We start from the raw sequence: 55,928 nt of genomic DNA on the forward strand, positions 1-55,928 counted from the left end.
ATCTGGTCGCTCTGCGTCGAGGAGCATGCCTATGTGATCCTGGCCCTGATCAGCGCCACCGTTGCTAGGCGCGACCGCGTCATCCCGTTGCTGCTGGCGCTGGCCTTGCTCGCCATGGCGAACGGGGCGGTCTCTTACTGGGTGTTCAGGCTGGACTACGAGACCACCTATTGGCGCACCGATGTGCACATCGCCTCGATCCTGCTGTCGGCGTCGATCTGCCTGCTCAAGGCCGATGGCAGGCTGCCGGCCATGTTGAAGGGACCCTATGTCGCCCTGGCGGCTGCGGCCGGCGCGGTTTTGCTGTTCATGGATCCCGTGCCGACGCCGGTCCATTACCTGGTCGCCGTGCCGCTGCTGGCGATTGCCGTCAACGCGCTCGATTTCAGCACCCAATTCTTTTCCGGATTGCTGTCGTCCTGGCCGATGGCGACGTTGGGCCTGTGGTCGTATTCGCTCTATCTGTGGCAGCAGCCATTCTACAAATTCGTCTACGAACAGGGCAGCGACCCGTGGCTGATGCTGGCCGGGGTTTTTGCCTGCGCGCTCTGCAGCTACTACGTCATCGAGCGGCCGGCGCGCGAATGGCTCAATCGCAACTGGTGAATGCGGCATGCAAAGGTCGTACGATCGCGGCGCGGACGGCACGCCAGCCATCCCTACGGGCAGGACGAATTTTCGCCTTGACCGTTAGCCGATCGTCTCATTTCTCGGCCAGATGGCGCCACCAGCGCCACAGGATTAGGCAATGATCTGCCGCGCGTAATAGCGCACCGCCTTCTTGCCGGCATGGATGACCGCGTCGCCGACTTCGGCGAAGCCGAGCGTGGCGTGGAAGGCGTCCGAGGCGGGGTTGGGTGGGTCGCTGTTGACCTCGCAGGTGACCAGCGTGTGGCCGGCGCGCCGGGCGTGGTCGAACAGATCCTGGTAAAGCAGGCGCGCGTGGCCGCGCCCCCTCGCATGCGCAGCCACCACGACACGGTCGACATAGACGAAGCGTTCGTAGCCTTCGCGGAACCAGACAAAATTCGGACTGTCGTAGCTGGCGTCCTGGTCGAAGGTCATGATGAAGGCTTCGAGATCGCCGATGCGCCTGGCGTAAAACGCTTCGCCGAGCAGGAAGGACAGCCGCTCGGCTTCGAGCCACGACAGTTCGGCGGCATGCTCGTTGTTGAGGGCCAGGATAGAGGCTTCGTCGCCTTGTGATATGCGGCTGATAGAGGAGGTCATGCCTTGGCCGCCGCGATCGTTGCCGCCACCAGCGGTGTGTCGGTCAAAATGTTGCGGTACTCACGGTCGAGATCGGAGCCGCCCATGCCAACCCTTGGATTGCGGTAGCGCATGGCGCTCGGCACCTCCTTGAGGGCGGCGAAATGCATTTCCGCCAGCCCGGTCCTTCCGCGCACCTCGACGATGTTGCCGAGATCGAGCCCGCCGCAACCAAGGATGATGATCCGGTCACCGGCCTGTCGCACCAGCTCCGCCAACAACGGCAGGCCTTCGATGGCGGTGTCGCGCTGGCCGCTGGTCAGCACGCGGCCGACCTTGCAGCGTATCAGCGCTTCCAGCGCCTCGCTGGGATCGCGCGTCATGTCGAAGGCGCGGTGACAGGTGACGTTCAGCGGACCCGCCGCCTCGGTCAATTCGCCCATGCGGCGTTCATCGATGGTGCCATCGGCGTTCAGGCAGCCATACACGACGCCGGGCACGCCGAGGTCGCGGAGTGCTGCAACATCGGCGAGCATCGAGCGGTATTCGGTCTCGCTGTAGAGAAAATCGCCGCCGCGCGGCCGCACCATGACGTGAAACGGCACGGTGGCCTGGTCCAGCGCGGCGCGCACCGTGCCGAGGCTCGGCGTGATGCCGCCTTCGACAAGGCTGGCGCACAGTTCGATCCGGTCGGCGCCGGCCGCCTGCGCGGCGAGCAGGCCATCGATGCCTTCGACACAGATTTCGATCAGCGGTGGGCGAGTTTCAGCGGTCAAGGGATGATCCAATCCATGATGTCGCGAAAAGCCCTAGCACCCGGCCGGCCGGCGCGAAAGCGTGAACGGCAGGCCGCCATTTGGACCAGGCGGGCATTTCCCGGCTTGACAGTTGTATAACTGCGAGGTTATGAGTCAATTCATAGCTGGTGAGTTATTGATTTCGCCCGAGCAGCGCGAACACGGCAAGGAGGAACGAGGCATGACACAAACCAAATCGATCGTCGTCGAGCGGCTGATTCCGCATTCGGCGGAGAAGATATGGCGCGCACTGACCGTGCCTGAACTCGTTGCCGAGTGGCTCATGCAGAACGATTTCGCGGCGCAGGAGGGGCATCGCTTCACCTTCCGGGCGGCACCGGTGCCGGGCTGGTCCGGGGTGACGAACTGCGTGGTGTTGAAAGTAGAGGCGCCGCGCCTGCTTGCCTATAGCTGGGGCGACGGAAGCGAATCCGACAGCGGGCTGAGGACCGTGGTGACCTGGTCGCTCACGCCCGAAGGTGCGGCGACCCGGGTGCGGATGGAGCATTCGGGGTTCCGGCCCGCCGACGAGCGCGGATATGTCGGCATGGGAAGCGGCTGGCCGCGTATTCTGGAACGGCTGGAGCAGGTGGCCGCGAAGCAAGGCTGACGGCCGAACCCTTTCTCGACCAAACCGGTCGGCACGCTGCCGATCGCAACAATTCGCGCCCGGAGGCTCCGCTTCCGGGCTCGGCAAAACACGCCCTACCGAAACACGGTTTCAAAGGAGAAGACCATGCAAGCGAGAATCAAGAACCCGGTGATGCTTATCCCAGGCGCCCTGCAGGCGTTGCTGGCGCTGGACAAGTCGACCGAGGCGGCCGACGTGCCCTATGTGACGCGCAAGCTGATCCATCTGCGCGCCAGCCAGATCAATGCCTGCAGCCTATGCGTCGACATGCATGCGCGCGAACTGAAGAAGGCCGGCGAGAAGGACGAGCGCATCTTTGCGCTGGCGGCATGGCGGGAGACGCCATACTTCACCGATGCCGAACGCGCGGCCCTGGCGCTGGCCGAGGCCGGCACAAGGCTCGCCGACCGGGCAGACGCCGTGCCTGACGATGTCTGGGACGAAGCTGCCCGGCACTACGACGAAAAGGCGCTTGCCGCGCTCGTTGTCCAGATCGCCCTGATCAATGCTTTCAACCGGCTGAACGCGACGACACGACAGTTGGTCGGCTCCTGGGGCTGAGCGCTGGATCGAGCGCTTGGGGCGGGCCGATTGTCGGCGACCGGGGGAAGGCGGGCGGCGCATCGCGTTCCCGCCTTCGGGGCACAGGCATCGCCTTGGCTATTGGCGCAGTTCCGTATTCTTGGCGCCTTCCTCGACCTGATCGATCACCAGCAGCTTGACCGGGCCATCGCCGATATTGGTGGCCTGATGCCACTGGCCGATCATTTCGATGATGAAATCGCCCGTCTTGTAGGTGTTGCTGTTGCCGGTCTCGACATTGGTGACCTTCAGCGTCCCGGCCTCGACATAGGCGTAGCGGGGAAAGGGGTGCCGGTGGACCGGCAAGGTCGCGCCCGCCGCGATGTCGTAAGTCGATACCAGCACCTGCACGTTCTTCTGCGGCAGCGTGATCGGCTGCCCGGACGCGGTGGTGGTGCGCGAAGCCAGCGGCGTGACCACGACAGGCGTGCCGCTGCTGTCGAGTGCCAGGGCACAATTCGCGTAAAGCGCAGCCGCGAGCAGCAGCACCGATGCCGAGATTCTCCCCATGATTCCTCCCTGAACCGGCACATCTATCGCGCGGCGCACAACCGCGCGCAAGCATTGTACTTGAGTTGAGGGCGATGCGATCGAGTAACGGCGGGCCGGCCCATGATCCACGCACTCGCTAACGTCACGCATGTAGTCGCTAGGATCACGACACGGCTCTCACAACAGCGGTCTCGTACCGCCAGGGAAGGATCGTTGGTGCTGTTCGGAAAAAATTTTAGCAACGACCTCTTGAAGAGAAAAAACGCGATTCCCAGATCGTTTTCCGTCGAGGCTACGGCTCGACAAAATGGCGCCGCGGCGACGCCGCGGCGGCCTCATAACCCCATGTTGCTTCACGGAGGATATGGCTATGAGAAGCTTTGATTATGCCCCCCTTTACCGCACAACGGTCGGTTTCGACCGACTCTTCGACATGCTCGAAAACAGCGTGCGTTCGGACTGGCCTCCTTACAATATCGAGAAGAATGGCGACAATGATTATCGCATCACGATGGCTGTCGCCGGCTTCGGTCTCGACGAAGTGGAGCTTGTGCAGAACGGACCCGAATTGTCCGTGATCGGACAGAGGAAACCTGATCAGGAAAATCGGGAAATCCTCCATCGCGGTCTGGCGATAGGCAACTTCAAGCAGGTGTTCAAACTTGCAGACCACGTCAAGGTCAAGGCAGCCAATCTCCAGAATGGCCTGCTGTCGGTGGACCTGATCCGCGAAGTGCCCGAGGAACTCAAGCCCCGGCGCATCGAGATCAGCTCCGAAGCCAAAGGGCTTCCCCTCAAGAAATCCGACAAGAAGGAAGCCATCAAGCTGAACGCAGAGCCGGAGCGCGAAGTAGCTTGACCCTGCAATCCAGTTTGTCGCCTGCCTCCCGGCTCTGCCGGGAGGCACAGATTGCGGAGAATGGAGATGAGATCCGAAGCTTACGATTATCATGAACCTGAACCGAAAAATCTCGCCGCGGAATACGCTGGGCTGCAGACGCCTGATGACGTGCTGAAAGAGGAGATGACGATCGGCGCAAAACGGGCTTTGCTCGCTTTTTGGGCTTCCGATGTCCATGCGGTTCCGGGCAGGCCTGCCTTACGTCGATTGGACAACGGCGCCATTGTGGAGGTCGGCGATATTCTTCGTGCTCTCAACCAGTTGGACGAAATTGAAGGCAGGCCGTCGGTTTCCAAGGCGCGGGAGAGCGGCGGCCGATCCTCAGATCGGCGTCGCGACAAAGCCCGGCGCAGCTGGTTGCGGTACCCCTGGCGAGATGACGACGATGATCCGCCGCCGGTTCCCGCGTATGTCGCGGTCCCGCCCAGACGCGGAGATGGTGGCGTGTTCGCGGAGCCTGAGCATGCAGCCGCGTGACGAGCCGATTCGGCAAACTGGTTCGCTCAACCGAAAGGAGGTCTAGATGGGCGATAGGATGTTCGATCAACCGGTGTTGGTAAGCAATGGCCAGTTCATTCAAGAACTGGGATGTCTCGAAGACGCTTTCGATTTCTTGCATGATTGGCCACGGGAGCGGCGGGGCCCGATTTTCGAAACCGCCTTCCGGGCCTGTCAGCGTGCTTACGACGGCCAGGTCTCACTGTCGGTCGCGCGTGATGCTGTCGCCGGGTTCGCAAGATCCGTCAAAATCCTGCAAGAGCCGCTTGCTCCGCTCCCCTGGATGGGCGGCATGAATTCCGGCCGCGGTGGGATCGCGGCTTAATTTCGACAATGATGGCGGCGCCACGAAGGTGGCGTCGCTGCCGCTATGCTGCTCTTCCGGATGTCTGCGCCGCCGTGCAACTTCCCGGGGATCGGCGGGCCGAGGTCCGATAGCTTCGTCATCCCCATCGAACTTTCAGTTCGTCTAAAATGTTCCGGAACCCTCCGTTCCGTCAAAGTCTAATGATCAGGAACGCACACTGGAAAGCACGTGCGGTAACGGTTGATTCAACCATCGATGGTAATTTGGTGTGCAGTGGCGGCTCCGACATGGGGGCGGGCGCTTGAGTGCCGGAGCCGCCTGCGCAGCCCGGTTGGGGTTTGACCGCGCCGTCCTNCCCTCCGTTCCGTCAAAGTCTAATGATCAGGAACGCACACTGGAAAGCACGTGCGGTAACGGTTGATTCAACCATCGACGGTAATTTGGTGTGCAGTGGCGGCTCCGACCCTGGGGGCGGGCGCTTGAGTGCCGGAGCCGCCTGCGCAGCCCGGTTGGGGTTTGACCGCGCCGTCCTAGAATGGGACAGCGCGGTCAACGATTCGTTAAAATTTTCCGGAACTAATTAAGCGCATCCTAATTGTGTCGCGATTCGCGAGTCAGTTTCATGCGTTTGAAGTTTATCCATCCGATGGAGCCCGAACTGGTCGATACGCCACCGCAGGGCGATGACTGGCTCCACGAGATCAAGTTTGATGGCTACCGCACCCAGGTCATCAAGGACGAAGACGGCANCGGCATCCGGCTGATCACCAAGAACGGCTACGACTGGACGGGCCGCTACATCCAGCTCGCAGGCGAAGCGGCGGCCGCCCGCGAAACAGTCTATGTCACCTGTGGGCACCCTTTGTGCTGCAGGTCGACCCGCCTCGACATCCAAGTGCCGATTGACCGGCTCGGACCGGATCACGGGTCAATGCATCAGGATCTTGCCGGATTGTTCATCTGCTCGGCATGCAAAGCTGCTGGCCGTGATCGCCGGCCGGTGTTCTTCACATGTGTTCCTGACTACGAAAGCCACACGCGAAGCTCAACAGCGACTGGGAGCCGACGTTCAAACGATAAGATGGCCACCGGCAGGGCGGGCTGCCAAGATCTGGCAAGATCGTACGCGTCCACCGAATGTGACATTGGGGCAACCTGATCGCGCGAACGAACATGCGAACGGAACAGTCGCTTGACGCTCGAAGCAGACTGCGAGAGCGTTGTGCTGTCCGGGGGTAAAGCGGCGCACGGCTCGTCGAGAGCTGTTAAAGGCGGGGGCCTTTCTCGACGAGCCTGCCTTCGGACATAGGCGCTCGCTAACGGAGATCGGCGACAAGGTGCGGGTCGAGGAGGCACCCCACATGGACAAGCGGCAAAACAGGATCGTTGAGGCGTGTTGTTTCATCGCCGTTCCGGCATCAATGCTTCTCACGATTGTGCTAGCTCGAATGATCCTTGGCTGAGAGCGCTAGGCGTCATGGCGAAAGGCTGGACGTACCATAAGCCCGTGAAGCCCTATGCCGAAGAGAGCATCGGCCGACGTGAAGTGATAGAAAATGGTCATGTCTTCCGCAACCTAGCTCCGGTGCCTTCGCCATTCGTGATGTCAACATTGTGCGCAGCGTACGCCGCGACGATGCCTTCGTGGTCTCGCTCGCATTTCCGGTCTGTTCGTAGCGATGAACCGTCGTGAATGCGATACCAGCTTTCTCGGCAAGGTCGCGAACTGACCACCTCAGGATAGCGCGGGCGGCTCTGTTTGCTTCAGCGCCCGCTCGGGCCTAGGGCAGGGGCGGCTTCTTGCGAAGTGTCTTATATTAGCAATACACGATATATTAACGGCTTCTGATGCAGCCTTCCGCACGGAGGACGGCTATACGACGTACCAACGCGCGCCTGTAGCGCCGGGGACGCTCGACCAATGCGGAGCAAGCGCATGAGTGTCGGAACAGCTCTCGAACAATTGCTGCGGTTGATTCATCGCCGAGCCATGAAATTAGCGGCGTTGCCAGAGGATGAAAGGGATTTACACTACGATCTCATCCGGCTGTCATGTTGCAAAGCCGCCGAGCACATTGGGCAAAGTCCCGACGAGGCAGCCATCACGGCAAACGATATGGTTGGGTTTGTTCGCGCACTGGTCGGAATCGTTGAGGTGGGCTGTCGATCAGATCAAGGGCGAAGCGACGATCGGCCGCCGCCGATACGACATTTTGGTGGTGGGGAGAATGGCACTACGCGCATCTAGAGATGGCCCGCTGCCTCACGCGGGCTCAGAGTGGAGCGGCGGCTGTCCACATGTCGACGTAGGCCGGAATCTTAAGCACTGCGACTTCGGCCGGCACCACTGTTATCGACGCTGGGGACCTCGCTGCCAGATCCTTGAATGACTGACTCACATTCCAGACCTTGGCGTCATCGACGATAATAAGTCGATCATGCAGCAGTCGGGCGCCCGTGGTTCGCGCCTCGATCGGGCGCTTGGCGTCATATTGGGCTGACCATCGTCTAACAGCCGGCGCCAGTGTGGCCTTCACAGAGGCGCCGTCGCATAAAAGATCGATCTTCACGCCTTCGGCGCCCATTGGAGCGAAGTCGGTCAGAATCGTCTCATCCAGATAAGGGTCGACGATGAGCAGCCTGGATCGAGCTTCCTTGAGAACCTTGCCGATGGCGGACATGGCGTCCATGGCATTCCCTACCGGCAGAAACGCCCCAGAGGTCGCGGCCGGCGCCGCGAGTTCAGCGCGCGCCAGCGCCCTTTGAAGAATGCCCCAGACGCTTGGACCGTAAATTGCCGGATGGGTTGGATACCACTCAGCCACCTCTGTAATACGACCCATGTCAACCAGATCCCCAACAGCTTCGACCAGCGCGACAGCCTTGCTAATCCAGACCTGCTTTTCCGGACTGTAAGCCTCCATGCGGGCCGGCATCGCCGACAGATGATGTCCTATGCGCACATAAAGTTCGTGTGCGTCGATCGATCGGGAAAGCATGAGATGTAGCCCAGATGGGGTTTTGGCTGAAGGAACCGAAGGGCAGTCTATAAGCTAAGTGCTTGGAAATGTTGGCTCCCCGGGCCGGATTCGAACCAGCGACCAACCGGTTAACAGCCGGTTGCTCTACCACTGAGCTACCGGGGAACAGAGGCTCTTCAGCAAGTGGCGCAGCCTATAGCAAACCCTTTTCCGCTTTGCAAAGAAGCATTTCGTATTTTTCCGAGACTTTTTCGCTCAGGCGTTTCTCGCAATCGGCGGCGGCCGCCCTCATATTAGCCGTCTTGGCGATCGGCGTGGAACCGAAATGGTGGTCGCGGCTTTCGTAAACAGGTATTGTCGAGGCACAGACGGGACAGCCATTCGCGATGACGGCAGCAGACGAAAACCGGATACCGGCACGAAAGATCTCGGTGTTCGGGCGCGAGTTCACCATGCCGCAGTCGCGCGGGCTCAGAATCGCGATCGGCGTGCTTCTGACGATTGGCGGCATTCTCGGCTTCCTGCCGATTCTCGGCTTCTGGATGGTGCCGCTCGGATTGCTGGTGCTCTCCTATGAATTTGCCATGGTGCGCCGCCACCGTCGCCGCTTCGTCATCTGGTGGGAGCGGCGGCGACGGCCGGATTGAGCGGCCGGGCGTCAGCTGTGTCCTCGATCGCCCTGTCCGTTATGCCCCTGTTCGGGTTTCGGATTTTCGTGGATCCGGTTTGCTTTCCGCGCTTCTTTCCAGGTCCTCGCGGATTTCCTTGAGAACAGCGGCGGCCGAGGCGAGGCGCGCGCGATCACGCGGCGAAAGCCGGCTGGTGCCTTCTATTGAAATGCACTCGATGGCGTAACGCAGCAACTCCTCGCATGCTGATCGCGACAAGCCATCCCAGGCGCTCGTTCCATTGTTCCGGATTGCTGGCCGCATAGCGCAGTCCTCCTCGCTCCTCAACGGCGGCAGGGGCGTGGAGTTTCTCGCAATCTGCTGGTATACCTAACGCGTTGCTAATGTGCGTCGCGACCACGGTGGCCGCGATGCTCGATACGGAGAGGCAAATTCATGCAGAGGAAACCGCGCGGAATGCGTGGTGGCCGCTTGACGCCATTTTCGCCGCAACCTATTGGAACCGGGTGGAACGCCGGGAGCAATGAGGCCTCGTGGCGGAGTGGTTACGCAGAGGACTGCAAATCCTTGCACCCCGGTTCGATTCCGGGCGAGGCCTCCAATGCCCCAGGCTCCCGCGCGCCAGCGCCGGGGCCCGAAGTTCCAATCGTAATGAACCGCGGTTTGGCGCGGCAAGCGGATTGGTTGGGACATGAACGCTGATTTTTCCGAACTCCGCGTCAAGATGGTCGATGGTCAGGTTCGCACCACCGACGTGACCAGCGCGCCGCTGCTTGACGCGATGCTTTCGGTCCCACGCGAGGATTTTGTCGGCGCCGCCCAGCGTGAGCTTGCCTATATCGACGAAGACATCCGTATCGCCACCGGTGCTGGCGGCGCACGCTACCTGATGGAAGCCTCGCCGCTGGCCAAGCTGATGCAGCTGGCCGAAATCAGCGCGGCCGATTCGGCGCTGGATGTCGGCTGCGGCACCGGCTATGCCTCGGCCCTCCTGTCCCGGCTGGCGAAGTCCGTGGTGGCGCTCGAAAGCGACCCGGCGCTGGCCGAAACCGCCAAGTCGACGCTTTCCTCGCTGGGCTGCGGCAATGTGACCGTGGTCCAAGGGGCGCTGGCGCAGGGCCATGCGGCCAAGGCACCCTACAACGTCATCTTCATCGGCGGCAGCATCGAGAAAGTGCCGGAATCGCTGCTCGATCAGCTCGCCGAAGGTGGACGCCTAGTCGCCGTCGAAGGGCAGGGCAATTCCGGCGTGGCGCGACTTTTTTTCAAGGCTGGGGGGGTTGTAACCGGGAGAAGGGCATTTAATGCGGCAATTAAGCCACTACCCGGATTCGAACGTGAGCATGCTTTTGAATTCTGAATGATTTGGCCTTGCAGCAGAGGCCTTGTCATGGTCGCTTGCATTTGAACAATCGTTGCAAATCCCAAACTGGGGGCACTTTGGGCTGAGCGACGGGGAACATGAAACACGCCACGCCGGTTGCTCCAGGGAGAAACCGGCGCGGCGCGGTTCCCATGGAAAACGAATGAGGGATATACCGTGCCGTCTGTATCCAAGACCCTTTTTGCCGCTGTCCTTGCCTCCGCGACAGCGCTTTCTTCGCTGAGCGCCTCGGCGGAAACCATCTCCGGCGCGCTCGCCAAGGCCTATCAGTACAACTCCACGCTGAATGCATCCCGCGCCGGCGTGCGCGTCACCGACGAAGGCGTGGCCATCGCCAAGTCGGGCTGGCGCCCGACGGTTACGGGCTCGGCCAACATCGATTATACGAACACGCGCCGGGCAAATGGTGGCGGCAACTCGAAGCTGACGTCCGGCAGCTACGGCATTCAGATCAACCAGTCGCTTTTCGACGGCTTCCAGACCAGGAACAACGTGGCCGCGGCCGAATCCCAGGTCAAGGCGTCGGTCGAAAGCCTGCGCAACACCGAGGAGAACACCCTGTTCAGCGCGGCCACGGCCTATATGGACGTGATTCGCGACCGGCAGATCGCGGTACTTACCGAACAGAACCTGCAGTTCCTGACCGAGCAGGCGCGTGCCGCGCGCTCGCGTTTCGAGGTTGGCGAGGGCACGCGCACCGACGTTGCCCAGGCCGACGCGTCGCGCGCCTCGGCGGTGGCCTCGCTCAGCGCCGCCCGCGCGCAGGCGTTGGCCAGTGCCGCGACCTATCACCAGGTGGTCGGCGACGAGCCGGGCAAGTTGAAGCCGGCTTCGCCATTGGGCAGGCTAATGCCGTCGAGCCTCGACGCGGCGATTGCCATCGGGTCAAATGAACATCCAGCCATTCTCGCCACCCAGCATCTCGTCGACGCTGCCGCGTTCTCGGTGAAATCGTCCGAGGGCGCGCTGTTGCCGCAGCTGTCGGCTTCGGCCGGCATTTCGCAAGATTACCGCAAATCCATTCCCGACGTTACCGGCTCCAACGGCAATTCGACCTCGGCCAATATCGGCGCGACGCTGACCATTCCGATCTATTCGGGAGGCCGGACCTCCGCGCTCGTGCGGCAAAGCAAGGAATCGCTCGGCCAAGCCCGTATCCAGGTCGATGTCAGCCGCGACCAGGTGCGTCAGGCCGTCGCCACGGCATGGTCGCAATACACCGCCGCCCAGCAGAGCGTCTCGGCCAACAAGCAGGTGATCGACGCCGCGCAACTGGCGCTGAACGGCGTCATCGAAGAGCGCAATGTCGGTCAGCGCACGACACTCGACGTGCTGAACGCGCAGGCCGCGGTCATCACCGCCAAGATCAACCAGGCCAATTCCGAGCACGATGTGGTGGTGGCGAGCTATGCCATCCTGTCGGCCATGGGGCGCCTGTCGATCGACCGGCTCGCCTTGCAGGTGGCGAAGTACAAGCCCGAGGAGCACTACAACGCCGTCAAGGACAAGTGGATCGGCCTGCGCACCCCGGATGGCCGCTAGAGCATTTCACCGTTTCACGGAAACGGCGAACCGCTCTATCTCTTTGTTTTTACGCAATTCCCAAAGGGAAAGCGCTGTGCGCTTTTCCTAGAATTGCTCTAGACTAGGCTCCGCCGGGTCGCATTACGACCCTCTTGGTCGAGCGGGATATTTCGAAAAACTGTCCCGCTTTTTCGGCTTCGCGCTCTATCTCCCTGTTTCGGCGCAATTCCCAAAGGAAAGCGCTACGAGCTTTTCCTGGGAAAGCCGTTTCACACTTTTCCTGGAATTGCTCTAATCTGTTGAAATCCCACATGTCCCCAGATTGGGGATTCTCGTGCGGCGATCCGTCGGTTACGCTGTGGCCATGATTCGAATCCGGCTTTTTGCCGGAGCGGAAGACTACAGAGGTCACAAGGGCGGCGGATGTGACGATGGCGACGGCAAGCAGCGCACAGCGCGAACCTTCCATGGAAGAGATACTGGCTTCCATCAGGAGGATCATCGAGGATAGCGATAACGGCCGCAAGCAGCCGGGCGAGGCCGATGAGCTGCGCCAGGACCTGGAGCCGGCATCGGGCGCGGCTGCAACCACCGACGTCGACGCGTTTCGCGCCGAGTTGCAGGCTGCCCCCGAAGTCAGGAAGCCGGTGGCGCTCGCAGAAATCCAGGCGCCATCGCCCGACCCTGTGATCGCGCGCATGGAATCGCCGCGCGTCGATGCCGCCCCGGTCAAGCCGTCGATGACGCTTGCCGAGGTCAGCGCCAGGATCGCCGCCGAGCCGGCGCCTGCCGTCAGGACGGAAGCGCCAATGGTCCCGCAGGTTGGGGCCCCCGAGGCCGGTGCGACGAGCGATGCCATCGTCGCCGATTGGCGGCGCGAGATCGCCGCGGTTGGCGAGCAGGCGAAGGCGATGCCGGACAGGAGCGTCCGCAAGCCGGTTGCCCAACCCGAGGCGCCAGTGGATGAACCGGTGGCGGAGCCTGCTTTCGAGCGGCCTTCGTCAAGCGGTGCTCCGGCAGGCACCTCCGAGGTGCGTGCCGCAAATGAAGCGCCCGCGGCCCGCGCCGCAATCCTTTCCGAGCACACGGGCCGGCAGGTGGCCGCTGCCTTCGGTGAGTTGTCCGACGCCTTTGCCAGCCGCAGCAAGAAGACATTCGACGAGATGGCCGAAGAGATGCTGCGGCCGATGCTGCAGGACTGGCTGGACAACAATCTGCCGACGCTGGTCGAAAGACTGGTGCGCGAAGAGATCGAGCGCGTCGCGCGCGGCGCGCAGTAAGGATCACGGCCGATTCCGGAATCAAAGCGCCGCCCTCGATCGGCGCTTTCCTGAAGCCGATGCGCTCTACGGCAGCGCCGGCACGGTATTGTCGTGATGCCGGTGGTCAAGACGCGACTGGCACTCGCACGACCTTCCGTTGAAATGGACAAGGCCGCGCCTATCTGCTTGTGGTGAACCGAGTCCTCCCTTGCGGTTGACTTGGCCAAGGCCTTCCGATTTACACCGAACCAGCAAAAAATCCCGACAGCGCGGACCGTTTCCCCATGCTTGAAAAGACCTACGACGCAAAGACCGTCGAGCCGAAAATCGCCAAGGTGTGGGAAGAGGCAGACGCGTTTCGCGCCGGCGCCGGCGCTGAGGAGGGGGCCGAGGCCTTCACCATCGTCATCCCGCCGCCCAACGTCACCGGCTCGCTGCATATGGGCCACGCGCTCAACAACACGCTGCAGGACATTTTGGTGCGCTTCGAGCGCATGCGAGGCAAGAACGTGCTCTGGCAGCCGGGCATGGACCATGCCGGCATCGCCACGCAGATGGTGGTCGAGCGCCAGCTGATGGAAAAGCAGATCCACCGCCGCGACCTGACGCGCGAACAGTTCATCGAGAAAGTGTGGGAATGGAAGGCCGAATCCGGCGGCGCCATCTTCAACCAGCTGAAGCGGCTCGGAGCCTCGGCCGACTGGTCGCGCGAACGCTTCACCATGGACGAGGGCCTTTCCAAGGCCGTGCTCGAAGTGTTCGTCACGCTCTACAAGGAGGGCCTGATCTACAAGGACAAGCGCCTTGTGAACTGGGACCCGAAACTGCTGACCGCGATCTCCGATCTCGAGGTGGAGCAGCAGGAGGTCAACGGCAACCTCTGGCACTTCCGTTATCCGATCGAGGGCGTGGCGTTCGACCCGGAAAACTCCAAAACATTCATCATCGTGGCGACGACGCGTCCCGAGACGATGCTGGGCGACACCGCGGTCGCCGTGCATCCGGATGACGAACGCTTCCAGCATCTGGTCGGCAAGAACGTGGTGCTGCCGATCGTCGGCAGAAAGATCCCTGTCGTGGCGGACGAGTATTCCGACCCCGAAAAGGGTTCGGGCGCGGTCAAGATCACGCCGGCGCATGATTTCAACGACTTCGAGGTCGGCAAGCGCCACAAGCTGCCGGCGATCAACATCCTGACCGTCGAAGCCGCCATCAAGCTCAAGGATAATGAGGATTTTCTCGCCGGCCTCGATGTGACGCCCGAACGCCAGGCGGTCTGGGACGAACTCGACGGCCTCGACCGTTTCGCCGCACGCAAGAAGATCGTCGAACTGATGGAGGCCGGCGGCTTCCTCGACAAGGTCGAGCCGCATCGCCACGCCGTGCCGCATGGCGATCGCGGCGGCGTGCCGATCGAGCCGTTCCTGACCGAGCAGTGGTATGCAAACGCTGCCGAACTCGCCAAACCGGCGATCGCCTCGGTGCGCGAGGGGCGCACCAAGATCATACCGGGCAACTGGGAGAAAACCTACTTTCAGTGGATGGAAAATATCGAACCTTGGTGCATCTCGCGCCAGCTTTGGTGGGGTCATCAGATACCCGCGTGGTACGGGCCGGACGGGCACGTCTTCGTCGAGAAGACCGAAGAGCAGGCTTTGAGCGCGGCGATAGAATATTATCTGGCCCTGGAAGGGCCGTGGAAGGCCTGGGTCGAGGACAAGCTCGAGAACTACAAGCCGGGTGAGATCCTGACCCGGGACGAGGACGTGCTCGACACCTGGTTCTCGTCGGCGCTGTGGCCATTCTCGACGCTGGGCTGGCCGGACCAGACGCCGGAGCTGAAGACCTACTACCAGACCGACGTACTGGTGACCGGCTTCGACCTGATCTTCTTCTGGGTCGCCCGCATGATGATGATGGGCCTGCACTTCATGGATGAGGAGCCGTTCCACACCGTCTATATGCACGCGCTGGTGCGCGACAAGAACGGGCAGAAGATGTCGAAGTCGAAAGGCAACGTCGTCGATCCGCTCGACCTCATCGACGAATATGGCGCCGATGCGCTGCGCTTCACACTGGCTGTGATGGCGGCGCAGGGGCGCGACGTGAAACTCGACCCGGCGCGCATCGCCGGCTACCGCAATTTCGGCACCAAGCTGTGGAACGCGACCCGCTTCGCCGAGATGAACGAAGTCGCCCGCAACGATGATTTCTGGCTGAACGACGCCAAGCTGGCGGTCAACCGCTGGATCCTAACCGAGCTGACGCGCGCGGCGCGCGAGGTCACCGACGGCATCACCTCATACCGCTTCAACGAGGCGGCGGGCGCCGCCTATCGCTTCGTCTGGAACCTGTTCTGTGATTGGTACCTGGAACTGCTGAAGCCCGTGTTCATGGGCACGGACGAGGCCGCCAAGGCCGAAAGCCGCGCCTGCGTCGCCTTCGTGCTCGACGAGATATACAAGCTCTTGCACCCGATGATGCCGTTCATGACGGAGGAGCTGTGGGCGCAGACGGCGGGCGAGGGCAAGGAGCGTGAGTCGCTGCTGTGCCATGCGGCCTGGCCTTCGCCGGACTTCGAGGACGCGGCCGCGGCCGCCGACATCAACTGGCTGGTCGATCTGGTCTCCGGCATCCGCTCGGTGCGCTCGGAGATGAACGTGCCGCCGGGCGCGATAGCGCCCCTCGTCGTCGTCGGCGCCAACGCCGTGACGCGTGAACGGCTGGTGCGCGAAGAGTCGGCCATCAAGCGCCTGGCGCGTGTCGGCGATATCTCGCTCGCCGATGCCGCACCCAAGGGCTCGGCGCAGATCGTGCTCAACGAGGCGACGATCTGCCTGCCGCTCGGCAGCCTGATAGATCTCGCCGCCGAGGCCTCACGACTGCAGAAGGAACTGGCCAAGGTCACCGAAGAGATCGCACGCCTGCACAAGAAGCTGTCCAACGAAAGATTCGTCGCCAGCGCGCCGGCCGAGATCGTCGAGGCCGAACGCGAGAAGCTCGCCGAATACCGCGATGCGCAGGACAAGCTTTCGGTGGCGCTGACCAGGGTCCGCGACGCCGGTTGAGAGGCAAGATTCGCCGTGACGCCGGAGGAAATTCCCATGCGCAACCTGCCTCGAAAAAGGGCATTCCGTTGCGTTAATTTTGACGTAAACGGAAGTTTTTGCCCCATTGTTGCCATAATGTAACAATGGGGCCAGTAGGCCCATAAAAAGCCTGTTTTTGATCCTTTTCGGCCGTTTTTCTTTCCCTTTCAAGGCCAGGGCAGGCCTTGGTCAGCTATTTTCGGCGTTCTGGCGCCGCGTTGCATTTTGTCGAAAACGCGTTTGGTCAACATGTACATGTACGCCTCGGAATTCGTTGTTGCGCCGTTAACCCGAATTGGTTCTAGCTTGAGCCACTAGTTATTCGGGGAGGACATCCATGAACACTTTGCGTTTGAAAGCCCTGCTGGGGGCGGGGTGCTTTTCGCTGGCTTTGATCGGGACGGCGATGGGTTCAGCGCATGCTGGCGGCCTGGAGCGCGGCGGCTACGATATCGACTTGCTGTTCGATCCGGCGCCGTTCGCTACGGAGGCGGAAGCGACTTATGTGATGCCAGACCGCAAGTATGAGAATGCGCGCGGTCCCGGCGGGGCCAACCTTGGGTTAGGTACAAGCGCCGACGGAGCGGAGCCTTACTGGGTCCCGCGCATCGGAGGCAAGATCCAGGTTGTGCAAGGCGTCGACTGCATGATCGATTATTCGCAGCCTTGGGGCGCACATACAGCGCCTGGTATTTGGAACGGCGCGTTCTCCAATATCGAAACCGATATTAAGAGCAACAACTACGCGGGTACCTGCTCTTACAAGTTCGATGTCGGCAAGGGCCAGCTCCGTTTTATCGGCGGCGTGTTCTACCAGGAAATTTCGGGCTTCAAGGAAGGCTTGGTGGGTTTCAATCCATTTGGGCCGTCGCCGATCGGTCGCGTCGACCTGGAGGCTAACGGCTGGGGTTGGCGCGCCGGCGTTGCCTACGAAATCCCTGAGATCGCGCTTCGCGCCAGCTTGGTCTACAATTCACAGGTCAAGCTCGACAACATCTCCGGTTCGCTTACGACGCCAGTTGGATCCCAGGCGATTTATGGCTCGACGCAACATATGCCCGACTCGCTGGAGTTGAAGTTTCAATCGGGCATCGCACCCGGTTGGCTTGCTTTCGGCTCAATCAAGTGGGTCAATTGGAGTGTGCTTCAGAGTGTTCCGATCTGCCCGACCCCCCAAGCTCCGCCTGCGGCGTGCTTCACGAACGGTCCGGGTCAAGTGACGTCGCTCGACTTGATGTACCGCGATGGCTGGACCGTTTCAGGTGGTGTCGGCCACAAATTCAACGATCAGTGGAGCGCCGCCGGCCAGCTTTCCTGGGATCGTGGTACCTCGCACGGCTATGGCGCGCAGTCTGATACGTGGACCCTGGGCGGCGGCGTCGCCTATACGCCGCGGCCCAATATCGAAGTGCGGCTTGCTGGAGCGATCGGCGTGCTGACCAGCGGCCACTCAGGGGAGTTAGCTGGTGAGAACGGATATGTCGCAGGCGAGGATGCTAGCTACGATTTCGGCAACGATCTGATCACAGCGTTTTCTGGTGGCATCAAGATCAAATTCTAAGTAGCTGAAAATTCTAGAAAAAGGCCGGGCAATGCCCGGCCTTTTTCGTTTGAGTGGCATCGCCGGTGCGCTTGGTATCCAAGCCGCACTGCATATAGGCGGCACTGCTGCCGCCTCGTGCGATTGTGACGTTTTGGCAACACTTTCTGAACAACCCCTGGGCTAGAAGCCGGGCCGAGGAAATTGCCCATTTCCCGCCATAAACCCGGCGCACCTCGATCTTGTCTCGGGAAACGCGCCAAAAGGCTCGGCGATGGGAGAGGCCGCACCGCCCCATTTGCAGGGAAGATGGGGCAAGGAAGAGAATGGACGCCAAAGTCATTTCCAAGGCCAAGCTCCCCAGCCGCTATGTGACCGTCGGTCCGGCGCGTGCGCCGCATCGCTCCTATCTCTATGCCATGGGCCTGTCCGCGGCCGAGATCGCGCAGCCGCTGGTCGGCGTCGCGTCCTGCTGGAACGAGGCGGCTCCCTGCAACATCTCGCTGATGCGCCAGGCGCAAGTGGTCAAGAAGGGCGTCGCAGCCGCCAACGGCACACCGCGCGAATTCTGCACCATCACGGTCACCGACGGCATCGCCATGGGCCACCAGGGCATGAAGTCGTCGCTGGTGTCGCGCGAGGTCATCGCAGATTCGGTCGAACTCACCATGCGCGGCCATTGCTACGATGCGCTGGTCGGCTTGGCCGGCTGCGACAAGTCGCTGCCCGGCATGATGATGGCCATGGTGCGCCTCAACGTGCCGTCGATCTTCATCTATGGCGGTTCGATCCTGCCCGGCAGCTATCGCGGCCGGCAGATCACCGTGCAGGACGTGTTCGAGGCTGTCGGCCAGCACTCGGTCGGCACGATCAGCGATGACGAACTGCTCGAGATCGAGCAGGTCGCGTGTCCCTCGGCCGGCTCCTGCGGGGCCCAGTTCACCGCCAACACCATGGCGACCGTCGCCGAGGCTATCGGCCTGGCGCTGCCTTATTCCTGCGGAGCGCCCGCGCCTTACGAAATGCGGGACCGCTTCAATTTCGCGTCCGGCGAAAAAATCATGGAACTGATCGCGAAAAACATCCGGCCACGCGACATCGTCACGCTGAAGGCGCTGGAGAACGCGGCGACCGTGGTCTCGGCCACCGGCGGGTCGACTAATGCGGCCCTGCATCTGCCGGCGATCGCACATGAGGCGGGGATAAAGTTCGACCTGTTCGACGTGGCCAGGATTTTCGAGAAGACGCCTTACATCGCCGATCTCAAGCCTGGCGGCAAATATGTCGCCAAGGACATGTTCGAGGCCGGCGGCATTCCACTGTTGATGAAGACGCTGCTCGACCATGGCTACCTGCATGGCGATTGCCTGACGGTCACTGGCCGCACTTTGGCCGAAAATATGGAGCATGTTTCCTGGAATGAACACCAGGATGTGGTCCGCCCGGCCAACAGACCCATTACCCAAACCGGCGGTGTCGTGGGGTTGAAGGGAAACCTTGCCCCCGAAGGCGCGATCGTGAAGGTCGCGGGCATGACGGAGTTGAAATTCTCCGGGCCGGCGCGCTGCTTCGATTCGGAAGAGGAATGTTTCGAGGCGGTGACGCATCGCAATTACCGGGAAGGCGAGGTTCTCGTCATCCGTTACGAAGGGCCGCGCGGTGGGCCAGGCATGCGCGAGATGCTGTCGACGACGGCAGCGCTCTATGGCCAGGGCATGGGCGGCAAGGTGGCGCTGATCACCGACGGCCGCTTCTCGGGCGCGACACGCGGCTTCTGCATCGGCCATGTCGGCCCCGAAGCGGCGGTCGGCGGTCCAATCGGTCTCATCCGGGATGGCGACGTGATCTCGATCGACGCGGTGAACGGCACGATCGAAGTGGCGCTGACCGAGGCCGAACTGGCGGCGCGGGCAAAGACATGGAAGGCGCGCGCGACCGACTATCAGTCGGGCGCGATTTGGAAATACGCACAGACGGTAGGTTCCGCCCGCGACGGCGCGGTCACCCATCCGGGCGGTGCGAAAGAAACACACTGCTATGCGGATATCTGAGTTGTTGAAGTCAACACCAGAGTTGTTGAGGTCATCTGTCCTGCCGGCACTTGTCGCGTTTGCGATCTTTGGCGCCGTGGGCCAGGCTTTGGCCTTCGACGACAAGGTGTTCGACGACAAGACCGGCGTGAAGCCGCAATCTAGCCCCTGGGCGGTGTTCCAGTTCGGCTTCTCCGCCTACAAGAACGGCCACAAGGAACAGGCCGCCGAGGCCTATAAATACGCCGCCGAAAACGGCCAGATCGGCGCCACCTGGAAGCTTGCCCGCATGTATGCCGAGGGCGACGGCGTGGCGCGCGACGACTATGAAGCGTTCAAGTTCTTCTCGGAGATCGTCGATCAGGACGTCGAGCCTGGTTCGCCCGAGGAAAGCTACGTCTCCGACGCGCTGGTGGCGCTCGGCGACTATCTGCGCAAGGGCATTCCCGGCAGCCCGGTCGCCGAGAACGAGGTGGCGGCACAGGAATATTACATGCGCGCCGCCGCCAACTACCGCAACCCGAACGCCCAGTTCGAGATGGGGCAGATGTTCCTGAAGGGCGAAGGCGGGGTGAAGGCCAGCGTCAAGCAGGCCGGGCGCTGGTTCCAACTTGCCGCCGAGAAGGGCCATGCCGGCGCCCAGGCGACGCTTGGCCACCTGCTGTTCCAGAGCGGCAAGATCGTTCGCGGCCTGGCGATGATGACGGCGGCGCTCGAACGCGCCTCGCCGGCCGATCAGCCCTGGATCCGCGGCATGCAGGAAGAGGCCTTCGCCGCCGCCGGCGAAGCCGACCGGCGCACGGCGATCTCGCTCGCCGACGACATCCTGACCAAGGGCACCACCAACGCGGAACAGTAAGGCGTTGACCGCCGAACTGCCGATGTCCCCGCAAGGGGGTGTTTGGACCGGGAGATTGGCAGCTTGGCTGCCGGCGCGTTTTTCTTGCAACGTTGGAGATTGGCGAAAACGGTTGTGACAGCCAATCTCCCCCCAAGTGGGGGAGATGTCCGGCAGGACAGAGGGGGGCGCTGTCCCGCCAGCCTTGCTGTTATACTGATGTACCCGCAACACCGGCCACGATTGCAATGTGCTGGCAGACATTGTCGATGTCACGGATGATGTCGTCATTCCAAAAGCGCAGGACGGTCCAGCCATTCTTCCCCAGACGTGATGATCTCGCTTCGTCGCCCGCGACGGCATCGCCTTCCGCGTATTGGGAGCCATCAACTTCGACGACCAGTTTCTTCTCTGAACAAGCAAAGTCGACAATGTAGCCGGCGATCGGAAATTGCCGCCGGAAGCCAAGCCCCATCAACCGGTGCGCGCGAAGCTCGTTCCAGAGCTTCAACTCGGCGTCGGTCATCACCTTGCGCATCGACTTGGCGTTTGCACGATGGGTTTGGAGGCAGAGGCGTGCGAGGCCATTCTCGATGCTCGGTTGCTGTTGGGACTGGCGCTCTACGGCGCCCCCCTCTGTCCTGCCGGACATCTCCCCCTCAAGGGGGGAGATTGGCNTCTCGCAGCGCGCCAGATGGCTCTGGTCGGCAACGGTCAGGCAGGCGACCTGACCGACCGGATAGGATTTGCCATTGGCAAGACATTCCGGTGCGGCGAAAGCCGGCACCCAGGCGGCGGTGGCAAATGCCAAGCCGATCGGACAAACAAGAAATCGAATGCTCATGGGAACCCCAGCCGCCATGATGATCTCCCATCATGCGCCTGAATGTGGCGAGATGAGGTCCAGCTCGGCTGTGTCCCGGCATCTGGGCCGGGGGCGCTTCTCCGTCAGGCCGGCAACAAGGCGAGGTCGATCGCCACCGGCACATGGTCGGACGGCTTTTCCCAGGCGCGCACATGTTTTTCGATCGAGGCCGACGAGAATCGGTTGGCGGCTTCCGGCGACAGCAGCAGATGGTCGATGCGGATACCGTTGTTCTTCTGCCAGGCGCCGGCCTGATAGTCCCAGAAGGTGTAGGTGTCCGGCGCATCGGTGACCGCGCGCACCGCCTCGGTGAAGCCGAGGTTGAGCAGCCGCCGGAAGGCTTGTCGCGTCTGCGGCTGGAACAGCGCGTCGCCCAGCCAGTTCTCCGGAAACCGCGCGTCGATCGGCTCGGGAATGACGTTGTAATCGCCAGCCAGCACCAGCGCCTCCTCCAGCCTCAGGCGCTCTTCGGCCCAGCGCTCCAGCCGCGCCATCCAGGACAGCTTGTAAGGAAATTTCTTCTCGTCATCGATCGGATTGCCGTTCGGCAGATAGAGCGAGGCGACGCGAAGCGCGCCTTTGTCGGTCGAGAACACGCCTTCGATGAAGCGCGCCTGTTCGTCGGCGTCGTCGCCCGGCAGGCCCTTGGTGACCTCGTCGAAGCGCAGCTTCGACAGCAGCGCGACGCCATTAAAGCCTTTCTGGCCATGGGTTTCGACATTGTAGCCCAGCGCCTCGATCTCGGCACGCGGGAATTGGTCGTCGACCGTCTTGATTTCCTGCAGGCAAACGATATCGGGCGCGCTCTCGGTCAGCCAATGGGTGAGGTTGCCGATGCGGGCGCGAACGCCGTTGATGTTCCAGGTGACGATTTTCATGACGGTCTATTCTTCCTGCGGCGGATGGCGTTCGACGAGGCCGATCGTATTGCCAGCGGGATCTTTTATAAAGGCCATCCACTCGCTTTCTCCCGCTGGACCGAACTGGCCTTCGGTATCGTGATGCACCAGCGTCGGCGGCGCGGTGAAGGGGACCCCCATGGCTTTCGCCTCGGCGTGGAAGGGCTCGAGGCCGGCAATGTCGAGATAGACGGTGCCGGCCGGAACGCCGTCTGTGAACAGCAGGCGCACATCGCCCGCCATGATGAAGGCGATACCCGGGGGATCGTAGCGGGCGTGAACGCCCATACCGAGCACATCGCGCCAGAAGGCCAGCGTCGAATCAAGGTCGCGTCCGGCCGACAGCGCGACCTGACGGACCGCGCCGATGGCAGGCATCACAATGCCGCTAGATGGAGAAACTGGTGCCGCAGCCGCAGGAGGCGACCGCGTTCGGGTTCTTGATCTGGAAGGACTGGCCCATCAGATCGTCGACGAAGTCGATCACCGAACCGCCCATATAGACCAGCGACAAAACGTCGATCAGCACCGTGGCGCCGTCCTTCTCGATGGCCACATCATCGTCATTGCGCGTATCGACCAGGTCGAACTTGTAGGAAAAGCCCGAGCAGCCGCCGCCTTCGACGGAAACGCGCAGCGCCGTCTTGCCGGCTTCGCCAGAAACGATCTTGGCGATCCGCCTGGCGGCGGCCTCGGTCATGTCGACTTTCATGGCAATCTTGGCATCAGCGCCCATGGGCGTCACCTTGCTTTCGGTTTCACATGATAGGTATGAAGCGAGAGGGGCCAAGTCAACTAGATCAAGTCAACCGCGGCAGCATCAGCCATGACCAACGAGTTGGGCGACATCGGATTCGGCTATCGGCCGCGCGCGACCTATGCCACGGATCCGGCGCGCTCGCGCGGCCGGCTGTTCGATGAGGTCGAGAGCCCGACCCGCACGCCTTTCCAGCGCGACCGCGATCGCATCATCCATTCGACGGCCTTCCGGCGGCTGAAGCACAAGACGCAGGTCTTCATCGCCCATGAAGGCGACCACTACCGCACAAGGCTGACCCATTCGATCGAAGTGGCGCAGATCGCGCGTGCCCTGGCGCGCGCGCTGCGCGGCGACGAGGATCTGGCCGAGGCGGTGGCGCTGGTGCATGATTTCGGCCACACGCCCTTCGGCCACACCGGCGAGGACGCGCTGAACGAGAAGATGGCCCAATGGGGCGGCTTCGACCACAACGCGCAATCGCTGCGCATCGTGACCAGGCTTGAGGCGCGATACGCTGAATTCGACGGGCTGAACCTGACCTGGGAAACGCTGGAAGGGCTGGTCAAGCACAATGGCCCGCTGACCGACGGCAGCGGCAAGGGCCTGAAAGGAGCGGTGCCGCAGGCAATCCGCGATTACTCGCAGTTGCAGGACCTCGAACTGGACCGGTTCGCCGGCATCGAGGCGCAATGTGCCGCGATCGCCGACGACATCGCCTACAACAACCACGATATCGACGACGGGTTGAGATCAGGGCTGCTGACGCTGGACATGCTGAAGACTGTCTCGCTGCCGGGAACGATCCTGGACGGTGTACGCGAGCGCTATCCAAGGCTCGATGAAGTTCGCACCGGCCATGAGCTGATGCGGCGGCAGATCACCGCCATGGTCGAGGACGTGATCATGTCGACGACAGCCAATCTGGAGCGCGTCAGGCCGCAGAGCGCCGATGCGGTGAGGGCGGCGGGCGAGACGATGGTGACCTTTTCCGCCGAGATGGCAGCGGTGGAGAAGGAACTGAAGGCCTTCCTCTACAAGCACCTCTACCGCCACCAGGAAGTCATGCGGGTACGCGCCGATGCCGAGCAGATCGTCAGGGACCTGTTCGACGTCTATTTCGCCGACCCGCGCGCCATGCCGGATGGCTGGCGCGAGGGGCTGGACCGGGCTGAAGATCGCATCAAGGCCCGCAGCGTGGCCGACTTTCTAGCCGGGATGACCGACACTTACGCGCTGAAGGAACACCGGCGTTTGTTTGACCGCACCCCGGATTTGAGCTAGGGCGGGCTCGATTTTGCCGGCCAACGAGCCGGATTCGCCATAAAGCCGCCAGAGCAATACCCATGAACATCTTCGCCGATTTCACCGCGCGAGTCATAAAGGCTGTCGAAGCGCTTGATCTGAAAGACAAAGACGGCGTTTCGCCCGATCTGTCGCGCATCGCCGTCGAGCCGCCGCGCGACGCCAGCCATGGCGACCTTGCGACCAATGCTGCAATGGTGCTGGCCAAACCTACTGGGCAGAACCCGCGCGTGCTGGCCGACAGGCTGGCGCTGGCGCTGCGGGATGACGTGGATGTCGCCGCCGCCGAGGTTGCCGGCCTGGGCTTCGTCAATCTCCGGCTCAAGGACGGTTTCTGGCAGGCGCACCTGTCGGCACTTCTGGGCGAGGGCCGCAACTATGGCCGCTCGACGATCGGCGCCGGCCGGAAAACCAATGTCGAATATGTCTCCGCCAACCCGACCGGGCCGATGCATGTCGGCCATTGCCGGGGCGCGGTTGTCGGTGACGCGCTTGCCAATATCATGGCCTTTGCCGGTTATGACGTGACCAAGGAATATGTCATCAACGATGCGGGCTCGCAGATCGACGTGCTCGGACGCTCGGCCTTCCTGCGCTATAGCGAGGCGCTCGGCGAGGACATCGGCGAGATTCCGCCAGGGCTCTACCCCGGAGACTACCTCGTCCCCGTCGGCGAGGCGCTGGTCAAGGAATTTGGACGCTCCTTGCTGCAGATGCCGGATGACGAGGCGCTGGCCATCGTCAAGGACCGGACCATCGATGCGATGATGGCGATGATCCGCGAGGATCTGGCATTGCTCAACGTGCATCACGACGTGTTCTTCTCCGAGCGCACGCTGCATGCCGATAATGCCAGGAAGATCCGGTCGGCGATCAACGACCTGACGCTGAAGGGCCATATCTACAAGGGCAAGCTGCCGCCGCCCAAGGGCGAGAAGCCGGACGACTGGGAAGACCGTGAGCAGACGCTGTTCCGCTCGACCGCGGTCGGCGACGACATGGATCGGGCTCTGGTCAAGTCCGACGGCTCATTCACCTATTTCGCCGCCGATGTCGCCTACCTGAAGGACAAGGTCGATCGCGGGTTCGTCGACCTGATCTATGTGCTCGGCGCCGACCATGGCGGCTACGTCAAGCGGCTGGAAGCACTGGCGCGGGCAATTGCCGGCGACGACGTCAAGCTCACCGTGCTGCTGTGCAACCTGGTCAAGCTGTTTCGCGATGGCGAGCCGGTTCGCATGTCGAAGCGCTCCGGCGATTTCGTGACGTTGCGCGAAGTGGTGGAGGAAGTCGGGCGCGACCCGATCCGCTTCATGATGCTCTACCGCAAGAACGATGCGCCGCTCGATTTCGACTTCGCCAAGGTGACCGAACAGTCCAAGGACAATCCGGTGTTTTATGTCCAGTACGCCTCGGCGCGCTGCCATTCGGTGTTCCGGCAGGCGAGCGAGCAGTTGGGCGAGGCGAATTTCGACCGTAACAGCCTTGTGGCGGCGGTGACGTCGCTGACCGATGAGGGCGAGATCGGCCTGATCCGCAAGCTCGCCGAATATCCGCGTCTCATCGAGTCCGCCGCGCTTGCGCTGGAGCCGCATAGGCTGGCATTCTACCTCTACGATCTCGCTTCCAGTTTCCACGGACACTGGAACCGTGGCACAGATAATCCGGACTTACGTTTTGTTAAGGTTAACGACCGAGAATTGACGCATGCCAGACTAGGGCTGGTGCAGGCTGTTTCGGACGTTCTGACGTCCGGCCTGACGCTGATCGGAGCCGCTGCGCCCACCGAAATGCGTTAGGTTTGACTAAAAAACCTGTCACCTTTTGCCCACATTGCGCTGGTAAGGGCCAACCCTGCGCGACGTCCATGGCGTCCGACTGAGTGCGAGTTCGGGAACAATAATGGCAGACAGAACCCAGCTGAGAGTAGCCGACAACAACGACATCGCCGACGATGATCCGTTCGCGGAACTGACCAGGATCATGGGATTCGACCCGCGCCAGCCGGTCAAGCCGAAAGCCGATGTCGCCAGTCAGCCGGCGGATGAGGGCGACTTCGATATCGACCTCGAAAAGGAACTGATGGGCGAGTTCGACGCTGACGACAGCGACGCCGCTCCGGTTGTCGAAGCTTATGAGCCGGCATTCGAAACAGCTCCCGCTCATGAAGGGACGGACGACGATCTTCGCGCGGACGATGATCTTGCTCTTTCGCTCGACGACGATTTCCACCTGGACTTCACTGCTGCCGATGAGCAGGCGTCCGTCGCCAGCCATGTGAACCCCAGCGCTGCCGAAGCCGCACCAGCCGTCGAACCTGCCTTCGACGCCGATTTCGATAATGCCGTCGCAAGTTCGCTCGAAGACGTTTCGCCCTTCGAAGACGATGTGCCGATGGAGGACGAGCTCGCCGCGTCGCTCGATCAGGATTTCCGCATCGAGGACGAAGTCGCCGGGACCCAGCACGCGGTTGCCGAAGTGCCGGTTGTCGAGGCCGCCTCCGATCCTGATTTCGACGACGAGGCCTCGATTTCGCTCGAAGACGAATTGATGCTCGACGACCATCCGGTGGATCAGCGTCATGCGGCTGCGACCACGGTGGAATACCCAGAGCCGGTGGCGGCCGCACAGGACCAGGACCAGGCGATTTCCGACGAGGATTTCGAGGGCCGTTTCGACGACGCAATCGCCGATGTCGATGTGGATTTTGACGTTCCAGCGGACGAGCCGGTGGCCTTCGATCAGGCGGAAGCAGACGAAGTGCGCGCGGATGCCGTGGATACTGGCGAATTTTCAAGCCCTGAAGCCGTGTCGGATGACGCATTTGATCCGAGCTTGGATGACGGTGCTGCCGAGCCTGCCGAAGAGCCGGTCGTCGCCGAGGCCGCGGCCACTCCCGCCTGGCTGGTGGCGCCCGCCGCAACCGTGACGGCCCCTGCCGCCGATGAACGAAGCCTGGAAGACGAGTTGAACGCGCTGCTGGGTGCCATGACTCAGCGCACGGCTCCGTCGGCCAAGGAAGAGCCCGTCATGGCTCAACCCTTTGTGGCCCAACCCTTTGTGGCCCAGCCTTCCGCTGCTCCCGCCCAGCCTGCTGCCGCACCAGAGACGGTTGCCGACGAGCCCGCCGACCTTGCTGGCGACCTCGACTGGGATCTCGATGAGCCGGCGTCCGAAGAGGCGCATGCCGCCCAGGCCGCCGATGTCGATCTCGACGATATGCTGTTCGATGAACTCGGGGATCACGGCTCGGATGCCGCCGAGGTCGACGTCGATTTCGACAATGATGCATTCGACGTCGCCTTGGCCAACAGCCTCGATCCACGTGATGGGGCCGCTTCCCCGCAGGATCGGGATGATTCTCTCGATTGGCTGGCGGAACGTTCCACGCCGACTGAGCCAGCCCGCTCGTGGAGCCGCGTGACGCCGGTTCCCCAGCCGCCGGCGTTTGCCGCGCAGCCGTCCGCTTCGATGGCGGCCAGGACCGCCACACCGGAAGCAGCCCCAGCGGTGGCATCTGTGCCGTCCTACCGTGCGGCCGAGCCGGCTGCGGCTGCCGCCTACACAACCCCAGTCTCGGCACCGCCGGCGCCGCAGTCGCCGCGCTACGACGAGATGCCCGATGTCGAAACGGTCGATGTGCCCGAGCGCGTCGTGGCGCTGGCTGACGATCTCGACATTCCGGAGCTGCATTTCGAGGACGATGCGCCGACGGCTGCCGGCTATGACGATCTCGATGCGGAGTTCGCCAGCCTTTTGACCGAGATGAATTCGGTCGAGGTCGCGCCAGCTTCCGCTGGCAGCGCTTCCTATGCCGACGATTCCTACAATGCCGGTTTCAACCCTGGTGGGCTCAATCCGGCCTATGAAGAGCCCAAACCGGTCTATCAGCCGGAAGCGCGGACCTATGCGGCGCGACCGGCGGAAATGCCGGCCCGTGCGGCGGCGACCGCAAGTTATGCCGATGCCGCTGACGGCTTCGACCTCGACAGCCTGCCAGGCAGCCAGCCGGTTTCGCAGTCGGACGATTTCACCGTCGACGAACTCGACTACGATCCGGAACTCGACGAGGCGATGTCCGTTCCGGGTCTGGGCGAACGCGAGGCGGCCAAGTCGTCGGGACGTCGCGGCCTGTTCATCGCGGCGATTGTCGGTGCGGTGGCGGTTGCAGGCGGCCTTGGCGCCTTTGCGCTTTCTTTGGGCGGCAAGGGCGGGAGCGAAGCTCCGGTGATCGTCAAGGCCGACAATTCGCCGATCAAGGTCAAGCCTGAGAATCCGGGCGGCGCCGTGGTGCCGAACCAGGACAACAAGGTCTATGACGCGGTGGTCAAGGGCGCGAAACCGGCCGAGCCGGTTCAGCAGAAGCTTGTCACCGACGTCGAGGAACCGGTGGATGTGCAGGCGAAGGATCCGGCACGTGCCGTCGATCTTTCCCCCGATCAGAACGCCGCGGCCGACCAGAACGCTGCCGCCGGCGAAACGGGCGACAACAACGCCGCGCAGACGACCGCCAATGCGGCGCCGGCGACTGCCAATGCAGCGCCGACCGGCGATGCGGCGTCAGCCGACAACGCAGCGCCGGCACCCAAGTCCGAGGATCGCATCGCGCAGGTGCTGCAGGATGCCGAGAAGGGCACCAACGCCGATGTCGTCGCCGTTGCGCCGCGCAAGGTGAGGACCATGGTCGTCAAGTCGGACGGCTCGCTGGTGCCGCGCGAGGACCCGGCACCGGCCGCACCGCAGGTGGCCGTCACCGAACCGGCCGATCCGGCGCCGCAGCATGTCGCCCCTGCGGCCCAGGCCGATGCCGATCAGACCGGCACCGTGGCGCCCGTCGCCGCACAGTCGGACGACGCGCCGGCCCTCAAGCCGGCAGCCAAACCGGAAAAGGCCCAGTCAGCCAATACGCAGTCAGCCAATACTCCGGCCAAGGTTGCGATCGCGCCGCAGCGTCCGTCCGACCAGCCGGTCGACGTCGTCGGCGAGGTCAAGCCCGATCAGGTCGCCTCCATCGATCCGGCAACGACGGCAACCGGTGGCGGTTCGTGGTCGATGCAGGTTGCTTCGCAGCCGACGGTGGAAAGCGCCCAGTCGAGTTACCAGGATCTGCAGCGTCGTTACGCCAGCGTGCTTTCCGGTCGCAAAGCCAACATCGTCAAGGCCGAGATCGCCGGCAAGGGCACGTTCTACCGCGTTCGCGTCGTGGCCCAGTCGCGCAACGATGCCATCAACCTGTGCACCAACTACAAGGCTGCCGGCGGCAACTGCTTCGTGTCGCGCTAGAGCAATTCCAGGAAAAGCGTGAAGCGATTTTCCGTTCGGAATTGCGTCAAAACCAAGAGTTAGAGCGGTTTGCCGTTTCCGTGAAACGGTGAACCGCTCTAGTCACCGGTCAACCAATCAAGCCGGCGCGGTCTTAGACCGCGCCGGCTTTTTTCATGTGGAAGCCGTTCTGGCGCCGGGCGGCGGTGATCCCGGGACGATTCCCTTTCGTCGCGCGAAGTCCTAGACTCCAGGCATGACCGAATCAAAATCCATGATCCTCGGCTGTGCCGGGAAATCGCTCACCCGCGAAGAAATCAATTTCTATCGCAATGAATGCCCGTGGGCCTTCATCCTGTTTGCCCGCAACATCGGCGAGACCGAGCAGATCCGCGACCTGGTCGCCGAGATGCGCGACTGCATCGGGCGTCCCGATGCGCTGGTGTTCATCGACCAGGAGGGTGGCCGGGTGCAGCGCCTGCGGCCGCCGCTGGCGCCGAACTATCCCTCGGGCGGCGCGCTTGGCGCGTTGTGGCGCGACGATCATGACGCCGGTTCCCGCGCGGCCTGGCTGTTGGCGCGCCTGCACGCCTTCGACTTGCTGCGCTACGGCATCACGGCGGATTGCCTGCCGGTGCTGGACGTGCCGATCGAGGGCGCCAGCGACGTCATCGGCGCGCGCGCCTACGGCAAGGAGCCGCGTCCGGTCATCGAACTCGGCCGCGCCGCTGCGGAAGGCTTGATGTCGGGCGGCGTGCTGCCGGTGATGAAACACATTCCGGGCCATGGCAGGGCCTTCGCCGACACGCATTTCGAGCTGCCCGTCGTCAACGCCTCGCTCGGTGATCTGCAGCGGCACGACTTTGCTCCGTTCCGGGAGCTCAACCATCTGCCGATGGCGATGACGGCGCATGTCGTCTACAGCGCCATCGATCCCAACAACCCGGCGACGACGTCCGGCAAGGTCATCGATGAGATCATCCGACGCGAGATCGGCTTTGACGGGCTCCTGATGAGCGACGACACCTCGATGAAGGCACTTTCTGGGGATTTCCCGACAAAGGCGGCCTCGATCCTTGCGGCCGGCTGCGATCTGGTCCTTCACTGCAACGGCGTTTTCGAGGAGATGGCGGGCATCGCGTCGCGGACCAAAGGGCTTGAGGGCAAGTCGCTTGAGCGTGCAAAGCGCGCGATGACCTATATAGAGAAACGCGACGCGGCCGAAGAAACCGAAATACGCGCCGAATTCGCCACCTATTTCGATGCGGTGGCCTAGTTGAAAGGGAAGTGACGAGCAGTGGCGGAAACATTGGAAAGCAAGGCCGCGAAGGCCGCACCGATGGACCGCCTGTGGGCCGAGAACGACGATTCACGGCTGACGGGCGACCCGTCGCTGGTCGTCGACGTGGCCGGCTTCGAAGGTCCGCTCGACCTTCTCCTGCACCTTGCCCGCACCCAGAAGGTCGATCTGGCGCGCATCTCCATCCTGGCGCTGGTCGAGCAGTATCTGGCCTTCGTCGAGACGGCGAGGACGCTGCGGCTGGAGCTTGCCGCCGACTATCTGGTGATGGCGGCGTGGCTTGCCTTCCTGAAGTCGAAGCTCCTGATCCCCAAGCAGCCGGGCGATGAAGGCGAAAGCGGCGAGGAACTGGCGGCGGTTCTGCAGTTCCGGTTGAAGCGCCTGGAAGCCATGCGCGACGCGGCGGCGCGTCTGGTCAACCGCAACCGGCTCGGCCGCGACGTGTTCGCGCGCGGTATGCCCGAGATGATCATCATCGAGAAGCGCAACGCCTATTCGGCGTCGCTCTACGATCTCTTGACCGCCTATGCCCAGCAGCGGCAGAAGCAGGCAATCAACAATGTGACGATCGCCAGGCGTGGCGTCTGGTCGCTCAAGGACGCGCGCGACATCCTGACCCGCCTGGTCGGGGCTGTTAGCGACTGGACGACGCTGGAAAGTTTCCTGATCGCGTACATGACCAGCCCCGAGGAAAGGCGCACGGCGATCGCCAGTTCGTTTGCGGCGACATTGGAACTGGTGCGTGACGGCACGATGGACGTTCGTCAGGATCAGACGTTCGCACCGATCTATCTGCGCGGCCGGGTGCAGCCGATCAAGGCAGTCGAGGTGGCAACATGAGCGAACGCGCCAACGCTTCCGTGATCCCGTTCAAGGTCGAAGATGCGCCGGAGCAGGAGCTTGTTGCCGAGGGGGGCGCCGAGCAGGTCCAGAATCCGGCCGAGCGGCTGCATATGGCGGAGGCCGTGCGCATGGCAGAGGCGATCGTGTTCGCCAGCGCCGAACCCGTCAGCGAAAAGCAGCTTGCCGCACGCCTTCCCGACGGCATCAACGTCGCCCTCGCGATGGCCGAGCTGCAGCAGATCTATGCCCGGCGGGGCGTCAATCTGGTGCGCGTCGGCGATGGCTGGGCGTTCCGCACCGCCGGCGACCTGGCCTTCCTGATGAGCCGCGATACGGTGCAGCAGCGCAAGCTGTCGCGGGCGGCGCTCGAAGTGCTGGCGATCATCGCTTATCACCAGCCGGTGACGCGCGCCGAGATCGAGGACATCCGGGGTGTCGAGACCTCGAAAGGCACGCTCGACACGCTGCTCGAAACGGAATGGGTGCGCATGCGCGGCCGCCGCAAGACGCCCGGCCGTCCGGTCACCTACGGCACCACCGAAACCTTCCTCGACCATTTCGCGCTCGAGGAAATCCGTGATCTCCCCGGCATGGAAGAACTGAAGGGCGCCGGCCTGCTTTCGGGTCGGATGCCGTCTAATTTCTCCATACCGCAGCCGCCGGCCGACCCGGATGCGCTGGCCGAGGACGAGGATCCGTTGACCGACATCGATCTCGAGGAACTCGGCCTGCTGACGCCGCGCGTCACGGAAGATTGACCGCGAAATCTGTTTCAAAAGCAGTCGGCAGACTGTACATGCGCGGATTCGTAGCGGGCCATCGCACTGAAAATGCGTGACAACCGCCACCCTTTCATAAACTCTGTCGCTGTTGTGTTTGAATCCCAACGCGAAAACGCATAGATCATCGCCAGGGAAAACGTTCGAGAGAGATTAGCTATGGGTTCATTTTCGATTTGGCACTGGATGATCGTGCTGGTGATCGTGCTGCTGGTGTTCGGCCGCGGCAAGATTCCGGAACTGATGGGCGACATGGCCAAGGGCATCAAGAGCTTCAAGAAGGGCATGGCGGATGACGACGTCGCCGAAGACAAGCGCACCGTCGAACACCGTGCCGACGAGACCGTTTCGGCCGTGAAGGAAAAAGCCAGCAAGAGCTGAGCCAGAAAGTTCTAGTCGGAACAGATTGCCATGTTTGAAGTCGGCTGGACCGAAATGCTGGTGATCGCGATCGTCATGATCGTGGTCGTCGGGCCGAAGGATTTGCCTAACATGCTGCGCACCTTCGGTCGCACGACGGCGAAGCTGCGCGCCATGGCCGCCGATTTTCAGAAGCAGTTCAACGAAGCGCTGAAGGAAGCAGAGCTCGACGACGTCAAGAAGTCGGTCGACGAGCTCAGGGGCCTCAGCCCCGTTGCCGAGATCAAGAAGCAGCTCAATCCCTTCGAGCAGGCGGCAGCCGATGTGCGCGCCGGCGTCGACGCGGCGATGAAGCCAAAGCCGGCCCCTGATCCGGCAACGCCGGCACCCTCTACACCCGTGGCGGCCGAGCCGTTGAAGAACGGCGCGACGACCATGCCTGGCGGCGCGGAGGTCGCGCCGGCGACTTTCCCGGCAATGACCGATGAATCGGTAGTAACGCCGTCAACGAGTGCGGCGCCGAAGGCGACCAAGGCTGCGCCGGCAAAGGCAGTGCCGGTTGCAAAAGCGTCGGCCAAGGTTTCGGCTGTGAAAGCTACCGCGCCAGCGAAAGCGGCGGCCGCGCCAAAGGCACCGGCGAAGACCGCTGCGGCCGCAAAGCCTGAAGCGGCGAAGACCGTGAAGCCAGCCGTGGCCAAAGCGACTGCTGCCAAAACCGCGGCAAAGGCCGAACCGAAACCTGCGCCAGTGAAGAAGCCGGCAGCCAAAAAGACGGCGGGAGCCGCCAAGTGAGCGTTTCGGACAAGGAAAAGGACGAGATCGAAAAATCGTCCGCTCCACTGATGGAGCATCTCATCGAGTTGCGTCGGCGGCTGATCTGGTCGCTCGGTGGCTTCTTCGTCGCCTTCCTGGTCTGCTTCTTCTTCGCCAAGAAGCTGTTCAACCTTCTAGTCGTCCCGTTCAAATGGGCGACGAAATGGGCGGGGCTCGATCCGCACAAGGTCGAACTGATCTACACCGCGCCGCAGGAATTCTTCTTCACGCAGGTCAAGCTCGCCATGTTCGGCGGCATGGTGATCGCCTTTCCGCTGATCGCCACGCAGATCTACAAGTTCATCGCGCCCGGCCTCTACAAGAACGAGCGCAACGCCTTCCTGCCGTTCCTGATCGCGTCGCCCATTCTGTTCCTGATGGGCGCCTCGCTGGTCTATTTCTTCTTCACGCCGATGGTGATGTGGTTCTTCCTCGCCATGCAGCAGGCCGGCACCGACGATCAGGTGCAAATCTCACTCCTGCCGAAAGTGTCGGAGTATCTCAGCCTCATCATGACGCTGATTTTTTCCTTCGGCCTGGTGTTCCAGTTGCCGGTGGTGACCAGCCTCATGACACGCGTCGGCATGCTGTCGTCCAAGGCGCTGGCGGAAAAGCGCAAATGGGCGATCGTCATCGCCTTCATCGTTGCCGCCGTGCTGACACCGCCGGATCCGATGAGCCAGATCGGCTTGGCCATTCCGACCATCCTTCTCTACGAGGTCTCGATCTGGGCCGCGCGGTGGATCGAGCGAGATCAGGAAAAGCAGCGGGTGGCGCGCGAGAAGCAGGAAGCCGGCGAGACCGTGGCGGATAAAGCGCCGGACGAGCCTCCAGCGCCGGCTGCTTCGTAAGACAACAGGCAGCGCCGGAAATAGACAGTCGCTGCCCGCTCTATCTTGCATCAATCAAGGATGCGGTTTACGCCCTCTCGCATAGCTGAGGACGGATAAACCATGCTTGACATCAAATGGATTCGCGACAACCCGAAGGCCCTTGTCGAAGCGCTGGCCAAGCGCTCGTGGTCGGCGGCTGAGGCGCAGTCCACGGTTGATGAATTGATCGCCAGGGACGAGGCGCGGCGCGAGCATGTCACCGAGTTGCAGACCAGGCAGGAGCGCCGCAACGCCGCCTCGAAGGAGATCGGCAACGCCATGCGTTCGGGCGATGCGGCCCTTGCCGAAAGGCTGAAGGCCGAAGTCGGCGAGATCAAGACCTTCATCCAGAATGGCGAGGCGCGCGAACGCGAGCTCGACAAGGCGCTGAACGACGCGCTTGCCGTGCTGCCCAATGTGCCGTTCGACGACGTGCCGGTTGGCAAGGATGAGCACGACAATGTGGTCAAGCACATCGTCGGCAAGCCGCCGACGCGCCCGAACTGGGTGAAGGAGCATTTCGAGATCGGCGAAGCGCTCGGCATGATGGATTTCGAGCGCGCGGCAAAACTGTCGGGCTCACGCTTCACCGTGCTGAAGGGCGGGCTGGCGCGGATGGAGCGCGCGATCGGCCAGTTCATGCTCGACCTGCACACCAATGAGCACGGCTATGAGGAAATCATTCCGCCGCTGATGGTGCGCGACGAGGTGCTGTTCGGCACCAACCAGTTGCCGAAGTTCGAGGAGGATCTGTTCTTCACGCCGCACGGGGATGGCCGGCTTGGCCTGATCCCCACCGCCGAAGTGCCGCTCACCAATCTGGTGCGCGAGGAAATCACCGCGCATGAAAAGCTGCCGCTGCGCTATACGGCGCTGACGCCGTGCTTCCGCTCCGAAGCAGGTTCGGCCGGGCGCGACACGCGCGGCATGCTGCGCCAGCACCAGTTCTACAAGGTCGAGCTGGTCTCGATCACCGACCAGGACTCCTCGCTTGCCGAACATGAGCGGATGACGCAATGCGCCGAGGAAGTGCTGAAGCGGCTCGAATTGCCGTTCCGGACCATGGTGCTGTGCACCGGCGACATGGGTTTTGGCGCACGCAAGACCTATGACATCGAGGTCTGGTTGCCCGGCCAGAACGCCTATCGCGAAATCTCGTCCTGCTCCGTCTGCGGCGATTTCCAGGCGCGCCGCATGGACGCCCGCTACAAGGACAAGGACGGCAAGGGCAACCGCTTCGTCCATACGCTGAACGGTTCGGGCACCGCTGTCGGCCGCGCGCTCATAGCTGTCATCGAAAATTACCAGAATGAGGATGGCAGCGTAACCATTCCTGAAGTGCTGCGGCCTTACATGGGCGGTCTGGAAAAGATCGAATCGAAATAATGCGCATTCTTCTGACCAATGACGACGGCATCCATGCCGAGGGCCTGGCGTCGCTCGAACGCGTTGCCCGCACGCTCTCCGACGATGTCTGGGTGGTGGCGCCGGAGCAGGACCAGTCCGGTTATGCGCATTCGCTGTCGATCTCGGAGCCACTGCGGCTGCGCAAGATCGGCGAGAAGCATTTTGCCGTTCGCGGCACGCCGACCGATTGCGTCATCATGGGCGTGAAGAAGATCCTGCCCGGCGCGCCCGACCTGATCCTGTCAGGCATCAATTCGGGCGCCAACATCGCAGACGACGTGACCTATTCGGGAACCGTCGCAGGCGCCATGGAAGGCGCGCTGCTCGGCATCCGCTCGATCGCGCTCAGCCAGGGCTACAGCACTGTCGGCGAGGATCGCGTGGTTCCCTATGAGACCACCGAGGCGCTGGCGCCGGCGCTGCTGAAGAAGCTTGTCGCGACGCCGCTGCCCGATGGCGTGCTGCTCAACGTCAATTTTCCGAACTGCCTTCCCGAGGAAGTCGCAGGCACCGTGGTCACCTCGCAGGGCAAGCTCGTGCACAGCCTTTGGGTCGACGAGCGGCGTGACGGGCGCGGCCTGCCTTACTATTGGCTGCGTTTCGGCCGCGAGCCGGTCGAGGGCAAGCAAGGCACCGATCTCTACGCACTGCGCAACCGCCTGGTGTCGGTGACGCCTTTGCAGCTCGACCTCACCGCGCATGAGATCCGTGACCAATTGAGCAAGGCGCTTGCATGAACCAGGGCTTTCCAATCGACGATCGCGAAGGATTTGCGGCTTTCCTTTTGCGCCTGCGCGGCAGGGGAACGGTGCCGAAGGCCCTGATCGCGGCTTTCGAAGCGACGCCGCGGCGTGGCTTCCTGGCGGCGCAGTTCCATCAGATCGCCTGGTCGGACCGCATGCTGCCGATCGAATGCGGCGAGGCGATCGAAGGGGCGGACATGCAAGCGGCGGTGATCGCCGCACTCGCCATCGAAGCGGGAAACCGCGTGCTCGAGATCGGCACCGGCTCTGCCTATACCGCGGCGGTGATGTCGCGGCTGGCGGCGCGGGTCGTCACCGTCGACCGCTACAAGACGCTTGTCGAACAGGCGAGGCAACGTTTCGAGGCGCTCGGCATCGGCAATGTCATTGTCCGCCAGGCCGACGGCTCCGGCGGTTTGCCCAATGAAGGGCCATTCGACCGCATCGTTGCCTGGGCCGCCTTCGACAGCCTGCCGCGCTTCCTGCTCGATCAGCTATCGAGCGGCGGCATCGTCATCGCGCCGATCGGGCCGGAGGAGGGCGAGCAGGTGCTGGCCAAGCTGACCAAGGTCGGCAGCCGTTTCGAGCGCGAAGATATCGGCCTGGTGCGCTTGCAGCCGATCTTGCGCAGCGTCGCCGCGGTGATCTAGGCGCATGAGATTCAGGTGAGGCCGGCCTGCAAATGGCTGATATCTGCGCTTCGAGCGCTAGCGTACTGAAGTACGCTCCGCTCCGGTTCTCGGTATCAACCATTTTCGACTCGGCTTGACCTGAATCTCAACCCGCCTCCAGTCCACTCGAAAATGTTTTAAGAAAATTTTCGTCGGATTCTAATGGGTTAACCGACCAGTAACATTAACGCGCTTTAATCCTGTCCAGTTGGTTCAGCGTTTGTGCGGGTTAGTGCGATGCAATTCAGTGTTTTGAAGGCAAATAGTCGCAATCTGGCGCGGGGCTGCGCTGTTCTCATGATTGCAGGCGCGGCGGCAGGGTGCAGTTCCCAGGCTTCGCGGTTCAACAGTGTCGATGACGTTTTCACCTCTTCGACCAATAATCAGCGCGCCATCATCAACAAGCAGGATGCCGTACAGCCCTATCCGGGCGACGTCTCGGCCGCTCCGCTCGATGGCAGCCATACGCAGTCGGTGAGCCGCTCCAGCCTCGATCCGGTCTCCAGCCGGCCGTTACCGCCGCCCGCCACAGCCCAGGCGCAACCCGAGCCGGCGCTCGCGCCTGCCGCCAATCCGGTGCGTGTCGCATCGGCGCCGGCCATGGTCCGGCCGGCTCCTCATGTCGACAGGACGACAACCGGCACCGTCGCGCCGGCCGCGAAGCCGTTCAAGGAAGCGCAGCCCGATGCGCCGAAGGTGGCGGAGGCGGGCAGGCCGCACGCGACCGAAATCGTCGTCAGGGACGGTGAGACCATTTCCGGCCTGGCAGCGCATTACAAGGTGCCGGCCGATGTCATCATGAAGGTGAATGGCCTCAGCCCGACCAAGGGGCTGAAGAGCGGCCAGAAGATCGTCATCCCGGCCTATGCCTATTCGAGCAAGGCCGAGCCGAAGGTCGCCGATGCAAAGCCGGCGAAGGACGGGAAGCATAACCTGCCGGCCACCGCGCCGGACAAGGTCGCGGTGCTGCCGCAGCAGCCGAAGCTCAAAGAAGGCAAGGCTGCCGCTCAGGTCGACACGTCGGCCGCCGCAAGCCAGCCCAAGGAGCCAAAGCCGACGCAAGTGGCCAAGGCAACCAGTGCGGCTGGCACCTATACGGTCCAGTCGGGTGACACGATGTCCTCGATCGCCAGGAAGACTGGCGTCGGCGTCGTTGCGCTGAAGCAGGCCAACGGCATGAAGGATGGCTTGCTCAAGATCGGCCAGACCTTGAAGGTGCCGGCCGGCGGAACCGCGACTGTCGCCAGCGCCAAGCCGGCGAAGGTCGATCCGGTGACGACGGCAACCACGCAGCCCGCGGCAAAGACGACGCCGTCGGAAACGCTGGCATCCTACACGCCGCCGAAGAAGGATGCGAAGGTCATCCAGCAGGCCGAGGACGACGACGCGGTGGCGCCGGATGCCACGGGCATAGGCAAGATGCGTTGGCCAGTGCGCGGCCGGGTGATCTCCGGTTTCGGATCCGGCAAGGACGGCGTCGACATCGCCGTGCCCTCGGGCACGCCGATCAAGGCGGCCGAGAACGGCGTCGTCATCTACGCCGGCGACGGCCTCAAGGAATTCGGCAACACGGTGCTGGTGCGCCACGAGAACGGCCTCGTCACGGTCTACGGCCACGCCAGTTCGATCGAGGTGCAGCGCGGCCAGAAGGTCAAGCGCGGACAGGAAATTGCGCTGTCTGGCATGAGCGGTACGACGGACTCGCCGAAGCTGCACTTCGAGGTGCGCAAGAACTCGGCCCCGGTCGATCCCTCGACCTATCTCGAATAGAAGAAAAAAAGCAATTTTGCGGGCCGTCTGACCTCCAGTCCAGCCCGCCGGCTCAGCCCGCCCCGCAAGGAGCGGGCTTTTTCAGTTGCTGCCCAACACCTATTCCCTCAAGGCTCAAAGATGATCACGCAGCGTGTCGGCTATCATCGTCTCAAGGCTGCTCGCCTTGACGCCGAGAAGCGTGTTGCGACGTCGCGTCGAACGTGCGCGCATTCTGCTGCGGCAAGGCGATCTCAACACAAGCGAGGTGGCGGAATTGACGGGCTTCGCGCACCAGTCACACCTGGCGCATTGGATGCGCCGCGAGATCGGCCAAACGCCGCGTGACTTGCGACGGGCGCAGCCGCCCAAATGACCGTGTCGCTTGATCGCGTCGGCGACGCGATCAAGCGTCAATCCTTCAGCGGTTTGCCGAGCCGGCCTGCCAGGTCCTGCGTGAACTGCCAGGCGACGCGGCCGGAGCGGCTGCCGCGGGTCGTTGCCCATTCCAGCGCCTCGGCGCGCAACTGCTCGGCGTCGACGTCGAGGCCGTGATGGCTGGCATAGCCGTTGATCATGTCGAGATACTCGTCCTGCGAGCATTTGTGGAAGCCGAGCCACAGGCCAAAACGATCGGACAGCGAGACCTTTTCCTCGACCGCCTCGGACGGGTTGATGGCGGTCGAGCGTTCATTGTCGATCATGTCGCGCGGCAACAGATGGCGGCGGTTCGAGGTGGCGTAGAAGATGACGTTGGCCGGGCGGCCTTCGACGCCGCCTTCGAGCGCTGCCTTCAGCGACTTGTAGGACGTGTCGTCATGGTCGAAGGACAGATCATCGCAAAACAGGATGAAGCGGAAGGGAGCCGCCTTCAGCAAGCCCATCAGCTTTGGCAGCGTGTCGATGTCTTCGCGGTGGATCTCGATCAGCTTGAGCGGCAGGTCGGACTTGGACCGGTCGGACTTGGATTGGTCCGACTTGGCTTTGGCATTGATTTCCGCGTGCACGGCCTTGACCAGCGACGATTTGCCCATGCCGCGCGCGCCCCACAAGAGCACGTTGTTGGCAGGGTGGCCAGCGGCGAAGCGCTCGGTGTTGTCGACCAGGATGTCGCGGACGCGGTCGACGCCGCGGATCAGGCCGATGTCGACGCGGTTGACCTTGCGCACCGGCTCCAGATAGCCGGGATCGGCCTGCCAGACGAAGCAGTCGGCCTCGCCGAGGTCGGTTTGGGGTACCGGCGGCGGGGCGAGGCGGCTGACGGCCTCGATCAGCCTGTCGAGTTTCTTGTTGAGGGCGTCGATGCTGCTGTCGGTCATTTCAGGTCTTTTGCTTCGTTTCCTGGGGCAGGTGGAAGTGATCTTTTCGAATCCGTCGGGTTCGAAACTGGTTCCAACCTTTTGTTCGAGCGTGATCTTTTCGGAAAACCGGCTCGCGCTTTTTGCGATCATGCTCTAACACGGCTCAACAGGCCGGAAAAGCAGCCGATTTGCCGGGCCGCGCAGTTGCATTGACAACTTTACCGACTATATTCCGGCCAAATTTCAAGGGGGCCGTTCGCGGCCGTTTTCAAAATTCAGGAGTACCTCGATGTTCGTGACACCGGCATACGCCCAAGGCATCGGCGGCGCCTCTCCCGATATGTTCATCAGCATTTTGCCGTTTGTCCTGATTTTCGTGATCATGTATTTTCTGATCATCCGCCCGCAGCGCACGCAGCTGAAGAAGCGCGGCGAGATGCTGGCGGCGGTCCGTCGCGGCGACACGGTCGTCACCGGCGGCGGTTTCGTCGGCAAGGTGACGAAGGTGATCGACGACAATGAGCTCGAGATCGACCTCGGCGGCGGCACCAAGGTGACGGCGCTGCGCTCGACGATCGCCGATGTGCGCGTCAAGGGCGAACCGGTGGCCAACCAGAACGCCAAGAAATAACCCAATTCCAGGCGGAGCGATCCGCGGACACGCTCTGACGGACGACGCCATATGCTGTATTTTTCGCGCTTCAAGATGATCCTGATCTGGGTGGCCGTGGCCATCACAGTGATCCTCGCCGCGCCCAATCTGTTCCCTGCCAGCACGCTGGCCCAACTTCCGAACTGGGTTCCGAAGCGGCAGATGACGCTCGGCCTCGATTTGCAGGGCGGCTCGCACATCTTGCTGGAGATGAACCAGAACGACCTGATCAAGGATCGGCTGGAGACGACGCGCGATGAAATCCGCACATTGCTGCGTGACGCCAAGATCGGCTATACCGGTCTTGCCGGCAACGGGCGGACCTTGCAGGTGCGCATAACCGATCCCGCCCAGCTCGATGCCGCCAAGAAGGCCTTGAAAACCTTGACCGACCCAGTTGCCGCCGGCCTGTTCACCGGCGGCTCCATCCAGGAAATGTCGCTGGATGAATCCGAGCCCGGCCTGCTCAAATTCACTGTGACCGACGCCGGCATCAAATACCGCACGTCGACCGCGTTGGCACAGTCGATCGAGGTGGTCGAGCGCCGCGTCAACGAGCTCGGCACCACCGAACCGATCGTTCAGCGGCAGGGCGACGACCGCATCCTTGTCCAGGTGCCTGGCCTGCAGGATCCACAGCGGCTGAAGGAAATCCTCGGCCAGACCGCGAAGCTGACGTTCCAGATGGTCGACCAGTCGATGCCGGTGCAGGACGCCCTCAAGGGGCGGCCGCCCGCGGGCTCGTCGGTGCTCTACTCCCAGGACGATCCGCCGGTTCCGTATCTGATCGAGAACCGCGTCATCGTGTCGGGCGAAAACCTCGTCGACGCGCAGGCAACGTACAATTCGCAGAACAACGAGCCGGTGGTTTCATTCCGCTTCGATTCGAAGGGTGCCGCGCGCTTCGGCCAGGCGACCGCGCAGAATGTCGGCAAGCTGTTCGCCATCATCCTCGACAACCAGGTGATTTCGGCGCCGCAGATCCGCGAGCCGATCCTCGGCGGCACCGGCCAGATCTCCGGCAATTTCACCGCCCAGAGCGCCAACGATCTCGCCGTGCTGCTGCGCGCCGGCGCGCTGCCCGCGACGCTGACTGTGATCGAGGAGCGTACCGTGGGTCCGGGCCTCGGCCAGGATTCGATCCATGCCGGCAAGGTCGCCGGCATCATCGGTTCGATCCTCGTCGTCGCCTTCATGTTCGTCGCGTACGGCTTCCTGGGCTTCCTCGCCAACATCGCGCTCGCGGTCCACGTGGCGATGATCGTCGGCGTACTCTCCTTGCTCGGCGCGACACTGACCTTGCCCGGCATTGCCGGTATCGTGCTGACCATCGGCATGGCGGTCGATTCCAACGTGCTGATCTACGAACGCATCCGCGAGGAGCGACGTGCCGGCCGCTCCGTGATCCAGGCGATCGACACCGGTTTCACCAAGGCGCTGGCGACGATCGTCGATTCCAACGTCACCTCGCTGATTGCTACCGTGGTGCTGTTCTATCTCGGCACTGGCCCGGTGAAGGGCTTTGCCATCACCTACGCCATCGGCATTCTGACCACGGTCTTCACCGCTTTCACCTTCACCCGTCTGCTGGTGTCGATCTGGCTGCGTCGGGCTCGCCCGAAGGAGTTGCCGAAGGCACCGGTGACCTTCGTTCCGCCCGGCACGAAAATCCCCTTCATGGGCATCCGTCGGTGGACGTTCGCGCTGTCGAGCACGTTGTCGATACTGTCGGTCGTGCTGTTCATGAGCGTCGGCATCAATTACGGCATCGACTTCAAGGGCGGCTCGCTGATCGAGGTGCAGTCCAAGAGCGGCGACGCCAATCTTGGCGATATCCGCAACCGGTTGACGGAGCTGAACATCGGCGAAGTGCAGGTGCAGCAGTTCGGTGCGCCGAACGACGTGTTGATCCGCGTCGGCACGCAAGATGCGGGTGAGAATGCCGAGCAGACGGTGATCGACAAGGTCCGCGGCGAGTTGCAGGACCAGTATGATTTCCGCCGCGTCGAAGTGGTGGGGCCGACGGTTTCCGGCGAATTGGCCAAGCAAGGCACCATCGCCATGATCGTCGCGCTGGTCGGCATCCTGGTCTATGTCTGGTTCCGTTTCGAATGGCAGTTCGCGGTTGGCGCCATCGTCGCGACGGTGCACGATGTGGTCATGACGCTCGGCTTCTTCGTCATCACCGGGCTGGAGTTCAACCAGTCGTCGCTGGCGGCGATCCTGACCATCATCGGCTATTCGCTGAACGACACGATCGTGGTCTATGACCGCGTTCGAGAGGATCTGCGAAAATACAAGCGGATGCCGTTGCCGCAGCTGCTGAACAACGCCATCAACGAAACGCTGTCGAGGACGACGCTGACCTCCGTCACGACCAGCTTGGCGCTGCTGGCGCTGGTGCTGTTCGGAGGCGAAGTCATCCGCTCCTTCACGCTGGCGATGCTGTTCGGCGTTGTCTTCGGCACCTACTCGTCGATCTTTATCGCGGCGCCGCTGCTGATCCTGTTCAAGCTGCGGCCGCAGGCTTCGGCTGACGAGGAGAAGCCGGTCAACGGCGGCAAGGCGGTCGCGACCTGACGCGCGGCGCCGAAGGGGTGACAAAGTGGTGACCGGCAAAGGCATCGTCATCCGCGAGGCGCATTTCCCGGGCCGCGCACCGATCGAGGCCTACGGCAATGGCGGCTTCCGCTTTGCCGACATGTCGCATCGCGGCTCGCTCCTATGCCTGCCGTCAGGAATCCATGGCTGGGAGCCGGCCAATCCGCTAGCGCTGACAGTCGCGGATTTCGACAGGCTGCTGGCCGAGGCGGACAAGGTCGAGATCCTGCTGGTCGGCATGGGCAGGGATTTGAGGCCATTGCCGGCGGCGCTGCGGGCGGCGCTGAAGAATGCAGGCATAGCCTCCGATCCGATGTCGACGGGGGCTGCCGTGCGGACCTACAACGTGCTCCTGGCCGAGGACCGCGCCGTGGCCGCCGCGCTTATCGCCGTCGACTGACATGTCCCAGAACACCGAGATCGTCATGGACACGGTGCGCGCCGCCGACCACGACCGCTATCTCACCGCGCTCTATGCGCCGGCCGACAAGCGCGACGCGCTGTTTTCGCTCTATGCCTTCAATGCCGAGATCGCCGGTATCCGCGATCGCATCCACGAGCCGTTGCCCGGCGTGGTGCGGCTGCAATGGTGGCGGGACGTGATCGCCGCCGGCGGCGAGGCGGGTGCGGGTCATCCGGTTGCCGAAGCCTTGAATGCCACCGTCGCAGCGTTCAAATTGCCGAAACTTGCCTTCGAGAACATGCTCGAAGCCCGCATCTTCGATCTTTACGACGACCCGATGCCGTCGCGCACCGATCTGGAAGGTTATTGCGGCGAGACGGCAGCAGCACTCATCCAGCTTGCCGCGATGGTGCTCGATCCCGGCGAGGCGCCAAGGTTCGCCGAACTGGCGGGCAGGGCAGGCTGTGCGCAGGCAATGACCGGCCTGTTGCTTCTGCTGCCGCTGCACCGCAAGCGAGGGCAGTGTTTTGTCCCGGCGGACATCCTGGCGGCGGGGGGCTCATCGCCGGAGGAGTTTGTCGCTGGCGATGGCGGGCCTGGTGCGCAGCGCGCGGTGGCGGCGATGATGGCGCTGGCGCACGAGCATCTTTCCGCCTTCGAGCGAGGCGCCGTAGCGCTGCCGGCATCGTTGCGTGCGGCGTTTCTGCCGTTGGCGCTGTCGCGCGCTTATCTCGGCAAGATGGAACGGGCGCGCCAATCACCGCTCGATGGCGTCGTACGGTTGTCCGCCTTGCGCCGGCATTGGCTGCTGCTGCGTCGTGCAAGCAAGGGCTGGCCGGCACTTTGACGTAAACGTCAACCGTGTTAAGGATTCGGCCGGGCCGAGAACTGTCGCCGAAGACGACAGCTGCCGGAGGAAATCCATCCATGAGCTTGCCTGTGCTGGTCGTCCTTGTCGTGTTCGGCATTGCGCTGTCGGTCGCCGCCGTGCATTTCACCGGCGGCAGCAGGACGGCAATGCTTGCCGGCGCAGATCAGGCGCTGAGCCGTTTCGCCGAGGATTTTCCCGACGAAGTGGCCGCGAAAGTCCAGCTGACGGCGGATGCCAGGACGGCATTCCTGGATATCGGGCGCGGGCGCATCGGCATCGTGCACGGCGTCGGCGACTGCTTTTTGACCCGCATCGTCACGGCTGCTGCGGACGTCTCCGTGTCCAATTCCGACGAAACGAACACGATTCTGATGCGCCTGGCGGACTTTACCTGGAAGGGCGGCAGCTTCCGCTTTGCCAGTGCCGGTGATGCTCAAGCCTTGCTGAATGCTCTCGGCGCGCACCAATCAAATTCCACTGCGGAGGCTGCTTGATGGACGACTACAATTTTCCGCAGGTCACCCAGTTGGCGATTCCGTTCTTTGTCGCCGCCATCCTGATCGAGCTCTGGCTGGTGCGCACCGGTCGTGCCAAGGGAGCGTTCGAGACGCGCGACACACTGACCAGTCTGATGATGGGCACCGGCAATGTCGTCGCCGGACTGCTGCTTGGCGTCGTCTCCTACCGGGCGCTGCTGTGGCTGTGGCAGTTCCGCGCCTTCAACCTCGGCCTGTCGGTCTGGATGTTCCTGGCCGCGTTCCTGCTCGATGATCTGCGCTACTACGTCTATCACCGCATCGCGCACCGGGCGCGCTGGGTGTGGGCCGAGCACGTCAACCATCACTCCAGCCAGCACTACAATTTGTCGACCGCGCTCAGGCAAAGCTGGACCGGCCTGTTCACCTTCATGTTCGTGCTGCAGGCGCCGCTGGTGCTGCTCGGCTTCCATCCGGCGGTAATTGCCTTCACCTTCGGCTTCAACCTCGTCTGGCAGTTCTGGATCCACACAGAGACCATCGGCAAGATGTGGGGCTGGTTCGAATTCGTCTTCAACACGCCCTCGCACCACCGCGTCCACCATGCCACCAATCCGCGCTATCTCGACGCCAACTATGCCGGCACGCTGATCGTCTGGGACCGCATGTTTGGCACCTTCGTCGAGGAACTGGAAGAGGACCGGCCGCGCTACGGCATCGTCAAGAATCTCGGCACCTTCAACCCGCTGAAAGTGGCGTTCCACGAATGGATCGGCATGTTCAGGGACGCTTTTGCGCCAGGTCTTTCGATTGGCGATCGCATCAACTATCTGATCAAGCCGCCAGGCTGGAGCCATGACGGTTCGCGCGATACGTCGGAGAACCTGAAGGCCGCCTATGTCAGGCGAAATCCAAGCGAGGCGGGGAAGCCGGGGTTGCCGATGGCGGCAGGGGAGCCGGCCGAGTAGCGCTACGAAGGCTCGCGCGAACCACCATCGCGCATTAGTGTTTCGTAGTCACGGCCGCCGTAGAAGATGTTGACGATGCGGACGATATCGCTCTCGATCACATAAATGATGACGGCGGAGTGCTCGAACGGGACGGTTCGCAATCCCGGCGCGATATCTTTGCGCGAGCGGCCGCCGCGAGGTGCGTTGCCGATGTTCTGGCAGCGGTCTTCGATACGCAGCACGAATCTCAGCGCTAGGTCGGGATTTCCGCTTGCCTCGACTATGTGTCTGAAAATGTTGGTGAGATCGTTGCTGGCGCTTTCGCGATACTCGACTTCAAGCCGCCGAATCATCAGCGCGGCTCGAATGTTGATCAGCGAATTTCCTAAGCCGTTCGCGAACCTCTTCTGCGGAAAGGTTTGGCCTCGTATCCTCGATCGACGCCTTCACCCGCGCCCGGATCGAGGCCAAGCGCTCGGCGTGTTCTTCCTCTTCGCGCTGCAAGGCGCGTAGCGCCGCGCGGATAACTTCGCTCGCCGAGCCGAAGGAGCCGTCCTCGACTTTCTCGCGGATCATGCGAGCCATGGCTGGCGTGACGGTGACGGACAATTTTTCGGCGGATTCCACAATATGGCTCCTTGCGGATGAAGTAGGATACTATCCTACTTCATCGTTCGGGTCCAATCTGGTGGTCTGCTATTCCGCAGCTTGCGTCTGTGCCGGCAAGCCTAGCCACTCCCTGCAATCGCCCAGGGCGCGCGAGGTAATCGCGTGGCGCTTGGCAACGGTCTTGTCCTTGCCGCGCAGGCGTTTGCCTTCGATCTTCACCGCTTCGACCGGCGGGAACAGGCCGAAATTGACGTTCATCGGCTGGAATGACCGCTTGCCCGGCTCATCGTCGGACACGATGTGGCCGCCGGTGATGTGGTTGAGCAGGGCGCCGAACGCTGTCGTCAGCGGCGGCAGCGACGGCGCATGGCCGAGCCGTTTAGCGGCGGCGAAGCGGCCGGCGAGCAGGCCGATGGCGGCGCTCTCGACATAGCCTTCGCAGCCGGTTATCTGGCCGGCGAAACGAAGGCCAGGCCGCGACTTCAACTGAAGTGACGCGTCGAGCAAGGTAGGCGAGTTGATGTAGGTGTTGCGGTGCAGGCCGCCCAGCCGTGCGAAATCGGCGTTTTCGAGCCCCGGAATGGTGCGGAACACGCGCACCTGCTCGGCATGCCTGAGCTTGGTCTGGAAGCCGACCATGTTGTAGAGCGTGCCCAGTGCATTGTCCTGGCGCAGCTGCACCACGGCGTAGGCCTTGACGGTCGGGTGGTGGGCATTGGTCAGGCCCATCGGCTTCATCGGTCCGTAGCGCAGCGTCTCGACGCCACGCTCGGCCATGATCTCGATCGGCAGGCAGCCATCGAAATAGGGCGTGCCTTCCCATTGCTTGAACTCGGTCTTCTGGCCGTCGACCAGCGCTTGCACGAAGGCGAGGTACTGGTCCTTGTCCATCGGACAGTTGATGTAGTCCTTGCCGGTGCCGCCCGGGCCGACCTTGTCGTAGCGCGACTGGAACCAGCAAATGTCCATGTCGATCGTGTCGAAATGGATGATCGGCGCGATGGCGTCGAAGAAGGCGAGCGCATCGGCGCCGGTCGCGTCCGCGATCGACTGGGCAAGCGACGGTGCGGTCAGCGGGCCAGTGGCGATGATTGCCTGGTCCCAATCCGCCGGCGGCAAGCCCGGCACTTCCTCGCGCTTGATGGTGATCAGCGGGTGCGCTTCGAGCTTTTTCGTCACCGCCTCGGAGAAACCGTCGCGGTCGACGGCCAGCGCGCCGCCTGCCGGCACCTGGTTGGCGTCGCCGGCGCTCATGATCAGCGAACCGGCCAGCCGCATCTCGGCATGCAGCAGGCCGACGGCGTTGTTCTCGGCATCGTCGGAGCGGAAGGAATTGGAACAGACGAGTTCGGCCAACCCATCGGTCTTGTGCGCGTCGGTGCCGCGAACGGGACGCATTTCATGCAGGATGACCGGTACGCCGGCTTGCGCCGCCTGCCATGCGGCTTCGGAACCGGCGAGACCGCCGCCGATGATATGGATGGGATTTTTGCTCATGAGCGCCGGAATAATCGCTTGATGCGGCGATTGCAATTGCCGTGCCTGGTGTTGGGCAAACTGCGGACAGGCGAAACCAGACGCTGAATACAACAACACCCGCCGGGGGAGGAGGTCCGGCGGGTGTCGTTTTGGGGGTCGATCCTCGGGAGGAGGTGAAGATCGACCGTATTCGTCATTGCCGGGGAGGAGGTCGGCTTTGACGAAATCTCTTTTGCTATCTTTTGAAAGGGGCAAAACCCTTTGGAGCGAAAATTCATTTCGCTCCGGGGAAACAACGCCCGCCGCGGGAGGAGGTGCGGCGGGCGCCGTTTGGTTGGCCAACCCTCGGGAGGAGGTGAAGGTCGGGCCTATTCGTCATCGCCGGGGAGGAGGTCGGCTTTGACGAAATCTCTTTCGCGTTTTGAAAAGGGGCGAAACCCTTTGGAGCAAAATTCATTTCGCTCCGGGGAAACAACGCCCGCCGCGGGAGGAGGTGCGGCGGGCGCCGTTTTGGTGGTCAACCCTCGGGAGGAGGATAAGGGCTGACCGTTCGCTGGAGGTCGGGGAGGAGGTCGACCCCAGCGAAATTCCTGTTAGATCGCGCGGCGGGCGACGATCTTGATTTCGTCGCGGACGATACCGAGATCATGCAGCTGGCGGTTCGAAAGGCGACCCAGCTCGGTAACCGTCTCGCGATAAACGCGCCAGTTACGATAGTTGCGGATCAGGTTCATTGTCGTTCTCTTTTTCAAAACTGGTTCGGACCATTCGCGGTCCGAAGAATTAGACCGCCTTGCGAGCGACGTAAGGAATGTCGCTGCGGCTGATGCCGAGGTCGGTCAGTTCACGGTTGCTCAGGCGGCTCAGCTCGGACACGGTGTCCCTGTAGCGGCGCCAGTTGCGATAGTTGCGGATCAAGTTCATGGTAGTTCTCGTTTCGTCTTTCTTGCGGATCATTCCGTTTGTGTACGAACCATAAATAGGGGGACCCATATCGATTTAAAAGCGCTATGGCTGCATGGCAGCAATGCAAATTGTGCAATGCAACATTAACGCGCCTTCACGGACCTGACACAAAGAAGCCAGAATCAGAAAGTGCCGCTGCGTCAAAGGTTTGACCGGGCCGGCTCAAAAAAAGACCAAACTTGGGGGAGAAGCGGGATGGCAGGTTATTCGTCACGAGTAAGGTCGGATATCGCGCGGTGGCGGCAGGCGGGCCTGATCGACGCGGCGACAGCCGATACATTAACGCGTGACGTCGAGGCCAACGAGCGCAATTCGCTCAGTTTCGGTTCGATCCTGGCAATGATGGCCGCCTTGCTGTTCGGCGCCGCCATCCTGATCTTCGTCGCCGCCAACTGGGACGCGATCCCGCGGCTGGCGCGGGTCGTAGCCCTTTTCGCCATCATCCTTGGCGGTTATATCGGCGGCGCCGTGCTGAAGACGCGCGACCATGCGGCAATCGGTGAGGCCCTGTGGATCGTGGCCGCCGCCGCTTTCGGCGGTTCGATCGCGCTGATTGGCCAGATGTATCATCTCTTGGGCGACGAGGCTTCCGCCCTGATCACGTGGGGCGCCGGCACGGCGCTGGCGGCGGTGGTATTGCGGTCGAACCCGCTGACGGTTGCCGCGGTCGGCATCGCCGATGCCTGGCTGTTCCTGAGAGGGTTCGACTATTTCTATCGCAATGAATTTCCGCACGCCTTCGTCATCATGGCGGCCGTGCTGTTTGCCATCTCGTTCTGGACCCGCAGCCAGCCGGCACGCCATTTGATCGTCCTGTCGTTGCTCTTCTATCTCGTGCTGTTGGCGATGAACCACGCGACGCTGCCGGTGGCGATCCCTCTGGTCATTGTCTCTGCCGCGCTTTTCGCGGCTGCCGTGTTCGCACCGGAGCCGGTCGACAGGATCGTCCAGCTTGGCGGCCGCTTGCCCTTGCACGCACTGCTCGGCTTCCTCACCGGCCTGGCATTCATCCAGTTCGAACTGGCCGACGAGAGCACCTACAATAGCGGCTTTGCCATCGCTTCCGTCGTCGCGCTGGCCGGCATCGTCGCGGCGATCGTGCTGGCAGGACGGGAGAGCCGTGGCCTGCGCTGGCTTGCCTATCTCGGTTTCGCCTTCGAACTCGCCATCATCTATGTGGTGACCTTGCAGTCGATGCTCGACACTGCCGGCTTCTTCCTTGCCGCCGCCGTGCTGCTCGGCATCCTCGCGGTCGTCATCATCCGCGTCGAAAAACGCATGAAGGGTCCAGTCACCACGGGAGCGACGGCATGATGACCGGAAAGCGACTGATCATTTCGGCGCTGGTGCTGGCGCTCGTCCAGATAGGGTTCCTGAGCTGGATCATCGCCGGTCGAGCGGCGATCCTGCGCAACGGCAAGGACGTGCTGTTGAAGATCGAACCCGTCGATCCGCGCGACCTGCTGCGCGGCGACTATATTATCCTCGGCTACGAGATTTCGCGCATCCCGGTGAAGATGATCGCCAACATTCCAGCCGGCAAATTCTCCAGCGACGAAACGCCGATCGTGGTCCGCCTGAAGAAGGGGGCCGACGGCTATTGGACGGCGACCACCGCCTGGTTCGGCAAGGCGCCGACGCCGGCGGGTACCGACGAGGCGGATATATCAGGACGTGTCACCGAGGGCTGGGATCTTCGCGGGGAGAGCGCGACGATCGCACCGGACTACGGCATCGAGCGCTTCTACCTGCCCGAAGGCGAAGGGATGGCGATCCAGAGCGACATGCGCGTGCGCTCCTTCGGGATCAGGCTTGCCCTTGCCAGCGACGGCAAGGCGCAGATCAAGGCGCTGGTCGATGGCGACAAGACGCTGTTCGAGGAGCCACTGTATTAGAGATAGAGCCTCAGGGTGGCCTGCCACCCGAAGCTCGCTGGAGCGAAGGGTGGTGCGGGTAGAGGGACTCGAACCCCCACGATCTCTCGCCAGAACCTAAATCTGGTGCGTCTACCAGTTCCGCCATACCCGCATTGCCCGGCAATCTCATGTAGCCATCATTCTGTCAATGTCGGGGCGGAAATGTTGGGTCAGGATCAAAGAATGTTGGTTATTGGCCGAAATGCGAAGACTGTTGAAAATTAGCCTCGCGTGTGACAAAAGGCGTGTCAAATGTGACGGGACGCGACGATCCGCTTCTACAGAATGTGATAAGAAGTAGGAAAAACAAGAACTTATTCACATTTTGGAACGCAGTTTGGGAAAGTTTGAGCCGTATTTTCGGTCAAACCGCCAGGTTCCGTACCAAAAGCCATTCCCGGCAAGACTATACCGGCAGGCTGTGAACGGCAGGGAGCCGTTTGGCAGCCTCATTGGTGAAAACAAAGGTTTTACGATGCAGGTCACCGAAACACTCAACTCCGGTCTCAAGCGCGAGATCAAGATCACCGTGCCGGCTGGTGACATGGAAGCCAAGCTGATGGCGCGGCTGTCGGACGCCCGCAACAAGGTCCGCATCAACGGCTTCCGGCCGGGCAAGGTGCCGGTGCAGCACCTGCGCAAGGTCTATGGCAAGTCGTTCATGGCCGAAGTGGTCAACGAGATCCTCAACGATTCGACCCGGTCGATCATCACGGGCCGCGGCGAGAAGGCGGCCATGCAGCCCGAGGTCATCATGACCGAGGACGAGAAGGAAGCCGAGAAGATCCTGGCCGGTGGCGCCGACTTCGAATTCCGCCTCAACTACGAGGTCATTCCGGCGATCGAGATCAAGGATTTCTCCGACATCAAGGTAACGCGTCAGGTGTACGACGTGCCTGAAACGGAGATCGACGAGCAGGTCAAGCGGGTCGCCGAATCGGCGCGCAGCTATGAGCCGAAGACCGGCAAGGCCGCCGAGGGCGACCGCGTGAGCATCGACTATGTCGGCAAGATCGACGGCGAGGCCTTTGCCGGCGGCGCCGGCAACGATCAGCCGCTGGTGCTGGGCTCCAAGGAATTCATTCCCGGCTTCGAGGATCAGCTTGTCGGCACCAAGGCCGGCGACGAAAAGCAGGTTACGGTGACCTTCCCCGAAAACTACCAGGCGGCGCATCTGGCCGGCAAGGAAGCCACCTTCGACGTCACCGTCAAGGAAGTGTCGAAGCCCGGCGAACTCGAAATCAACGACGAGACCGCCAAGAATCTTGGCCTGGAATCGCTGGAGCGCCTGCGCGAGATCGTGCGCGGTCAGATCGAGAACCAGTTCGGCTCGATGACGCGCCAGAAGGTCAAGCGCCAGTTGCTCGACCAGCTCGACGCGGCTTATTCGTTCGAGGCCCCGTCGAAGCTCGTCGAGGCCGAGTTCAACAACATCTGGGCGCAGGTCAACCGCGATCTGGAAGCGGCCGGCCGCACCTTCGCCGACGAAGAGACGACCGAGGAAGAGGCTCGCGTCGAGTATATGCGTCTTGCCGAGCGCCGCGTGCGCCTTGGCCTGGTGCTGGCCGAGATCGGCGAGAAGGCCGGCGTCACGGTATCGGACGAAGAGCTGCAGCGCGGCCTGTTCGAGCAGGTTCGCCGCTTCCCGGCCAACCAGCAGCAGGAAGCCTTCGAGTTCTACCGCAACAACCCCGAGGCGCTGAATGCGCTGCGGGCGCCGATGTTCGAGGAGAAGGTCGTAGACCATCTGCTCGGCCAGATCTCGGTCACCGACGTCAAGGTCAGCAAGGAAGAGCTGATGGCCGATGACGAGGAAGCGGAAACCACGACCAAGGCCAAGCCGGCCAAGAAAGCCGCGGCCAAGAAGGCTGAAGACAAGAAGGCCGACGCCAAGTCTGGCGATGAGGCGGGAGAGCCGAAGAAGAAGGCTGCGCCTAAGAAGAAGGCGGCCGCCAACGACGCCGAATAAGTCTCGGCACTTGATGAAATTGACGAAGGCCGCCTCCCGAGGCGGCCTTTTTCGTTGCGAAACTGCAACAGGCGGCCGGCTTCTCAGGCCGTGGCACTTGGCGATACCAAGCGTTGATCACTATCTGCGCTTCTGCTGCAAATTCCTGGAGGGGGCGTTGAGCCTATTCTTCGAAACGGGGCGTGCTGTCGTCCTGACGCTCATCCTGGCCTTCGCCTGCAATCTTGCCCCCGCCGACGCGATTGCCGGCGACTGGCGCTTCGGCACGGCTGACGATGGGCTGGTCACGGCTTCGCTCCATGCCACCAACAAGCTGATCACCGGCGGTGGCGCCTTGAGCTACAGCCCGGTCCTGACCATAGCCTGCCGGGCAGGCGAACCGCGCTGGACCGAATGGCTGCAATTGAACGACGCGGTTTCGGCCAGCCGCAAGATCACGATGTCGGTTGCCGTCGACGGCGACAAGTTCGACGAGAGTTGGTCGGTCGGGTCGCGCGGCAGGATGCTGGTGCTTGACGGCGCCGATGCGATCAAGCGCCTCGTTTCCGCAAGCCGGCTGTCGCTTTCCTGGCGGTTCGGACTGTTGTCAGGGCGCGGCCAGGCGGATTTCGACCTTGCGGGGTTTGAAGAGGCGGTCGAGCAGATCGCCGGGAACTGCCATATCGATCCGCCGTAACTATCGTCCTCGACCCTGGGCGAAAGCCGAGCAGGCTTCGCAGTCCTATTTCAGCAGACCGACCAGGACGTCGAAGGCCGCGTCGATGTCGGCGCGGATCGCCTGGCGGACGGCTTCGACATCGCAATTGCGCAAGGCCGCGAACATCTCCTGGTGGTGCTCGTTGGCGGTCGAGTAGTTTCCGGAATCATGCAGCATGTTGAAGTAGGGGCTGATCTGCAGCCACAGGTTCTCGATGATGTTGAGGATGTTCTCGGAGCCCGCCGCCCGGTAGATGGAGAAATGAAAGGCGTAGTTGGCGCGCAGATAGGATTTGACGTCTCCCGCCGCGTTGGCCAGTTCGAGCGCATTGAGGTGCAGGCCAAGCTGCGCGATGCCCTGGTCGTCCATGCGTTCGGCCGCCCATGCGGCGGCGATCGCTTCGATCTCGAAGCGGACATTCCTGAGATCGATGAGGCGCGCGCGGCTGAGTGCGGGAATTCCGATCGAGCGGCCTGAAACAACCATCAAGGCGTTGGCCGCCGTCAGCCGCCGCAACGCCTCCCTAACCGGCATCGGACTGACCCCGAAGGCGTCGGCCAGGCTTTGCACGGTCACCATCTCGCCAGGCACGATGCTGCCGTCGAGGATCAATTCGGTGACATGGCGATAGACCCTGTCCTGCAGGGTTTCCCTGGACAGGGGCACGATCTCGACACCAGGCTTCCTGAACGCCGCTCCGGCCATCTCCCCATCAACCTTTCCGCGCAAGGCCGCGCCACAACCCGTTCCCGGAATGCAGGGTTCCGGCAGCGGCGTCAAGCGTCCGCGACTGTCGCCTAACCGTCAAGACTTTTCATCATTGATCTTTGATCAAATCGTGGTACGGTTTTCAATATCGGATGGCGAGGGCTAGCTTTCGTGCCCTCGGGAGGCATTCGGTCATTCGGATCGGGAGGAATTTCACATGGGTATCGGATTGAAAGTCCGGCGGCTCACGCTGCTGGCAGGCATGGCTATGTGTGCTTTTGGCATGTCCGCGGCTGACGCGGCCCAGAAGCACAAGATCTTTCTCAGCATGAGTTACATCGGCAATGACTGGCAGGCAGAGGCAGCCAACATGGTCAAGGCCATCGCGGCCCACAAAAGCCTGGCCGACAAGGTCGACCTCCAGGTCCAGGTCGCAGGACCCAATGCGCAACGCCAGATCCAGCAGATCAACGCCATGGTGCAGAGCGGCGCAGAGGCGATCGTCGTGTATCCGATCTCGCCGACGGCGCTCAACCAGGTCGTCAAGAATGCCTGCGACAAGGGCGTGAAGGTCTTTGCCTATGACGCCGAGATCACCGAGCCTTGTGCCTACAATGTCCATATCGACCAGCTGGAAGCGGGCAGGGTGACCGCCGAATGGCTCGTCAAGAAGCTCAACGGCAAGGGCAACATCATCGCTATCACCGGTGTTCCCGGAACATCCGTGGACGACCAGCGCACCAAGGCCGCCAAGGAAGTCTTCGCCAAATATCCCGACATCAAGATCGTCGGCGAGGCTGTCGGCATGTGGAGCCAGGCGGTCGCTCGAACCGAACTGTCCAAGATCCTCGCCACGCGCAGTTGGGGCGACATCAACGGCCTGTGGATGCAGGTCGGCTGCTTCACCGCCAACTCCATGCAGCTCGAGGCCGGTAAGAAGGACAGCGAACTCCTGCCTTGCGCCGGCGAGGGCTCGAATGGCGGCCGCATCCAGATGCTGCCGGAGGGAAC

Annotated in this window: 54 protein-coding genes, 3 tRNA genes and 1 pseudogene (2 of these 58 only partly in view); 41 read left to right on the forward strand and 17 right to left on the reverse strand. The window is 62.4% G+C overall.

Going from position 1 to position 55,928, the window contains the following annotated elements; translation table 11 throughout:
• Positions 1 to 606 carry the 3' portion of an acyltransferase gene (locus X743_RS167455; RefSeq protein WP_023763468.1) on the forward strand. Its footprint begins 417 nt before the window's first position, so the window shows 606 of its 1,023 coding nt (coding positions 418-1,023); its start codon lies beyond the left edge, outside the window; it ends in the stop codon at positions 604 to 606.
• 135 nt (positions 607 to 741) lie between these two features.
• Here X743_RS167455 and X743_RS167450 read toward each other — a convergent pair whose 3' ends face one another.
• Both X743_RS167450 and X743_RS167445 read right to left on the reverse strand, forming a co-directional pair.
• Positions 742 to 1,230 (reverse strand): GNAT family N-acetyltransferase, encoded by a 489-nt coding sequence (locus tag X743_RS167450; protein ID WP_023763469.1) that lies wholly within the window; start codon positions 1,228 to 1,230, stop codon positions 742 to 744.
• Entirely contained in the window at positions 1,227 to 1,985 is a 759-nt protein-coding gene (locus X743_RS167445; protein ID WP_023763470.1) for a copper homeostasis protein CutC, read from the reverse strand. The genes X743_RS167450 and X743_RS167445 overlap by 4 nt, the downstream gene beginning before the upstream one ends.
• Positions 1,986 to 2,187: 202 nt before the next feature.
• Here X743_RS167445 and X743_RS167440 point away from each other — a divergent pair, with 202 nt between their 5' ends.
• Together X743_RS167440 and X743_RS167435 are read left to right on the forward strand one after the other, a co-directional pair.
• Positions 2,188 to 2,616: an SRPBCC domain-containing protein gene (locus X743_RS167440; protein WP_023763471.1), complete on the forward strand. Its 429-nt coding sequence runs from the start codon at positions 2,188 to 2,190 to the stop codon at positions 2,614 to 2,616.
• A 126-nt stretch (positions 2,617 to 2,742) separates the two neighbouring features.
• The gene (locus tag X743_RS167435) at positions 2,743 to 3,198 is read left to right on the forward strand and encodes a carboxymuconolactone decarboxylase family protein (RefSeq protein ID WP_023763472.1); all 456 of its coding nucleotides are present in this window, start codon (positions 2,743 to 2,745) and stop codon (positions 3,196 to 3,198) included.
• A gap of 99 nt (positions 3,199 to 3,297) precedes the next feature.
• On the opposite strand, the gene X743_RS167430 is transcribed toward X743_RS167435, so the two are convergent.
• Positions 3,298 to 3,729, reverse strand: coding sequence for a cupin domain-containing protein (locus X743_RS167430; RefSeq protein ID WP_023763473.1), 432 nt, complete (start codon positions 3,727 to 3,729; stop codon positions 3,298 to 3,300).
• 352 nt (positions 3,730 to 4,081) lie between these two features.
• Here X743_RS167430 and X743_RS167425 point away from each other — a divergent pair, with 352 nt between their 5' ends.
• The 4 genes from X743_RS167425 (at position 4,082) to X743_RS1000000171845 (ending at position 7,665) form a co-directional block, all read left to right on the forward strand.
• Positions 4,082 to 4,570, forward strand: coding sequence for an Hsp20 family protein (locus X743_RS167425; protein ID WP_023763474.1), 489 nt, complete (start codon positions 4,082 to 4,084; stop codon positions 4,568 to 4,570).
• A 66-nt stretch (positions 4,571 to 4,636) separates the two neighbouring features.
• Positions 4,637 to 5,089 carry a hypothetical protein gene (locus X743_RS167420; protein ID WP_023763475.1) on the forward strand — a complete coding sequence of 151 codons (453 nt, stop codon included), beginning with the start codon at positions 4,637 to 4,639 and terminating at the stop codon, positions 5,087 to 5,089.
• Positions 5,090 to 5,135: 46 nt separating this feature from the next.
• The gene (locus X743_RS167415) at positions 5,136 to 5,435 is read left to right on the forward strand and encodes a DUF982 domain-containing protein (protein ID WP_023763476.1); all 300 of its coding nucleotides are present in this window, start codon (positions 5,136 to 5,138) and stop codon (positions 5,433 to 5,435) included.
• A 1,918-nt stretch (positions 5,436 to 7,353) separates the two neighbouring features.
• A complete protein-coding gene (locus tag X743_RS1000000171845) occupies positions 7,354 to 7,665 on the forward strand; it encodes a hypothetical protein (RefSeq protein WP_140780136.1) in 312 nt (103 codons plus the stop codon).
• Positions 7,666 to 7,690: 25 nt separating this feature from the next.
• On the opposite strand, the gene X743_RS01000000168520 is transcribed toward X743_RS1000000171845, so the two are convergent.
• Both X743_RS01000000168520 and X743_RS167400 read right to left on the reverse strand, forming a co-directional pair.
• Positions 7,691 to 8,416 carry a hypothetical protein gene (locus tag X743_RS01000000168520; protein WP_023780337.1) on the reverse strand — a complete coding sequence of 242 codons (726 nt, stop codon included), beginning with the start codon at positions 8,414 to 8,416 and terminating at the stop codon, positions 7,691 to 7,693.
• Between the two features lie 72 nt (positions 8,417 to 8,488).
• Positions 8,489 to 8,563, reverse strand: a tRNA-Asn gene (locus tag X743_RS167400).
• A gap of 221 nt (positions 8,564 to 8,784) precedes the next feature.
• Between X743_RS167400 and X743_RS0135250 the strand changes: the two genes are divergently transcribed.
• From X743_RS0135250 to X743_RS167360, 9 genes are all read left to right on the forward strand, one after another.
• Entirely contained in the window at positions 8,785 to 9,045 is a 261-nt protein-coding gene (locus tag X743_RS0135250; protein WP_031250206.1) for a hypothetical protein, read from the forward strand.
• A 509-nt stretch (positions 9,046 to 9,554) separates the two neighbouring features.
• Positions 9,555 to 9,628: transfer RNA gene (locus X743_RS167395), tRNA-Cys, on the forward strand.
• 90 nt (positions 9,629 to 9,718) lie between these two features.
• Positions 9,719 to 10,387: a protein-L-isoaspartate O-methyltransferase gene (locus tag X743_RS167390; RefSeq protein ID WP_023763483.1), complete on the forward strand. Its 669-nt coding sequence runs from the start codon at positions 9,719 to 9,721 to the stop codon at positions 10,385 to 10,387.
• Between the two features lie 180 nt (positions 10,388 to 10,567).
• Positions 10,568 to 11,953, forward strand: coding sequence for a TolC family outer membrane protein (locus X743_RS167385; protein WP_023763484.1), 1,386 nt, complete (start codon positions 10,568 to 10,570; stop codon positions 11,951 to 11,953).
• Between the two features lie 413 nt (positions 11,954 to 12,366).
• Positions 12,367 to 13,215, forward strand: coding sequence for a PopZ family protein (locus X743_RS167380; RefSeq protein WP_023763485.1), 849 nt, complete (start codon positions 12,367 to 12,369; stop codon positions 13,213 to 13,215).
• A gap of 266 nt (positions 13,216 to 13,481) precedes the next feature.
• The gene (locus tag X743_RS167375; RefSeq protein WP_023763486.1) at positions 13,482 to 16,265 is read left to right on the forward strand and encodes a valine--tRNA ligase; all 2,784 of its coding nucleotides are present in this window, start codon (positions 13,482 to 13,484) and stop codon (positions 16,263 to 16,265) included.
• Positions 16,266 to 16,623: 358 nt separating this feature from the next.
• Positions 16,624 to 17,847, forward strand: coding sequence for an OmpP1/FadL family transporter (locus X743_RS167370; RefSeq protein WP_023763487.1), 1,224 nt, complete (start codon positions 16,624 to 16,626; stop codon positions 17,845 to 17,847).
• A 305-nt stretch (positions 17,848 to 18,152) separates the two neighbouring features.
• Positions 18,153 to 19,877 carry a dihydroxy-acid dehydratase gene (ilvD, locus tag X743_RS167365; RefSeq protein WP_023763488.1) on the forward strand — a complete coding sequence of 575 codons (1,725 nt, stop codon included), beginning with the start codon at positions 18,153 to 18,155 and terminating at the stop codon, positions 19,875 to 19,877.
• Positions 19,864 to 20,715 carry a tetratricopeptide repeat protein gene (locus X743_RS167360; protein WP_031250208.1) on the forward strand — a complete coding sequence of 284 codons (852 nt, stop codon included), beginning with the start codon at positions 19,864 to 19,866 and terminating at the stop codon, positions 20,713 to 20,715. The genes ilvD and X743_RS167360 overlap by 14 nt, the downstream gene beginning before the upstream one ends.
• Before the next feature lie 190 nt (positions 20,716 to 20,905).
• Here X743_RS167360 and X743_RS0135255 read toward each other — a convergent pair whose 3' ends face one another.
• The 4 genes from X743_RS0135255 to erpA form a co-directional block, all read right to left on the reverse strand.
• Entirely contained in the window at positions 20,906 to 21,232 is a 327-nt protein-coding gene (locus X743_RS0135255) for an endonuclease domain-containing protein (RefSeq protein WP_031257348.1), read from the reverse strand.
• Positions 21,233 to 21,642: 410 nt separating this feature from the next.
• A complete protein-coding gene (gene xth / locus X743_RS167355; protein ID WP_013895093.1) occupies positions 21,643 to 22,437 on the reverse strand; it encodes an exodeoxyribonuclease III in 795 nt (264 codons plus the stop codon).
• Positions 22,438 to 22,443: 6 nt separating this feature from the next.
• Positions 22,444 to 22,836, reverse strand: coding sequence for a VOC family protein (locus X743_RS167350; protein WP_023763490.1), 393 nt, complete (start codon positions 22,834 to 22,836; stop codon positions 22,444 to 22,446).
• A gap of 10 nt (positions 22,837 to 22,846) precedes the next feature.
• Positions 22,847 to 23,194, reverse strand: coding sequence for an iron-sulfur cluster insertion protein ErpA (gene erpA, locus X743_RS167345; RefSeq protein WP_031257350.1), 348 nt, complete (start codon positions 23,192 to 23,194; stop codon positions 22,847 to 22,849).
• Between the two features lie 90 nt (positions 23,195 to 23,284).
• Here erpA and X743_RS167340 point away from each other — a divergent pair, with 90 nt between their 5' ends.
• From X743_RS167340 to X743_RS167275, 14 genes and pseudogenes are all read left to right on the forward strand, one after another.
• Positions 23,285 to 24,499 carry a deoxyguanosinetriphosphate triphosphohydrolase gene (locus X743_RS167340; protein ID WP_023763492.1) on the forward strand — a complete coding sequence of 405 codons (1,215 nt, stop codon included), beginning with the start codon at positions 23,285 to 23,287 and terminating at the stop codon, positions 24,497 to 24,499.
• Positions 24,500 to 24,561: 62 nt separating this feature from the next.
• The gene (gene argS, locus X743_RS167335) at positions 24,562 to 26,319 is read left to right on the forward strand and encodes an arginine--tRNA ligase (RefSeq protein ID WP_023763493.1); all 1,758 of its coding nucleotides are present in this window, start codon (positions 24,562 to 24,564) and stop codon (positions 26,317 to 26,319) included.
• A 103-nt stretch (positions 26,320 to 26,422) separates the two neighbouring features.
• Positions 26,423 to 29,803, forward strand: coding sequence for an SPOR domain-containing protein (locus tag X743_RS167330; RefSeq protein ID WP_023763494.1), 3,381 nt, complete (start codon positions 26,423 to 26,425; stop codon positions 29,801 to 29,803).
• 235 nt (positions 29,804 to 30,038) lie between these two features.
• Complete coding sequence (gene nagZ, locus X743_RS167325; RefSeq protein ID WP_023763495.1) at positions 30,039 to 31,058, forward strand: beta-N-acetylhexosaminidase; 1,020 nt, start codon at positions 30,039 to 30,041, stop codon at positions 31,056 to 31,058.
• Positions 31,059 to 31,121: 63 nt separating this feature from the next.
• The gene (locus tag X743_RS167320; protein WP_023763496.1) at positions 31,122 to 31,922 is read left to right on the forward strand and encodes a ScpA family protein; all 801 of its coding nucleotides are present in this window, start codon (positions 31,122 to 31,124) and stop codon (positions 31,920 to 31,922) included.
• Entirely contained in the window at positions 31,919 to 32,683 is a 765-nt protein-coding gene (scpB, locus tag X743_RS167315; protein ID WP_023763497.1) for an SMC-Scp complex subunit ScpB, read from the forward strand. Before X743_RS167320 ends, scpB begins: the two co-directional genes overlap by 4 nt.
• A gap of 180 nt (positions 32,684 to 32,863) precedes the next feature.
• Complete coding sequence (locus X743_RS167310; RefSeq protein ID WP_013895102.1) at positions 32,864 to 33,085, forward strand: twin-arginine translocase TatA/TatE family subunit; 222 nt, start codon at positions 32,864 to 32,866, stop codon at positions 33,083 to 33,085.
• Between the two features lie 30 nt (positions 33,086 to 33,115).
• The gene (gene tatB / locus X743_RS167305) at positions 33,116 to 33,856 is read left to right on the forward strand and encodes a Sec-independent protein translocase protein TatB (RefSeq protein ID WP_023763498.1); all 741 of its coding nucleotides are present in this window, start codon (positions 33,116 to 33,118) and stop codon (positions 33,854 to 33,856) included.
• Positions 33,853 to 34,728 carry a twin-arginine translocase subunit TatC gene (gene tatC / locus X743_RS167300; protein WP_023763499.1) on the forward strand — a complete coding sequence of 292 codons (876 nt, stop codon included), beginning with the start codon at positions 33,853 to 33,855 and terminating at the stop codon, positions 34,726 to 34,728. Before tatB ends, tatC begins: the two co-directional genes overlap by 4 nt.
• 102 nt (positions 34,729 to 34,830) lie before the next feature.
• Entirely contained in the window at positions 34,831 to 36,135 is a 1,305-nt protein-coding gene (serS, locus tag X743_RS167295; protein ID WP_023763500.1) for a serine--tRNA ligase, read from the forward strand.
• Complete coding sequence (gene surE / locus X743_RS167290) at positions 36,135 to 36,893, forward strand: 5'/3'-nucleotidase SurE (RefSeq protein ID WP_013895106.1); 759 nt, start codon at positions 36,135 to 36,137, stop codon at positions 36,891 to 36,893. The genes serS and surE overlap by 1 nt, the downstream gene beginning before the upstream one ends.
• Entirely contained in the window at positions 36,890 to 37,549 is a 660-nt protein-coding gene (locus X743_RS167285) for a protein-L-isoaspartate(D-aspartate) O-methyltransferase (protein ID WP_013895107.1), read from the forward strand. The genes surE and X743_RS167285 overlap by 4 nt, the downstream gene beginning before the upstream one ends.
• A 258-nt stretch (positions 37,550 to 37,807) precedes the next feature.
• The gene (locus tag X743_RS167280; RefSeq protein WP_023763501.1) at positions 37,808 to 39,340 is read left to right on the forward strand and encodes a peptidoglycan DD-metalloendopeptidase family protein; all 1,533 of its coding nucleotides are present in this window, start codon (positions 37,808 to 37,810) and stop codon (positions 39,338 to 39,340) included.
• A gap of 181 nt (positions 39,341 to 39,521) precedes the next feature.
• Positions 39,522 to 39,695 (forward strand): annotated as a pseudogene (locus X743_RS167275) (helix-turn-helix domain-containing protein); the annotation flags it as partial.
• A 37-nt stretch (positions 39,696 to 39,732) separates the two neighbouring features.
• Here X743_RS167275 and X743_RS167270 read toward each other — a convergent pair.
• Positions 39,733 to 40,638, reverse strand: a complete 906-nt coding sequence (locus X743_RS167270) for an ATP-binding protein (RefSeq protein ID WP_023763503.1) — start codon at positions 40,636 to 40,638, stop codon at positions 39,733 to 39,735.
• Between the two features lie 271 nt (positions 40,639 to 40,909).
• Between X743_RS167270 and yajC the strand changes: the two genes are divergently transcribed.
• The 6 genes from yajC to X743_RS167240 all read left to right on the forward strand — a co-directional run bounded on the left by yajC (position 40,910) and on the right by X743_RS167240 (position 46,591).
• On the forward strand, positions 40,910 to 41,251 hold the full coding sequence (yajC, locus tag X743_RS167265; RefSeq protein ID WP_010909882.1) for a preprotein translocase subunit YajC: 342 nt from the start codon (positions 40,910 to 40,912) through the stop codon (positions 41,249 to 41,251).
• Positions 41,252 to 41,302: 51 nt separating this feature from the next.
• Positions 41,303 to 43,852 (forward strand): protein translocase subunit SecDF, encoded by a 2,550-nt coding sequence (gene secDF / locus X743_RS167260; RefSeq protein WP_023763505.1) that lies wholly within the window; start codon positions 41,303 to 41,305, stop codon positions 43,850 to 43,852.
• 28 nt (positions 43,853 to 43,880) lie between these two features.
• Positions 43,881 to 44,273, forward strand: a complete 393-nt coding sequence (locus X743_RS167255; RefSeq protein ID WP_023763506.1) for an Mth938-like domain-containing protein — start codon at positions 43,881 to 43,883, stop codon at positions 44,271 to 44,273.
• 1 nt (position 44,274) lies between these two features.
• The gene (locus X743_RS167250) at positions 44,275 to 45,123 is read left to right on the forward strand and encodes a phytoene/squalene synthase family protein (protein WP_031257352.1); all 849 of its coding nucleotides are present in this window, start codon (positions 44,275 to 44,277) and stop codon (positions 45,121 to 45,123) included.
• Between the two features lie 80 nt (positions 45,124 to 45,203).
• Positions 45,204 to 45,641 carry a hypothetical protein gene (locus X743_RS167245; protein WP_023763508.1) on the forward strand — a complete coding sequence of 146 codons (438 nt, stop codon included), beginning with the start codon at positions 45,204 to 45,206 and terminating at the stop codon, positions 45,639 to 45,641.
• Positions 45,641 to 46,591, forward strand: coding sequence for a sterol desaturase family protein (locus X743_RS167240; protein WP_023763509.1), 951 nt, complete (start codon positions 45,641 to 45,643; stop codon positions 46,589 to 46,591). The genes X743_RS167245 and X743_RS167240 overlap by 1 nt, the downstream gene beginning before the upstream one ends.
• Positions 46,592 to 46,593: 2 nt before the next feature.
• Here the strand turns inward: X743_RS167240 and X743_RS167235 are convergent, their stop codons facing one another.
• The 5 genes from X743_RS167235 to X743_RS1000000170205 form a co-directional block, all read right to left on the reverse strand.
• Complete coding sequence (locus tag X743_RS167235) at positions 46,594 to 46,926, reverse strand: type II toxin-antitoxin system RelE/ParE family toxin (RefSeq protein WP_198028398.1); 333 nt, start codon at positions 46,924 to 46,926, stop codon at positions 46,594 to 46,596.
• Complete coding sequence (locus X743_RS167230; RefSeq protein WP_023763511.1) at positions 46,910 to 47,200, reverse strand: type II toxin-antitoxin system ParD family antitoxin; 291 nt, start codon at positions 47,198 to 47,200, stop codon at positions 46,910 to 46,912. Before X743_RS167230 ends, X743_RS167235 begins: the two co-directional genes overlap by 17 nt.
• A 69-nt stretch (positions 47,201 to 47,269) precedes the next feature.
• Positions 47,270 to 48,679 (reverse strand): methylenetetrahydrofolate--tRNA-(uracil(54)-C(5))-methyltransferase (FADH(2)-oxidizing) TrmFO, encoded by a 1,410-nt coding sequence (trmFO, locus tag X743_RS167225; protein ID WP_023763512.1) that lies wholly within the window; start codon positions 48,677 to 48,679, stop codon positions 47,270 to 47,272.
• Between the two features lie 575 nt (positions 48,680 to 49,254).
• The gene (locus X743_RS1000000170200) at positions 49,255 to 49,395 is read right to left on the reverse strand and encodes a DUF1127 domain-containing protein (RefSeq protein WP_013895120.1); all 141 of its coding nucleotides are present in this window, start codon (positions 49,393 to 49,395) and stop codon (positions 49,255 to 49,257) included.
• 49 nt (positions 49,396 to 49,444) lie between these two features.
• Positions 49,445 to 49,585, reverse strand: coding sequence for a DUF1127 domain-containing protein (locus X743_RS1000000170205; RefSeq protein WP_013531315.1), 141 nt, complete (start codon positions 49,583 to 49,585; stop codon positions 49,445 to 49,447).
• Positions 49,586 to 49,822: 237 nt separating this feature from the next.
• On the opposite strand from X743_RS1000000170205, the gene X743_RS167220 reads away from it, so the two are divergent.
• Both X743_RS167220 and X743_RS167215 read left to right on the forward strand, forming a co-directional pair.
• Positions 49,823 to 50,941, forward strand: coding sequence for a DUF2157 domain-containing protein (locus X743_RS167220; protein ID WP_023763513.1), 1,119 nt, complete (start codon positions 49,823 to 49,825; stop codon positions 50,939 to 50,941).
• A complete protein-coding gene (locus X743_RS167215; RefSeq protein WP_031257354.1) occupies positions 50,938 to 51,522 on the forward strand; it encodes a GDYXXLXY domain-containing protein in 585 nt (194 codons plus the stop codon). Before X743_RS167220 ends, X743_RS167215 begins: the two co-directional genes overlap by 4 nt.
• Positions 51,523 to 51,572: 50 nt before the next feature.
• Here X743_RS167215 and X743_RS167210 read toward each other — a convergent pair.
• A tRNA-Leu gene (locus X743_RS167210) sits at positions 51,573 to 51,655 on the reverse strand.
• A 363-nt stretch (positions 51,656 to 52,018) separates the two neighbouring features.
• Here X743_RS167210 and tig point away from each other — a divergent pair.
• Together tig and X743_RS167200 are read left to right on the forward strand one after the other, a co-directional pair.
• Positions 52,019 to 53,512, forward strand: a complete 1,494-nt coding sequence (tig, locus tag X743_RS167205) for a trigger factor (protein WP_023763515.1) — start codon at positions 52,019 to 52,021, stop codon at positions 53,510 to 53,512.
• Between the two features lie 157 nt (positions 53,513 to 53,669).
• Positions 53,670 to 54,188 carry a hypothetical protein gene (locus tag X743_RS167200; protein ID WP_023763516.1) on the forward strand — a complete coding sequence of 173 codons (519 nt, stop codon included), beginning with the start codon at positions 53,670 to 53,672 and terminating at the stop codon, positions 54,186 to 54,188.
• 45 nt (positions 54,189 to 54,233) lie between these two features.
• Here X743_RS167200 and X743_RS167195 read toward each other — a convergent pair whose 3' ends face one another.
• A complete protein-coding gene (locus X743_RS167195) occupies positions 54,234 to 54,914 on the reverse strand; it encodes a GntR family transcriptional regulator (RefSeq protein WP_023763517.1) in 681 nt (226 codons plus the stop codon).
• Between the two features lie 220 nt (positions 54,915 to 55,134).
• Between X743_RS167195 and X743_RS167190 the strand changes: the two genes are divergently transcribed.
• Positions 55,135 to 55,928, forward strand: partial view of a sugar ABC transporter substrate-binding protein gene (locus X743_RS167190; RefSeq protein ID WP_023763518.1) — the 5' portion only. Its footprint extends 334 nt past the window's final position; the window shows 794 of its 1,128 coding nt (coding positions 1-794); its start codon is at positions 55,135 to 55,137; the stop codon falls past the right edge of the window.

It is taken from the genome of Mesorhizobium sp. LNHC232B00 (genome assembly GCF_000502435.1).
Lineage (GTDB): Bacteria > Pseudomonadota > Alphaproteobacteria > Rhizobiales > Rhizobiaceae > Mesorhizobium > Mesorhizobium opportunistum.

Excerpts from the sequence above, each read along its gene's own strand:
- X743_RS167330 (WP_023763494.1), top strand. The coding sequence starts at position 26,423 with ATGGCAGACAGAACCCAGCTGAGAGTAGCCGACAACAACGACATCGCC.
- X743_RS167195 (WP_023763517.1), bottom strand. The coding sequence starts at position 54,914 with ATGGCCGGAGCGGCGTTCAGGAAGCCTGGTGTCGAGATCGTGCCCCTG.
- argS (WP_023763493.1), top strand. The coding sequence starts at position 24,562 with ATGAACATCTTCGCCGATTTCACCGCGCGAGTCATAAAGGCTGTCGAA.
- X743_RS167390 (WP_023763483.1), top strand. The coding sequence starts at position 9,719 with ATGAACGCTGATTTTTCCGAACTCCGCGTCAAGATGGTCGATGGTCAG.
- X743_RS167235 (WP_198028398.1), bottom strand. The coding sequence starts at position 46,926 with ATGATTCGGCGGCTTGAAGTCGAGTATCGCGAAAGCGCCAGCAACGAT.
- scpB (WP_023763497.1), top strand. The coding sequence starts at position 31,919 with ATGAGCGAACGCGCCAACGCTTCCGTGATCCCGTTCAAGGTCGAAGAT.
- X743_RS167285 (WP_013895107.1), top strand. The coding sequence starts at position 36,890 with ATGAACCAGGGCTTTCCAATCGACGATCGCGAAGGATTTGCGGCTTTC.
- X743_RS167360 (WP_031250208.1), top strand. The coding sequence starts at position 19,864 with ATGCGGATATCTGAGTTGTTGAAGTCAACACCAGAGTTGTTGAGGTCA.
- X743_RS167320 (WP_023763496.1), top strand. The coding sequence starts at position 31,122 with ATGGACCGCCTGTGGGCCGAGAACGACGATTCACGGCTGACGGGCGAC.
- X743_RS1000000170200 (WP_013895120.1), bottom strand. The coding sequence starts at position 49,395 with ATGAACCTGATCCGCAACTATCGTAACTGGCGCGTTTATCGCGAGACG.
- X743_RS1000000170205 (WP_013531315.1), bottom strand. The coding sequence starts at position 49,585 with ATGAACTTGATCCGCAACTATCGCAACTGGCGCCGCTACAGGGACACC.
- X743_RS167375 (WP_023763486.1), top strand. The coding sequence starts at position 13,482 with ATGCTTGAAAAGACCTACGACGCAAAGACCGTCGAGCCGAAAATCGCC.
- X743_RS167430 (WP_023763473.1), bottom strand. The coding sequence starts at position 3,729 with ATGGGGAGAATCTCGGCATCGGTGCTGCTGCTCGCGGCTGCGCTTTAC.
- X743_RS167245 (WP_023763508.1), top strand. The coding sequence starts at position 45,204 with ATGAGCTTGCCTGTGCTGGTCGTCCTTGTCGTGTTCGGCATTGCGCTG.
- X743_RS0135255 (WP_031257348.1), bottom strand. The coding sequence starts at position 21,232 with ATGCGCAAGGTGATGACCGACGCCGAGTTGAAGCTCTGGAACGAGCTT.
- X743_RS167415 (WP_023763476.1), top strand. The coding sequence starts at position 5,136 with ATGGGCGATAGGATGTTCGATCAACCGGTGTTGGTAAGCAATGGCCAG.
- erpA (WP_031257350.1), bottom strand. The coding sequence starts at position 23,194 with ATGGGCGCTGATGCCAAGATTGCCATGAAAGTCGACATGACCGAGGCC.
- X743_RS167450 (WP_023763469.1), bottom strand. The coding sequence starts at position 1,230 with ATGACCTCCTCTATCAGCCGCATATCACAAGGCGACGAAGCCTCTATC.
- X743_RS167250 (WP_031257352.1), top strand. The coding sequence starts at position 44,275 with ATGTCCCAGAACACCGAGATCGTCATGGACACGGTGCGCGCCGCCGAC.
- X743_RS167310 (WP_013895102.1), top strand. The coding sequence starts at position 32,864 with ATGGGTTCATTTTCGATTTGGCACTGGATGATCGTGCTGGTGATCGTG.
- X743_RS167420 (WP_023763475.1), top strand. The coding sequence starts at position 4,637 with ATGAGATCCGAAGCTTACGATTATCATGAACCTGAACCGAAAAATCTC.
- X743_RS01000000168520 (WP_023780337.1), bottom strand. The coding sequence starts at position 8,416 with ATGCTTTCCCGATCGATCGACGCACACGAACTTTATGTGCGCATAGGA.
- surE (WP_013895106.1), top strand. The coding sequence starts at position 36,135 with ATGCGCATTCTTCTGACCAATGACGACGGCATCCATGCCGAGGGCCTG.
- tatB (WP_023763498.1), top strand. The coding sequence starts at position 33,116 with ATGTTTGAAGTCGGCTGGACCGAAATGCTGGTGATCGCGATCGTCATG.
- X743_RS167380 (WP_023763485.1), top strand. The coding sequence starts at position 12,367 with ATGGCGACGGCAAGCAGCGCACAGCGCGAACCTTCCATGGAAGAGATA.
- ilvD (WP_023763488.1), top strand. The coding sequence starts at position 18,153 with ATGGACGCCAAAGTCATTTCCAAGGCCAAGCTCCCCAGCCGCTATGTG.
- X743_RS167370 (WP_023763487.1), top strand. The coding sequence starts at position 16,624 with ATGAACACTTTGCGTTTGAAAGCCCTGCTGGGGGCGGGGTGCTTTTCG.
- yajC (WP_010909882.1), top strand. The coding sequence starts at position 40,910 with ATGTTCGTGACACCGGCATACGCCCAAGGCATCGGCGGCGCCTCTCCC.
- tig (WP_023763515.1), top strand. The coding sequence starts at position 52,019 with ATGCAGGTCACCGAAACACTCAACTCCGGTCTCAAGCGCGAGATCAAG.
- X743_RS1000000171845 (WP_140780136.1), top strand. The coding sequence starts at position 7,354 with ATGAGTGTCGGAACAGCTCTCGAACAATTGCTGCGGTTGATTCATCGC.
- X743_RS167220 (WP_023763513.1), top strand. The coding sequence starts at position 49,823 with ATGGCAGGTTATTCGTCACGAGTAAGGTCGGATATCGCGCGGTGGCGG.
- X743_RS167425 (WP_023763474.1), top strand. The coding sequence starts at position 4,082 with ATGAGAAGCTTTGATTATGCCCCCCTTTACCGCACAACGGTCGGTTTC.
- nagZ (WP_023763495.1), top strand. The coding sequence starts at position 30,039 with ATGACCGAATCAAAATCCATGATCCTCGGCTGTGCCGGGAAATCGCTC.
- X743_RS167340 (WP_023763492.1), top strand. The coding sequence starts at position 23,285 with ATGACCAACGAGTTGGGCGACATCGGATTCGGCTATCGGCCGCGCGCG.
- xth (WP_013895093.1), bottom strand. The coding sequence starts at position 22,437 with ATGAAAATCGTCACCTGGAACATCAACGGCGTTCGCGCCCGCATCGGC.
- X743_RS167240 (WP_023763509.1), top strand. The coding sequence starts at position 45,641 with ATGGACGACTACAATTTTCCGCAGGTCACCCAGTTGGCGATTCCGTTC.
- X743_RS167270 (WP_023763503.1), bottom strand. The coding sequence starts at position 40,638 with ATGACCGACAGCAGCATCGACGCCCTCAACAAGAAACTCGACAGGCTG.
- X743_RS167280 (WP_023763501.1), top strand. The coding sequence starts at position 37,808 with ATGCAATTCAGTGTTTTGAAGGCAAATAGTCGCAATCTGGCGCGGGGC.
- secDF (WP_023763505.1), top strand. The coding sequence starts at position 41,303 with ATGCTGTATTTTTCGCGCTTCAAGATGATCCTGATCTGGGTGGCCGTG.
- X743_RS167350 (WP_023763490.1), bottom strand. The coding sequence starts at position 22,836 with ATGCCTGCCATCGGCGCGGTCCGTCAGGTCGCGCTGTCGGCCGGACGC.
- X743_RS0135250 (WP_031250206.1), top strand. The coding sequence starts at position 8,785 with ATGACGGCAGCAGACGAAAACCGGATACCGGCACGAAAGATCTCGGTG.
- serS (WP_023763500.1), top strand. The coding sequence starts at position 34,831 with ATGCTTGACATCAAATGGATTCGCGACAACCCGAAGGCCCTTGTCGAA.
- X743_RS167215 (WP_031257354.1), top strand. The coding sequence starts at position 50,938 with ATGATGACCGGAAAGCGACTGATCATTTCGGCGCTGGTGCTGGCGCTC.
- trmFO (WP_023763512.1), bottom strand. The coding sequence starts at position 48,679 with ATGAGCAAAAATCCCATCCATATCATCGGCGGCGGTCTCGCCGGTTCC.
- X743_RS167435 (WP_023763472.1), top strand. The coding sequence starts at position 2,743 with ATGCAAGCGAGAATCAAGAACCCGGTGATGCTTATCCCAGGCGCCCTG.
- X743_RS167440 (WP_023763471.1), top strand. The coding sequence starts at position 2,188 with ATGACACAAACCAAATCGATCGTCGTCGAGCGGCTGATTCCGCATTCG.